Annotated in this window: 52 protein-coding genes and 1 other annotated feature (1 of these 53 only partly in view); of the genes, 9 read left to right on the forward strand and 43 right to left on the reverse strand. The window is 43.7% G+C overall.

The window, feature by feature from the left end; translation table 11 throughout:
* From atpA to ligA, 7 genes are all read right to left on the reverse strand, one after another.
* A protein-coding gene (gene atpA, locus C1G53_RS06090; RefSeq protein WP_161941382.1) for a F0F1 ATP synthase subunit alpha crosses the window boundary here: on the reverse strand, nt 1–914 show its 5' portion. 607 nt of this gene lie to the left of the window's left edge; only the first 914 of its 1,521 coding nucleotides appear in the window; its start codon is at nt 912–914; its stop codon lies off the left edge, out of view.
* Nucleotides 915–917: 3 nt separating this feature from the next.
* The gene (locus C1G53_RS06095; RefSeq protein ID WP_105118075.1) at nt 918–1,451 is read right to left on the reverse strand and encodes a F0F1 ATP synthase subunit delta; all 534 of its coding nucleotides are present in this window, start codon (nt 1,449–1,451) and stop codon (nt 918–920) included.
* Entirely contained in the window at nt 1,452–1,958 is a 507-nt protein-coding gene (atpF, locus tag C1G53_RS06100; RefSeq protein ID WP_105118076.1) for a F0F1 ATP synthase subunit B, read from the reverse strand. It abuts the gene before it with no gap.
* Between the two features lie 17 nt (nt 1,959–1,975).
* Nucleotides 1,976–2,692 (reverse strand): F0F1 ATP synthase subunit A, encoded by a 717-nt coding sequence (gene atpB, locus C1G53_RS06105; protein ID WP_105118077.1) that lies wholly within the window; start codon nt 2,690–2,692, stop codon nt 1,976–1,978.
* Nucleotides 2,693–2,728: 36 nt separating this feature from the next.
* Nucleotides 2,729–2,929: a F0F1 ATP synthase subunit C gene (locus C1G53_RS06110; RefSeq protein ID WP_105109681.1), complete on the reverse strand. Its 201-nt coding sequence runs from the start codon at nt 2,927–2,929 to the stop codon at nt 2,729–2,731.
* A 139-nt stretch (nt 2,930–3,068) separates the two neighbouring features.
* Entirely contained in the window at nt 3,069–4,109 is a 1,041-nt protein-coding gene (locus C1G53_RS06115) for a diacylglycerol kinase family lipid kinase (RefSeq protein WP_105118078.1), read from the reverse strand.
* Nucleotides 4,110–4,119: 10 nt separating this feature from the next.
* The gene (ligA, locus tag C1G53_RS06120) at nt 4,120–6,078 is read right to left on the reverse strand and encodes an NAD-dependent DNA ligase LigA (protein ID WP_105118079.1); all 1,959 of its coding nucleotides are present in this window, start codon (nt 6,076–6,078) and stop codon (nt 4,120–4,122) included.
* A gap of 126 nt (nt 6,079–6,204) precedes the next feature.
* Between ligA and C1G53_RS13160 the strand changes: the two genes are divergently transcribed.
* The 6 genes from C1G53_RS13160 (at nt 6,205) to C1G53_RS06145 (ending at nt 10,899) form a co-directional block, all read left to right on the forward strand.
* On the forward strand, nt 6,205–6,342 hold the full coding sequence (locus C1G53_RS13160; protein ID WP_172028607.1) for an SPJ_0845 family protein: 138 nt from the start codon (nt 6,205–6,207) through the stop codon (nt 6,340–6,342).
* A 2-nt stretch (nt 6,343–6,344) separates the two neighbouring features.
* The gene (locus tag C1G53_RS06125) at nt 6,345–7,250 is read left to right on the forward strand and encodes a permease (protein ID WP_105118080.1); all 906 of its coding nucleotides are present in this window, start codon (nt 6,345–6,347) and stop codon (nt 7,248–7,250) included.
* Complete coding sequence (locus tag C1G53_RS06130) at nt 7,247–8,062, forward strand: TIGR03943 family putative permease subunit (RefSeq protein WP_105118081.1); 816 nt, start codon at nt 7,247–7,249, stop codon at nt 8,060–8,062. Before C1G53_RS06125 ends, C1G53_RS06130 begins: the two co-directional genes overlap by 4 nt.
* Before the next feature lie 79 nt (nt 8,063–8,141).
* Nucleotides 8,142–9,629, forward strand: a complete 1,488-nt coding sequence (gene zwf / locus C1G53_RS06135) for a glucose-6-phosphate dehydrogenase (protein ID WP_105118082.1) — start codon at nt 8,142–8,144, stop codon at nt 9,627–9,629.
* Between the two features lie 42 nt (nt 9,630–9,671).
* Nucleotides 9,672–10,346, forward strand: coding sequence for a DNA alkylation repair protein (locus C1G53_RS06140; RefSeq protein WP_105118083.1), 675 nt, complete (start codon nt 9,672–9,674; stop codon nt 10,344–10,346).
* A 1-nt stretch (nt 10,347) separates the two neighbouring features.
* Nucleotides 10,348–10,899 carry a GNAT family N-acetyltransferase gene (locus C1G53_RS06145; RefSeq protein WP_105118084.1) on the forward strand — a complete coding sequence of 184 codons (552 nt, stop codon included), beginning with the start codon at nt 10,348–10,350 and terminating at the stop codon, nt 10,897–10,899.
* Nucleotides 10,900–11,086: 187 nt separating this feature from the next.
* On the opposite strand, the gene rplT is transcribed toward C1G53_RS06145, so the two are convergent.
* The 5 genes from rplT to C1G53_RS06170 form a co-directional block, all read right to left on the reverse strand.
* Nucleotides 11,087–11,446 (reverse strand): 50S ribosomal protein L20, encoded by a 360-nt coding sequence (gene rplT / locus C1G53_RS06150; protein ID WP_012028296.1) that lies wholly within the window; start codon nt 11,444–11,446, stop codon nt 11,087–11,089.
* Nucleotides 11,447–11,499: 53 nt separating this feature from the next.
* Complete coding sequence (rpmI, locus tag C1G53_RS06155; RefSeq protein ID WP_024375714.1) at nt 11,500–11,700, reverse strand: 50S ribosomal protein L35; 201 nt, start codon at nt 11,698–11,700, stop codon at nt 11,500–11,502.
* A 27-nt stretch (nt 11,701–11,727) separates the two neighbouring features.
* Nucleotides 11,728–12,234: a translation initiation factor IF-3 gene (gene infC / locus C1G53_RS06160; RefSeq protein ID WP_105118085.1), complete on the reverse strand. Its 507-nt coding sequence runs from the start codon at nt 12,232–12,234 to the stop codon at nt 11,728–11,730.
* A 40-nt stretch (nt 12,235–12,274) separates the two neighbouring features.
* Nucleotides 12,275–12,403 (reverse strand) — a sequence feature (ribosomal protein L20 leader region).
* Between the two features lie 26 nt (nt 12,404–12,429).
* Nucleotides 12,430–13,107, reverse strand: coding sequence for a (d)CMP kinase (gene cmk, locus C1G53_RS06165; protein WP_105118086.1), 678 nt, complete (start codon nt 13,105–13,107; stop codon nt 12,430–12,432).
* 8 nt (nt 13,108–13,115) lie between these two features.
* Nucleotides 13,116–13,619 carry an SAG1386/EF1546 family surface-associated protein gene (locus C1G53_RS06170; protein WP_105118087.1) on the reverse strand — a complete coding sequence of 168 codons (504 nt, stop codon included), beginning with the start codon at nt 13,617–13,619 and terminating at the stop codon, nt 13,116–13,118.
* Nucleotides 13,620–13,669: 50 nt separating this feature from the next.
* On the opposite strand from C1G53_RS06170, the gene C1G53_RS06175 reads away from it, so the two are divergent.
* Nucleotides 13,670–13,864 (forward strand): ferredoxin, encoded by a 195-nt coding sequence (locus C1G53_RS06175; RefSeq protein ID WP_105118088.1) that lies wholly within the window; start codon nt 13,670–13,672, stop codon nt 13,862–13,864.
* Here the strand turns inward: C1G53_RS06175 and C1G53_RS06180 are convergent.
* The 23 genes from C1G53_RS06180 to miaA all read right to left on the reverse strand — a co-directional run bounded on the left by C1G53_RS06180 (nt 13,853) and on the right by miaA (nt 37,398).
* Nucleotides 13,853–14,341, reverse strand: a complete 489-nt coding sequence (locus C1G53_RS06180; protein ID WP_105118089.1) for an EbsA family protein — start codon at nt 14,339–14,341, stop codon at nt 13,853–13,855. The genes C1G53_RS06175 and C1G53_RS06180 overlap by 12 nt on opposite strands.
* 199 nt (nt 14,342–14,540) lie before the next feature.
* On the reverse strand, nt 14,541–15,470 hold the full coding sequence (locus C1G53_RS06185) for a glycosyltransferase family 2 protein (protein WP_105118090.1): 930 nt from the start codon (nt 15,468–15,470) through the stop codon (nt 14,541–14,543).
* Nucleotides 15,467–16,615 carry a beta 1-4 rhamnosyltransferase Cps2T gene (cps2T, locus tag C1G53_RS06190; protein WP_105118091.1) on the reverse strand — a complete coding sequence of 383 codons (1,149 nt, stop codon included), beginning with the start codon at nt 16,613–16,615 and terminating at the stop codon, nt 15,467–15,469. Before cps2T ends, C1G53_RS06185 begins: the two co-directional genes overlap by 4 nt.
* 87 nt (nt 16,616–16,702) lie before the next feature.
* Nucleotides 16,703–17,554: a dTDP-4-dehydrorhamnose reductase gene (gene rfbD, locus C1G53_RS06195; protein ID WP_105118092.1), complete on the reverse strand. Its 852-nt coding sequence runs from the start codon at nt 17,552–17,554 to the stop codon at nt 16,703–16,705.
* A gap of 54 nt (nt 17,555–17,608) precedes the next feature.
* A complete protein-coding gene (rfbB, locus tag C1G53_RS06200; RefSeq protein ID WP_105118093.1) occupies nt 17,609–18,655 on the reverse strand; it encodes a dTDP-glucose 4,6-dehydratase in 1,047 nt (348 codons plus the stop codon).
* Between the two features lie 188 nt (nt 18,656–18,843).
* Entirely contained in the window at nt 18,844–19,329 is a 486-nt protein-coding gene (locus tag C1G53_RS06205; RefSeq protein WP_105118094.1) for a phosphoribosylanthranilate isomerase, read from the reverse strand.
* Complete coding sequence (locus C1G53_RS06210) at nt 19,329–19,922, reverse strand: dTDP-4-dehydrorhamnose 3,5-epimerase family protein (protein ID WP_105118095.1); 594 nt, start codon at nt 19,920–19,922, stop codon at nt 19,329–19,331. Before C1G53_RS06210 ends, C1G53_RS06205 begins: the two co-directional genes overlap by 1 nt.
* Nucleotides 19,922–20,791, reverse strand: coding sequence for a glucose-1-phosphate thymidylyltransferase RfbA (gene rfbA / locus C1G53_RS06215; protein WP_105118096.1), 870 nt, complete (start codon nt 20,789–20,791; stop codon nt 19,922–19,924). The genes C1G53_RS06210 and rfbA overlap by 1 nt, the downstream gene beginning before the upstream one ends.
* A gap of 103 nt (nt 20,792–20,894) precedes the next feature.
* Entirely contained in the window at nt 20,895–21,719 is an 825-nt protein-coding gene (locus C1G53_RS06220) for a ZIP family metal transporter (protein ID WP_105118097.1), read from the reverse strand.
* A 103-nt stretch (nt 21,720–21,822) separates the two neighbouring features.
* Nucleotides 21,823–22,617 carry a Nif3-like dinuclear metal center hexameric protein gene (locus tag C1G53_RS06225; RefSeq protein WP_105118098.1) on the reverse strand — a complete coding sequence of 265 codons (795 nt, stop codon included), beginning with the start codon at nt 22,615–22,617 and terminating at the stop codon, nt 21,823–21,825.
* A complete protein-coding gene (locus C1G53_RS06230; protein WP_105118099.1) occupies nt 22,607–23,290 on the reverse strand; it encodes a tRNA (adenine(22)-N(1))-methyltransferase in 684 nt (227 codons plus the stop codon). The genes C1G53_RS06225 and C1G53_RS06230 overlap by 11 nt, the downstream gene beginning before the upstream one ends.
* A gap of 1 nt (nt 23,291) precedes the next feature.
* Nucleotides 23,292–23,966: a DnaD domain-containing protein gene (locus C1G53_RS06235; protein ID WP_105113961.1), complete on the reverse strand. Its 675-nt coding sequence runs from the start codon at nt 23,964–23,966 to the stop codon at nt 23,292–23,294.
* Nucleotides 23,967–23,982: 16 nt separating this feature from the next.
* Entirely contained in the window at nt 23,983–24,924 is a 942-nt protein-coding gene (gene metA / locus C1G53_RS06240) for a homoserine O-acetyltransferase MetA (protein ID WP_105118100.1), read from the reverse strand.
* 101 nt (nt 24,925–25,025) lie between these two features.
* Entirely contained in the window at nt 25,026–25,538 is a 513-nt protein-coding gene (locus tag C1G53_RS06245; protein WP_044690593.1) for an adenine phosphoribosyltransferase, read from the reverse strand.
* Between the two features lie 26 nt (nt 25,539–25,564).
* Nucleotides 25,565–26,656, reverse strand: coding sequence for a DUF3114 domain-containing protein (locus C1G53_RS06250; RefSeq protein WP_238139111.1), 1,092 nt, complete (start codon nt 26,654–26,656; stop codon nt 25,565–25,567).
* 44 nt (nt 26,657–26,700) lie between these two features.
* Nucleotides 26,701–28,914, reverse strand: coding sequence for a single-stranded-DNA-specific exonuclease RecJ (gene recJ, locus C1G53_RS06255; RefSeq protein ID WP_105118102.1), 2,214 nt, complete (start codon nt 28,912–28,914; stop codon nt 26,701–26,703).
* Nucleotides 28,915–29,019: 105 nt separating this feature from the next.
* Nucleotides 29,020–30,567 carry a cardiolipin synthase gene (gene cls, locus C1G53_RS06260; protein ID WP_105118103.1) on the reverse strand — a complete coding sequence of 516 codons (1,548 nt, stop codon included), beginning with the start codon at nt 30,565–30,567 and terminating at the stop codon, nt 29,020–29,022.
* Between the two features lie 173 nt (nt 30,568–30,740).
* Nucleotides 30,741–32,822: a copper-translocating P-type ATPase gene (locus C1G53_RS06265; protein WP_105118104.1), complete on the reverse strand. Its 2,082-nt coding sequence runs from the start codon at nt 32,820–32,822 to the stop codon at nt 30,741–30,743.
* A 143-nt stretch (nt 32,823–32,965) separates the two neighbouring features.
* On the reverse strand, nt 32,966–33,721 hold the full coding sequence (locus tag C1G53_RS06270) for an SDR family NAD(P)-dependent oxidoreductase (protein WP_105118105.1): 756 nt from the start codon (nt 33,719–33,721) through the stop codon (nt 32,966–32,968).
* Nucleotides 33,718–34,647, reverse strand: a complete 930-nt coding sequence (rnz, locus tag C1G53_RS06275; protein ID WP_105118106.1) for a ribonuclease Z — start codon at nt 34,645–34,647, stop codon at nt 33,718–33,720. Before rnz ends, C1G53_RS06270 begins: the two co-directional genes overlap by 4 nt.
* 10 nt (nt 34,648–34,657) lie before the next feature.
* The gene (locus tag C1G53_RS06280) at nt 34,658–35,287 is read right to left on the reverse strand and encodes a cystathionine beta-lyase (RefSeq protein WP_105118107.1); all 630 of its coding nucleotides are present in this window, start codon (nt 35,285–35,287) and stop codon (nt 34,658–34,660) included.
* Nucleotides 35,271–36,521 (reverse strand): GTPase HflX, encoded by a 1,251-nt coding sequence (hflX, locus tag C1G53_RS06285; RefSeq protein ID WP_015646651.1) that lies wholly within the window; start codon nt 36,519–36,521, stop codon nt 35,271–35,273. The genes C1G53_RS06280 and hflX overlap by 17 nt, the downstream gene beginning before the upstream one ends.
* On the reverse strand, nt 36,514–37,398 hold the full coding sequence (miaA, locus tag C1G53_RS06290) for a tRNA (adenosine(37)-N6)-dimethylallyltransferase MiaA (protein WP_105118108.1): 885 nt from the start codon (nt 37,396–37,398) through the stop codon (nt 36,514–36,516). The genes hflX and miaA overlap by 8 nt, the downstream gene beginning before the upstream one ends.
* A gap of 68 nt (nt 37,399–37,466) precedes the next feature.
* On the opposite strand from miaA, the gene C1G53_RS06295 reads away from it, so the two are divergent.
* On the forward strand, nt 37,467–37,637 hold the full coding sequence (locus C1G53_RS06295; RefSeq protein WP_032502441.1) for a DUF3042 family protein: 171 nt from the start codon (nt 37,467–37,469) through the stop codon (nt 37,635–37,637).
* Nucleotides 37,638–37,735: 98 nt separating this feature from the next.
* On the opposite strand, the gene C1G53_RS06300 is transcribed toward C1G53_RS06295, so the two are convergent.
* The 7 genes from C1G53_RS06300 to folE all read right to left on the reverse strand — a co-directional run bounded on the left by C1G53_RS06300 (nt 37,736) and on the right by folE (nt 47,641).
* Nucleotides 37,736–38,902, reverse strand: a complete 1,167-nt coding sequence (locus C1G53_RS06300; protein ID WP_105118109.1) for an MFS transporter — start codon at nt 38,900–38,902, stop codon at nt 37,736–37,738.
* Between the two features lie 135 nt (nt 38,903–39,037).
* On the reverse strand, nt 39,038–43,936 hold the full coding sequence (locus tag C1G53_RS06305) for a pneumococcal-type histidine triad protein (protein ID WP_105118110.1): 4,899 nt from the start codon (nt 43,934–43,936) through the stop codon (nt 39,038–39,040).
* Nucleotides 43,937–44,079: 143 nt separating this feature from the next.
* Nucleotides 44,080–45,390: a GntP family permease gene (locus C1G53_RS06310; protein ID WP_105118111.1), complete on the reverse strand. Its 1,311-nt coding sequence runs from the start codon at nt 45,388–45,390 to the stop codon at nt 44,080–44,082.
* 20 nt (nt 45,391–45,410) lie between these two features.
* Entirely contained in the window at nt 45,411–45,905 is a 495-nt protein-coding gene (folK, locus tag C1G53_RS06315) for a 2-amino-4-hydroxy-6-hydroxymethyldihydropteridine diphosphokinase (protein ID WP_105118112.1), read from the reverse strand.
* Nucleotides 45,902–46,264 (reverse strand): dihydroneopterin aldolase, encoded by a 363-nt coding sequence (gene folB / locus C1G53_RS06320; protein WP_105118113.1) that lies wholly within the window; start codon nt 46,262–46,264, stop codon nt 45,902–45,904. Before folB ends, folK begins: the two co-directional genes overlap by 4 nt.
* Nucleotides 46,257–47,069: a dihydropteroate synthase gene (gene folP, locus C1G53_RS06325; RefSeq protein ID WP_105118114.1), complete on the reverse strand. Its 813-nt coding sequence runs from the start codon at nt 47,067–47,069 to the stop codon at nt 46,257–46,259. Before folP ends, folB begins: the two co-directional genes overlap by 8 nt.
* A gap of 8 nt (nt 47,070–47,077) precedes the next feature.
* Nucleotides 47,078–47,641: a GTP cyclohydrolase I FolE gene (gene folE / locus C1G53_RS06330; protein ID WP_002938082.1), complete on the reverse strand. Its 564-nt coding sequence runs from the start codon at nt 47,639–47,641 to the stop codon at nt 47,078–47,080.
* A 167-nt stretch (nt 47,642–47,808) separates the two neighbouring features.
* On the opposite strand from folE, the gene C1G53_RS06335 reads away from it, so the two are divergent.
* On the forward strand, nt 47,809–48,291 hold the full coding sequence (locus tag C1G53_RS06335) for an NUDIX hydrolase (protein WP_074391859.1): 483 nt from the start codon (nt 47,809–47,811) through the stop codon (nt 48,289–48,291).
* A 47-nt stretch (nt 48,292–48,338) separates the two neighbouring features.
* Here the strand turns inward: C1G53_RS06335 and C1G53_RS06340 are convergent, their stop codons facing one another.
* Complete coding sequence (locus C1G53_RS06340) at nt 48,339–48,500, reverse strand: hypothetical protein (protein WP_238139112.1); 162 nt, start codon at nt 48,498–48,500, stop codon at nt 48,339–48,341.
* Nucleotides 48,501–48,586 lie beyond the last annotated feature (86 nt).

Raw genomic sequence — 48,586 nt, forward strand, 5'->3', positions numbered from 1 at the left:
CGCTCCAGCAAACGGCTATGCAAGTAGAAAACATCCCCTGGATAGGCTTCACGACCTGGAGGACGACGAAGCAAGAGGGACAATTCACGGTAAGCTACCGCCTGTTTTGACAAATCATCATAAACAATCAAGACGTGCTTGCCTTCATACATGAACTCTTCTGCCATGGCAACACCCGCATACGGAGCCAAGAATAGCAATGGTGACGGCTGTGATGCAGATGCAGTTACAACGATAGTGTAATCCAAGGCACCAAACTGACGAAGGGTTTCCACCTGGGTACGAACCGTTGATTCTTTCTGACCAATGGCAACATAGATACAAATCATATCTTTGCCTTTTTGGTTAAGAATGGCATCGATAGCGACAGATGTCTTACCTGTCTGACGGTCCCCGATAATCAATTCACGCTGACCTCGACCAATTGGAACCAAAGCATCAATAGCCTTAAGACCAGTTTGCAACGGCTCATTTACTGATTTTCGTTGCATAACACCTGGCGCTGGGTACTCGATCGGACGGGTTTTAGTCGTACGAATGTCACCAAGACCATCCACTGGTTGCCCAAGTGGATTGATGACACGACCAATCAAGGCTGAGCCAACTGGCACTTCCATGATTTTACCAGTCCGACGAACAACAGAACCCTCACGGATATCTGTAAATTCACCCAGAATGATGATACCAACATCGTTGGTTTCTAAGTTTTGGGCCATACCAATGGTGCCATTTTCAAATACCAAAAGCTCTCCACTCATGGCATTGTCAAGACCTTGCGCACGGGCGATACCGTCACCAATGTAGGTTACGACACCAGTTTCTGTATAGTCAAAGTCAGGCTGAAAGCCTTCAATTTGTTGTTTTAGTAAAGCGCTAATTTCTTGTGCATTTATCAAAAGAACACCACTTTCTATTTTCTAAAGTTTTTTTCTAATATCCTTCAATTGTGTTCGAACACTTGCATCGATTACCTTGTGGTTAACACTCACAATGAAACCACCGAGTAGACTTTGGTCTAATTCTTCGATGATAGTACGTACACGTAAGGAGAATCGTTCTTCCACTAACTGACGTAGTCGGTCTTTTTGCACCTCAGTCAAAGGATAAACAGAAACCACATGGGCTTCAAATTCATTTTTAAATTTACTAATCTGTAAACGGACACGCTCTAGTGTTTCCAGTAGCAAGTCTGCATGCCCATCACGAATAATATCCTCAATCAAATCATTGATTTGCCAGAAACTTGATTGGCGAACGGTTCGTACGAATGCAGCTTTTTCCTCTCTTGATACCGTAGCAGACAACAAAAGACGATTAAGTTTGCTATCATGGATAATCGTAATCAATTCAGAAAGCTGGTCATACATTTCCCAAATTTCTGCATGATCACTGACTTTTTCAACAAATGATAGAGCGTATTTTTGCACAAGGGCATTTTCTCTAGCGTTCATCTACTTTTCTCCCAGCTTATCCAAATAACGATCAATCAAATTGCTGTGGGCTGCCTGGTCTAGGTCTTCTAAAATGATTTTACCTGCCAAATCAACTGCCAACTCAGCCACTTGAATACGCAGGTTTTCCTGAGCTTCACGTTTTTCAGCTTCGATTTCCATCTGCGCTTTTTGTTTCAAGCCTTGGATTTCAACTTCTGCCTGTTCAAGAAGACGTTTTTTCTCTAGTTTCGCTCGCTCAATAGCGTCTTGAATGATTTTTTGTCCTTCAACACGACCTTGAACCAATTCCTGTTCCCGTTGTTGAACCAGGTTTGAAGCTGCAGTTAATTTTTCTTCTGCCGCATCAATATCATTGGCAATCTTATTGGCACGTTCTTCAAAAATACCTGTAATTCGGTCCCAAGCGAATACACGAATAAGGATAATCAATATCGCAAAAGAAGCCGTTACGAGAATAAAGTTTCCAAGAACAGTGCTAGATTGCATTGCTAAAATTGTTGCCATATTTTTCTTTCCCTTTCTTACTCACCATGACCGTGGATTTTTTTGTTCAAGTACATGGATACCAGCATGACAAATACATAGCCTTGCAAACATGAAATGAAGACAGAGAAGCCTGTCCAGACAATGTTTAGTGCAAATGCAACTGGATAAGCTACTGCACTTTGTTGTGATAGCTGTAAAAGAAGTGAAACCAAAACCTCACCTGCGTAAATATTACCGTACAAGCGCAAGGCAAGTGAAGCAAGGTTGGTAATTTCTTCTAAAATGTTCATCGGAGTCATTGCCAAAGGGGTCACAAAATCTTTCAGATATTGCTTAACCCCTCTACGGCGCATACCCTCGACATGACAAAAAACAGTTGCAATGGCTGCTAGTCCAAAATCGTAGGCCATGTTGGCTGTCGGAGATGTCCACAAATTATGACCTTCTGCTGTTTCCAACTTGGTCATCAAACCCAAGTTATTTGCTACCAAAAGAAAGGTGAAGACCGTGAAGAAGAACAAGGCGTACCTTTTAGCATCTTCATCTCCAAGATTTCCCTTAGTGAAATTGATGGTCAATTCGTACACGTACTCCAAAACATTCTGTTTTCCTTTTGGCTTCAGTTCCATTCGGCGACTAGCCCAAAAAACAAGTAAGAAAATAACGGAAATGGTTATGATAGAAACCAATACCATGGTCAGGTCAAAGGTTACGGGACCAAGGGTAAGGGTTGGACTTAAATGTTCTTCCAATGGAGGTTCCCCCCTTTTCTATTTCTCTATTTTCTACTATTTCAAGACAAACATCATAGCCAAGGTTACGAAGAACGTTCCCTCGATAAAGGCAACACCCAAGAATACACCAGCCATTAACTTGCTTTGCATTTCTGGTTGACGTGCAGTCGAACTAAGGTAAGAAGCTACCAACAGTCCTTCACCAATACTTACACCAAGACAGGCCAAACCTAAAGCCAATGCGCCTAAATTCATAACGAATTCTCCTTTTAAAATTTAATACCATGTAAGGATACTCCTAAAACATCTATTTGTCAAGAAAATACCGCCTTTGGAAGCGTTTAATTCGCTATTGAAATAGAAAAAGAAAAGACCTGTTGTCTTTTCTTCCTATTTATATAGCAGAATGTATATGACTACTTTCTTCAATGAAACGTTTGGCCATATTTTCTCGATCGACCTGCTCCGTATCCAAAGTGATAGCCTCATCAGAAACCAGGTCCGTATCCGCAAAAAATTCAATATGATTTTGAAGATTGTACAATTCAACTGGCGCATCTCCACCAAACTCTCCATCAAGATTGAGAAGAAGGCGGCTGTCGGAACTAAGGTTTTCGATAGATAAAGACCTTGTCTTGATATACTCAATCAAATCACTCTCAATATGCTTCCCACCATCTAAAACTTGACCAATTAACTGAAGGATTTCAAACAAGTTTCCAGTCTTGACCATTATCAAGGTGAAATTACCATCATCCAATTTAGCATCTGGAACAATTTGCTCAAAACCACCAATAGAATTAGTTAAGGCGACAAATATCATGGAAATGGACCCTTCAAATACTCCCCCATCGTGCGTCACTCGTACAGGTGTAAATTGGACTTGTGGCAAAAGCTCCGCCCCCTTGACCACATAAGCCAAATAGCCAAACATGGTTTTGAGCTGACTTGGCACACTGTAGGTCAATTCTGTCAGAGTTCCTGCGGCAGCGATGTTAATGAAGTAATGTTCTTGATAAAATCCATTTTTTTCATTCTTTGCCAAGCCAATATCCATCAAAATCGTCTGGTTTTTCCCAATCAGCTTGGCTGCTTCAATCGGGTTGCCACGAGGGACCTTGAGAGCACGCGCATAGTCATTGGTCGTTCCTGTTGGAATAATAGCCATCTTTGGTCTATTTTCAAGGGGAGCAATTCCATTGACCACTTCATTGATGGTGCCATCTCCTCCTGCTGCGATGACCAGGTCAAAGCCCGCCTCCGCTGCTCTTTTCGCCTCATTTTTTGCTGAATCTTTTGCAGCGGTTGTCTGAAAAGCAGAGGTTTCATAGCCGAAACCTTCTAAAATTTCTAGTACGTCTGCCACATTCTTCTTCATGATTTCCTGACCTGAGGTAGGGTTGTAAATCAATCTTGCTCGTTTGCGTTCTTCCATATCCTATTCCCTAAAGGCTTTCTAACCAAGCCTCATCTTTTATTTCAATTCCTAACTCTTGGGCCTTGGCCAACTTGCTTCCTGCGTCAGCACCTGCGACGACTAGGTTGGTCTTCTTGGAAACGGACCCTGCTACCTTGGCACCCAAGGCTTCTAGCTTGGCTTTGGCCTCGCCCCGCTTCATCCGTTCCAACTTACCAGTTAACACGACCGTAAGTCCAGACAGGGCAGCATTTTCATCCGCTACCTGTCCCAGATAGGCTAAGTTTACGGCATTTTCCTTAAGTTCAGCTAAAAGTTGCTGGGCTCCTTGGCTGGCAAAAAAGCTGATCAGGGACTTGGCTATAACCTGACCCAAGCCTTCTAGAGAAGCAATTTCCTCCTGACTGGCTTGAGCTAGGGAGTCTAAATCACCAAAGTTTTCTAGCAAAATCTTGCTGGCCTTGCTGCCGACATGGCGAATACCCAAACCGAACAAGAGCCGTTCTGCTGAATTTCCTTTTGATGTCTGAATGGCCTGATAGAGCTTGTCAGCTGATTTTTCTTTGAAGCCTTCCAAGGTCAATAGGTCATCAACAGTTAATTTATAAATATCAGCAACATCGTGTACCAAGCCGGCTCCAAAGAGTTTTTCTACAATAGAAGATCCCAGACCTGCGATATTCATAGCATCACGGCTAGCAAAATGCTCCAACTTGCTCATCAACTGGCTTGGGCAAATGGGATTGATACAACGAAGGGCCACTTCATCTTCGTAATGCTGCAAGTCGCTCTGACAAGACGGACAGTGACTTGGAACAGGCATGACTTCCTGCTCAGACCGATACTTATCTACTACTTTCAAAACAGCGGGGATAATGTCCCCAGCCTTGTAAACAATGACCGTATCACCAATACGAATGTCTTTTTCTGCGATGTAGTCCACATTGTGCAGAGTAGCACGGCTAACAGTCGTGCCAGCTAACTGAACAGGGCTGAGATTGGCTGTGGGAGTGACGACACCTGTTCGACCAACGGTCCAGTCAACTGATAGGATTTGCGCTTCTTTCTCCTCAGCTGGAAACTTGTAGGCCACCGCCCAACGAGGGGCCTTAACAGTAAATCCTAATTCTTCTTGGATGGCTAGGTCATTGACCTTAATCACGATACCGTCGATTTCATAGGGCAAATCTTCTCGACGCTCTGCCATTTTTTCAATAAAAGCCCAAACATCGTCCATGCTGTCGGCCAACTGATAGTCGTGGTTGGTCACAAAGCCTAGACTATCCAGCTTTTCCAGTACTTGTGACTGGCTGGTCGCTTCAGACGGACTAGCCTCTTGGTAGAGGAAGGTAGCAAGACCACGCTGGGCCACAACTCCCGTATCCAGCTGGCGGAGGGTTCCTGCTGCTGCGTTTCGTGGATTGGCAAACTCTGCCTCACCTGCCTCCTGACGTTGTTGGTTGACGCGGTCAAAAGAGGCTTTGGGCATATAGCACTCGCCACGGACAGTAATATCAACTGCTTGAGGTAAAGTCAGGGGAATATCCGCCACACGCTTGAGGTTTTCGGTTATATTCTCACCGACACTGCCATCGCCACGGGTTGCTCCAACGACCAGGGTACCCGCTTCATAGGTAAGGGAAATGGACAGGCCGTCAATCTTGAGTTCGCAGATGTAGGTCGCCTGGGGAAATTCCTTGCGAACACGTTGGTCAAAGGCATCTAATTCTTCACGCGAAAAGGCATCCTGCAAGCTAAAAAGAGGATAGACATGGCTATATTTTTCAAAGCCGTCTAAAATTTTGCCACCAACGCGATGGGTTGGACTGTTGGGCAAAACCAATTCTGGATGGGCTGTTTCCAGTTCCACCAATTCTCGATAGAGTTTGTCGTATTCGGCATCAGACACGCTTGGTTTGTCTGAACGATAGTATTCGTCGGCATATTTGTTAAGTAAGTCTACTAATTCTGATATTCTTTTTTCCATAAGACAATTATACCACGACTTAAGATGGCAACTGAAGATTTTAGTTTTGAATTAGGTTAGGAAATTTTAAATACATTTGAGCAAAAAAAGGGTATAATAGATATATAATATTTTCGGAGGTGCCCTATGGCTGTAACATTTAAAAGACAAGATGATTTGGAAAAAATGCTAGAAGAATTTGCATCCTTTGACAAACTCGAAGAAGTTGAGTTTCCAGACCCAACAAGCACTGAAAAAAACAAGCAGAAAGTTGACGATAAGTAAGGATGTTTGGATTTGAGCAACTGCCCTCTTCTGTTTTACAGGCGGGGGCTATTTTCCTGTCAATTATCATTGAAGCCCTGCCCTTTGTTCTGATAGGTGCAGTTATTTCTGGTTTCATTGAGGTCTTTATCACACCTGAAAAGGTGGTCAGATTTCTACCTAAGAATACCTTTCTAGCCATCCTCTTCGGAACCTTTTTAGGATTTATTTTTCCTTCCTGCGAATGTGGGATAGTCCCTATTGTGAATAGGCTCTTAGAAAAAAAGGTGCCTAGCTATACTGCTATTCCATTTCTAGTGACTGCTCCCCTTATCAATCCCATTGTCCTTTTTGCAACCTACACTGCATTTGGAAATTCTTGGCTCCTTGCCACCTATCGTGTTCTAGGATCTATCTTGGTCGCACTCGTCCTTGGTCTGTTCCTTGGCTTTTTGGACAAAGAACCGATTAAAAACCAACAGACTGCCTGCCAACCGACCCATGATTTTTCAGATAAAACCAACTGGCAAAAAGTCGTACTAGCTTTTATTCATGCCATTGATGAATTTTTCGATACAGGTCGATACTTGGTCTTTGGTTGCCTCTTTGCTAGTTTAGTACAGGTCTATGTTCCAACAGCTATCTTGACTTCGATTGCTCACAGCCCTCTATCAGCTATCTTGCTCATGATGGGACTTGCCTTCCTGCTCTCCCTTTGTTCTGAAGCAGATCCCTTCATCGGTGCATCCTTTCTATCCAGCTTTGGTCTAGCTCCCGTCATGGCCTTCCTTGTCATTGGACCAATGGTAGATGTCAAAAATCTACTCATGATGAAGCGTTACTTCACAGGTAAATTTATTCTGAGCTTCGTTACTATTACTTTCCTGGTTATCCTTGGCTACTGCATCATTCTAGGAGGGCTTGTATGATTCGATTTTTAATTCTCGCAGCTTATTTTGAAATGACCATGTACCTCTATGTATCAGGCAAACTAGACCAGTATATCAATCTGCACTACACCTATCTAGCCTATCTGTCTATGATACTTTCCTTTATCCTAGCCATGGTTCAACTCTATGTCTGGGTAAAAAACATTGAAACACATAGTCATTTGACAAAAAAATCAGCCAAATTTGCTAGTATATTTCTCCTAATCCTCCCACTTACAGTTGCCTGGCTCTTTCCAACAGTTAGTTTAGATGCTACTTCTGTGGCGGCTAAAGGCTATCATTTCCCCCTAGCTGCTGAAAATGACACAGCTACTCAGGCTCAGGAGGGGACCAGCGTCCAATACCTCAAGCCTGATACATCCATCTATTTTACAAAGTCAATTTACCAATCTGAGATGCGCGCAATAGCAGACCACTATTTAGCTCAAGATGAAATAGAGGTGACAAGTGATAATTACATGGAGGTCATGGAGTCCATCTATGACTATCCAAATGAATTTGCCGGTAAAACAATTGAAATGGTCGGATTCGTTTATAATGATCCAGACAAGACTGACCAACAATTTCTCTTCCGTTTTGGTATTATTCATTGTATCGCCGATTCTGGTGTCTATGGCCTACTCTCTACAGGAGCTTCACAGACTTTTCCTAACAACAGCTGGGTCAAGGCCAGCGGAAAAATTAAGATTGCTTACCATCATTCCTTAAAACAAAGCCTGCCAACACTGGAATTAGAGCAAATAGAAGAAATCCAGCAACCTGAAAATCCCTACGTTTATAGAGTATTTTAGAAAAATGAAGTCATAAAGTGAATTTTCTGACAATTTATGCTATAATGAGATTTATACTCAATAGAATAGGAAAGAATTTATGTCATCACATGTATTGTTTACCATTTTTGGTGCTAGTGGCGACTTAGCCAAACGCAAGCTATATCCATCACTTTTCCGTCTGTACAAGGCGGGACATATCAAAGAAAACTTTGCTGTTATTGGAACAGCTCGCAGACCCTGGACCAAGGAATTTTTTGAGCAAACTGTCATTGAATCACTAGGAGATTTGCCCGACACACCACGTCAGGCTCATGAATTTGCAAGTCATTTCTACTACCAAAGCCATGATGTCAACGATACGGAGCATTATGTAGCCCTTCGAAAATTACAAGATGACTTGTGTGAAAAGTACGATACTCAACACAACAAGGTCTTCTTCTTATCCATGGCACCTGAATTCTTCGGAACCATTGCCAAACACCTCAAATCTGAGAGCATCGTTGACGGACAAGGTTTTGAGCGTTTGATTATCGAAAAACCTTTCGGAACAAGCCTTGAAACTGCAAGCAAACTCAATGATGAATTAGCAGCTGCCTTCAATGAAGACCAAATCTACCGTATCGACCATTATCTTGGTAAGGAAATGGTTCAAAACATCTTCGCAGTCCGCTTTGCCAACATTATCTTTGAACATATCTGGAACCGCGATTACATTGACAATATCCAAATCACTTTCGCTGAGGCGATTGGTGTTGAGGATCGTGGAGGCTACTACGACCATTCTGGCGCCTTAAAAGACATGGTGCAAAACCATGCCCTCCAAGTTCTTTCCCTTCTAGCAATGGATAAGCCAGCCAGCTTCAAGGAGGAAGATGTCCGCGCTGAAAAGATTAAGGTCTTCCAACACCTTCGTCAGCCTTCTGATGAGGATCTCAAACGCAACTTCATCCGTGGCCAATACACAGCAGGTTCCATCGACGGAAAAGACTATGTTAGCTACTTGGATGAACCAAATATTGCCGAAGGTTCTCAGACGGAAACCTTTGCAGGAGGTGTCTTCTTCGTTGATACCGACCGCTTCCGCGATGTTCCCTTCTTCTTCCGTACAGGTAAACGTCTGACAGAAAAAGGCACGCGCGTGACCATCACCTTCAAGCATGCGGAAGATATTTTTGGTCAGCCGTCCGAAGCCAATGTTTTGACCATCTTCATCCAACCAACTGAAGGCTTTATGTTGTCCATAAATGGAAAAGAAGTTGGTTCCCACTTCGCTCTTACTCCTGCCAAACTCAACTTCCGCCACAATGCAACTGCACTTGGTAACTCACCAGAAGCCTACGAAAAACTCTTTTTCGATGTGCTAAATGGCGACTCTACCAACTTTAGCCATTGGGAAGAAGTTAAGGCAAGCTGGAGCTTGATTGACCGCATCGTTGATTTGTGGGCAAGCAACCAAGTCCCACTCCAGACCTATCCAGCTGGAACCATGGGACCACAAGCAGCCTTTGATTTGCTAGAAAGCTACGGTTGCAAGTGGGTATGGACTCCGGATGTCTGGTACCGTGAACGTGGCTTATTGAAATAAAATATAAAAACTGGAGCAATCCAGTTTTTTTCGGAGATAATTATGACTGAATTAAACACCATTCTCGCCCAACTTCAAGCAGCCAGCCATGCTGGTACCCTCAAGCGATATGAAAAAATTGGCGAAACCAAGCCCTACTACGGCGTTCCTATGGGAGCAATTTCAGGTATTGCCAAGTCCTATAAAAATCGACTGGACTTGTTTGTTCCACTCTGGCAAATGGGGGTCCTAGAGGCACAATATTTAGCCATTCAAATTGCCAAAAACAAGCCTGACCAGCTTCCCCAAGCTGACCTAGAAAACTGCCTCAATGAACAAATTTCGGTCAATGTGCTTGATAAGCTGGCTTCTATCATTCTCAGCAAACGAAAAGACAGCAAGGATTGGGAAGAAGACTTGCTTGCCAAAGACGAGGCCATCTTTAACAGACTAGGCTGGTTTCTCCGCGCCAAATACTTTGCTGGCAAATCCGCTTCAAATCAAGAAATTGAAGAAACTCTAGACCAAATTCGCCAGCATTTGCAAACCGCTGACCCGCTTATCCAATGGACCATGAACCAATGCCTGGTTGAGATTGCAGTTGCCTATCCTGACTACCTTGAACAAGGCCTTGCAATCGGTCAGGAATTGGCAGTCTTTGCGGATATGAAAGTGCCAAAAGGCTGTACTTCTGCCTACGCACCCGACTGGATTGAGACATTATTGAGGAGGAAATGAGATGCAACATAAAGGAACTCAGATTTTAGAAACAGAACGACTGATTTTACGCTCTTTTCAAGCAAGCGATGTTGAGCCCGTTTTCCAAAACTGGACTTCAGATGAAAAGGTTACTACCTATCTGACCTGGCCAACTCATCAGACACTCCAAGATACTGAAGACTATGTCCAGTTCTGTCTTCAATCCTATTCACAAGAAAAAGCGTACAGGTGGGCTATTGAACTCAAAGAAAGTCAGCAACCCATTGGAGATATTTCCGTCGTCAGTCTAGATGAACGGGTACAGGCTGCTGAATTGGGCTGGGTGTTAGGCAGTAAATGGTGGGGACAAAATTATATGCCAGAAGCCCTTGAAGCAGTCACTCACTTTCTGCTGGAAGAAGTTGGTTGTTTACGGATTACGGCTGTTCACGATAGTGAAAATCGTCCTTCTGGTCGTGTCATGGAAAAAGTCGGCATGACCTACGAAGGAACTCTCCGACAAGCCGCTCGAAACAATCGTGGCATTGTGGATATTGCAGTTTACTCCCTACTGCATACAGATAGCAAATAAGCTGAGCTCAAGTCCTTTGTTCCTTTTCAATATTCGTGTTACCATCTCAGGGCAATTGTTGAATTATTAATGGAATCTTTTTCCTTCCTATAAAGTTTTTCCAACTTTCCCATATCATTTTCCCTCTATAAAGCAAAAAAGAGAGAACCTATCGTTCTCTCTTTTTTTAAAGCAATCTATAGAAGACTTACTTAGCAAGTTTTGCTTTTGCTGCGTCAGCAAGAGCTGTGAATGCTGCTGCATCGTTCACTGCCAAGTCAGCAAGCATTTTACGGTTTACTTCGATTTCAGCCAATTTCAAACCGTGCATCAATTGTGAGTATGACAAACCGTTCATGCGAGCAGCCGCGTTGATACGAGTGATCCACAATTTACGGAAATCACGTTTTTTCTGACGGCGATCACGGTATGCATAGTAGTAAGAGTTCATTACTTGTTCTTTCGCTGTGCGGAACAAGAGATGTTTAGCTCCGTAGTAACCTTTAGCTAATTTTAAAATACGTTTACGGCGTTTACGAGAAACAACGCCACCTTTAACACGTGCCATTTAATTTTCCTCCAAATAATTCAAAAAAGTAATTGTGCAATACTGATGCGAGATTAGCGCATTTGTGTAAGCATTGACTTGATACGCTTAAAGTCACCAGCATGTACCATACCTGCTTTACGAAGGTGACGACGTTGTTTTTTAGTTTTACCGTGGAAACGGTGTGAAGTATAAGCGCGGAAGCGTTTCAATCCACCAGAACCTGTACGTTTAAAACGTTTAGCTGATGCGCGGTGAGTTTTTTGTTTTGGCATTTTAATTCTCCTTTTAGCGTAAAAAGCTTATTTTTTATCTGAAGCTGGGGCCAATTGCATAAACATTTGACGTCCGTCCATCTTAGCACGTTGTTCGATAATAGCAATATCTTGGGTTGCTTCGGCGAACTCAGCTAATACTTTCGCTCCAACTTCTTTGTGGGTAATCATACGACCCTTGAAACGGATCGAAACCTTAACCTTATTTCCTTTTTCAAGGAATTTACGGGCATGACGAAGTTTTGTGTCAAAGTCCCCTTTATCAATAACTGGGCTTAGACGCACTTCTTTTACAGTGACAACACTTTGTTTCTTGCGTTGTTCTTTCTGCTTTTTCTGATATTCAAATTTGAACTTACCGTAGTCCATAATTTTAGCTACTGGTGGTTTAGCTTGCGGTTGAATCAAGACTAAATCCACGTTTGCGCTATCAGCAATGGCCTGAGCCTCATTGAGCGGTTTGATTCCCAACTGTTCACCCTCAAGACCGATAAGACGAACTTCACGCACTCGAATTTCATCATTGATGAACAAATCTTGCTTTGCTATGGCTTTTCACCTCATTTTATATTTTTCGAGAAAAACGAAACGGACTTGCTAAACAAGTCCGCACTACACCATTATTCTTTCCGAAGAAATCTTAATCCGTAGAGCCAGACAACGTTAGTCGCAAGGCGAGAAGCTCTCACTTCTGCTTTTCTCAATACGACTATTCTAACACGTCCAAAACTACTTGTCAAGAATTTCTTTCGCTTTTTCTGAAATAAATTTCACTACACCTTCGATGGATACACCTGTTGTATCAAATGTGATGGCATCGTCAGCAGCTTTCAAAGGTGAAACCTCCCGAGTACTGTCTTTCAGGTCACGAGCTGCAATCTCCTCTTTCAAGATTTCCAAGTCTGTTTCGATGCCACGTTCCGTATTTTCCTTAAAACGACGAAGGGCACGCTCCTCTACTGAGGCAATCAGGAAAATCTTAAGTTCAGCTTGAGGCAAGACGACTGTACCAATGTCACGGCCGTCCATAACTATGCCGCCCGCTTGGGCAATCTCCTGTTGCAAGCGAACCAACTCTTCTCGTACCAAGGGAAGTGCCGCCACTGCCGACACATTATTGGTGACTTGATTATCCCGAATGGGTAAGGTAACATCTTGCTCACCAACAAATACCTGTTGTTGCCCTTGCGCATCCCTACCAAAACAAATAGGATGTTGAGCAAGTAAAGTCACAATACCATCTTGGTCAGTGACATCAATACCATTTTGCAAGGCTAAATAGGTCGCAGAACGGTACATGGCCCCTGTGTCTAAGTAAGTATAGCCAAAATCTTTAGCGATAATCTTGGCAACGGTTGACTTGCCACTCGATGCAGGACCGTCAATAGCAATTTGAATGGATTTCATAATACCTCTTATCTAATGCGGACAATATCACCTGGGTGAGCCAACCAAGAACCTGTCGCCATTTTTTCAGGATTTAAACGCTCTAACTCAGCAATGGAAATACCACCACGTGCCGCCAATGCTCCAACTCCCTCCCCAGCTTGAACTGTTAGGGTAGAACCATCTGCAGCTTCTGTCAAGCTTGAGCTAGTTTCCGTAGTTTCAGCTGTATCTATAACTTCCGTTTCCTCTGTTTCTGTGACTTCTGTTTCAGTCGTCGTTTCCGTAGGGACAGTTGAACTTTCTGCTACAACAGCAGCATTGCTTGGATTGTAAAACTCTTTCGTCGAATCCGTCTTACTGCCACCAACAGATAGATAGAAGGCAATTGCCCCTATAATGATGACAATGATAAAGAAAATAATAGCCAGTACGGTAAATACTTTCGTACTTGCCAATCCTTTACTCAAGCGGTCTTTACGACTTGCTGTAGCTGTTTGATACACTTCTTCATTCCATGGCTCTTGTGACATTCTCGGGACAACTCCTTGTTTTTTTCTAAAAATATGATTAAAATAATAGTATGAAAATAAAACTTATTCCTGAACGGTGCATTGCCTGTGGGCTATGCCAAACCTATTCACCTGTGTTTGATTATGATGACGACGGTATTGTGATTTTTTCAGATAGAAAGAACCTAGAAAGAGATAGCGACCTAACTCCCGACATACTCGAAGCCATCAAATCCTGCCCTACCAAAGCCATTTCAATTGATTGATTTGGCTTTTTTGGCATAATAAATTTCAAAATAATCCTGCTTAATCAAGTGGTCAGATAAGATGACTTCTCCAGAAAATGCAGGGTGTAGAGCTAAGTGATTTACAAAAAATTTTTTAGGCCATTTTCGCATATAATATCTCTTACCATCAGGTAATTCGTTAGAATATATACGAATAGCAACATAAGAAACTTCCACTTTTTTTATATGAGCTATCTCAATATCCTGAATGGCAAATACATTAGCTGAAACAATTCGTAAATGATTCTCACGTAATTCAAAATATCTATGTAGTCCTAGTACTACTAACACTAAAAAGAGAACTACTAGTAAAAGAAACAAGCCCGATACACGCAGTTTTTCTAATAATAGCGTCATACTAACAAAGAGTGGGATGAAGGTAAGTGACCAATAAATAACGCCCCAGGATAGTTCTGGCTGCCAGTGGTAACGGATTTTACCAAAAATTTTGATCATATCGGACCTCCATCTATTATTCTAGCACAAAACAAGAGATTTTCCTATGAAAATCTCTTGTTTTTGAAATTTTTTATTACATTTACATGACAATATTTGCTTTGGCGTAAAAAAATGTAATCTGTTTGAAATATTTTGATATTACTACTTCAACCATTACGATAAACAAAAAATAAGTTTTTTATAAATATTTTGTATATCATTCCTTATAAGCAAATTTTGTCACAATTAGTGTTGTAAACACGAAGGTGTGAAAAGCCTTGTTTTTTCGCAAGCCATATTTCTTCAAAGTCTGATACCGTTCCAACATTGGTTTATCCATGATGGCCACAAAGGCTTGGACTAACTCTCTATCAGACGGTGATAAGGGTTTATCAAGCAAAAAGCTGGCTTGTTTTTGACTATTTTTTATCAAATCCCAATAAACCTTGAATAAAATATGGGGACGAATCCATTTTTTAAAACGTTTTGAAAGTGTTCTAGCTCCCAAAACATTATCCGCATGCTGGCGATAGAGTTCTCCAGGCTTGTCAATAAAAACCAGTTTACCCAAAGCCGAGGCCAATAAGGCTAAGTACCAGTCATGCATCAAAATGTCTTCTGTTCCAGACCACAGTTCTGCTAGGGCATGGTTGATCATGGCAACACCACCAGTCACCGTATTCTCGGTCAATTCTTGCACCAACTCAGTATTAGCGTGGTGGGACTGGGAACGGATCATACTCTCGGTCATGACTTGCAAGTCTTGGTTAACGACGGTCAAATCCATATAGACCATGAGAGGCTGGTCAGTCGGATATAATCGGGCTTCCTGCAAACTGACTTCCAGCTTGTCAGGCAACCAGACATCATCTTGATCACTAAAAAAATAATAATCTGCCTTCTCATACTGAACTAGGCGATGAAAACTTTTTATTACTCCAAGATTTTTTTGTTCTTCAACATCTATCAAACGAATACGACTGTCCTGTCTTGCAAAATCTTGAAGTACAGCCCTGGTCTTGTCACTAGACCCGTCATCTCGGACCAACAATGTCCAATCTGTGTAGGTCTGGTCCTGGATAGAGCGAATTTGCTCAGCCAAGAACTGTTGACCATTGTAGGTTGACATCAGTATATTTACTTTCATTGTAAAAATAATTCCTCGTATTCTTGGACTATCTTTTCCCAAGTATAAGCAGTGCTCATGTGCTCTTTAGCAATCTGTCCAAGTTCTTCTGCTTCTACTTGTCTGTCAATCCTGTCAATCAGTTGAGATAGATTACCCTGCTCCTTAGACCAATAATGAGCGCCATTCAAGGCCACTTTTTGGTTAAAATCAACCCCTAAAACTAAATTCTCATTGGTTTGGGCAAGTGCTTCGAGTAGGCTGGGATTGGTTCCGCCCACTTCATGTCCATGAATATAGGCACGGCATTGGTTTCGCAAATACTTGAGTAAATTACTATCATAGACAGTTCCGACAAATTTAATCCGTTTATCCCGTGAAAATTCTGTTTCCTCTTCAAGCTTTTGGAAATAAGCAGAACCCTCATGATTGGCAACGATGACCAAATCACGCTCGGTCGAACTAGCCATGAATTCCTTGATAGCTGTCAGATAATTATTTTCAGGAACAAAACGACCGATAATCAAATAATAGCCCTTTTCAGTCAAGTTCCATTGTCCAAAAAAGTCAAGAACAGATTGGCTATCCGCTTGATAGTCTGTCGGACTTAAATCCGTTCCGTAAGCAATAAAACGTGTTTTTGTTCCTGGATAGGAAGTCTGAATGTAGTCTTCAATACCTTCATTATCGGCAATCAGCAAATCTGCATGTTTGGCCATGAGCTTTTCAGCATACTTGAGATAGGATTGGACTGGTTTGGACCACTTGCTACGTTTCCATTCTAGACCGTCAGGATTGACAAATAAAATTCCGCCAACAGAGTGAATCTTCTTAGCAAAGGGACCAATAAAGCCACCTATGGTATTTCCCAAAATATAGAAAATAGGAGCTTCCATATTTTGAGCTTTCACCAGTTCTAGTGCATAGGAAATGGCCATCATGTCATAGGCGATGACACGAGCAGGCCCTAGTTTGGGAGGATTGATCGTGAAGCAATCGGCTCCCTTATATTCTGAATGCTGATGGTGACTGCTGTCAGATAGACAGGCCACATGGTAGCGGATATTGGGGCTTACTTGGTTGGAAACCAGTTGCTCGACAAAGGTTTCAAAACCTCCGTACTGGGCAGGTAAACCACGACTACCGATGATAAAAATGTGTTTCATAAGACCTAACTCTAGAAAATGTAATCAGGCTATTATACCATAATTTGAGTTGGATTTCATGGAAAAAGCGAGTCGTGCTCGCTTCCCTTATTTCTTAGCTTGCTTATAAAATGCTTCCAAGGCTTCTTGCCAGGTTGGGATAACAAAGCCTGTCGCCTTTGCCTTGTCCAAGTTCATGGTTGAGTTGAATGGACGTTTTGCCTTGGCTGGGAATTGGCTAGAATCTACTGGCAATACCTTAGTGTTGGTATCCTTTAGGATTTCTGTCGCAAAGTCAAACCAAGTCGTATCCTCTGTCGCATCGTTTGACAAATGGTAGTAACCAAATGCTTGCTTGGTATCCACCAAGTGTACCATGAATTCCGCAAGGGTGCGTGTCCAGGTTGGACGACCGTGTTGGTCATTTACAACTGTCAAGGTATCGCGAGTTTGAGCAAGATTTTGCATGGTGAAAACAAAGTTTTTGCCGTAGTTACCAAAGACCCAAGCTGTACGAACAGTGTAGAACTTGTCTGCAAACTTCTCAACTGCTTCCTCACCCAAGCGCTTGGTACGACCGTATTCAGATTGCGGATCTGGTTGGTCATCTACTTGCCACTCTTGACCAACTGGCAACTCACCGTTGAAGACATAGTCTGTAGAGATATAAACAAGTGTTGCACCGTATTTAGCAGCTGCCTTGGCGACATTTTCAGAGCCTGTTACGTTAATCTTGTAGTTGAGTTCCTTGCCCTCGTCTTCTGCCATATCAACCGCTGTATAGGCTGCACAGTGGTAGACAACGCTTGGCTTGATTTCTGCAAAGAAGGCTTCTACTTTCTCTGCATCTGTGATGTCCATTTCTGCTACGTCAGCAGCAACATACTCGACACCACGTTCATCCAAGAGGTAACGCAACTCAGTTCCCAACTGACCATTTGCACCTGTAATTAAAATCATATTTACTCCTCGTTTCAAGAAAGGCTTGGGCCAAAGCCCCAGCCTTCAATTGTCTTATTTAATAACTTCTTGTGTTTTTGCGTAATTGGCTTCAACAGCTTCTTTTTCAGCCTTCCACCAGTCTTGGTTATCTGTATACCACTGGATAGTTTCTTCCAAACCTTGAGAGAAATCTGTAAATTGTGGTGTCCATCCAAGTTCATCACGAAGTTTGCTTGCGTCAATAGCATAGCGCAAATCGTGTCCTGCACGGTCAGTTACATGATCGTAAGCGTCTTTTGGTTGACCCATTTTTTCAAGAATCAATTCAAGCACTTCTTTGTTGTTCTTCTCTCCGTCAGCACCGATCAGGTAGGTTTCACCCATACGGCCTTTTGTCAAGATTGCCCAAACGCCAGTTGAGTGGTCGTTGGTATGGATCCAGTCACGAACATTCTTGCCTTCACCGTAAAGTTTTGGCTTAATACCTGCCAAGATATTGGTGATTTGGCGTGGGATAAATTTCTCGATGTGTTGGTAAGGACCGTAGTTGTTTGAACAGTTTGAAATCGTTGCTTTGACACCAAATGAACGTACCCATGCTTTGACAATCAAGTCGGATGCAGCCTTGGTTGATGAGTAAGGTGATGATGGGTTGTAGTTGGTTTCCGCAGTAAATTTCTCGCCTGGACCTTCGCCATGACCTGGCAAATCTTCACGCAAAGGAAGGTCACCGTACACTTCATCTGTTGATACATGGTGGAAACGGATGTCGTATTTACGAGCCGCTTCAAGAAGAGTATAAGTACCGATAAAGTTGGTATGGATAAATGGGCTTGGATCGTTGAGAGAGTTGTCGTTGTGGCTTTCTGCCGCATAGTGAACAATGGCATCTGCCTTAGCAGCCAATTTGTCAACCAATTCAGCATCTGCGATATCACCAACAACAAGCTCAACACGGTCACCAAGAATAGCTTCCAAGTTAGCCTTGTTTCCTGCATAAGTGAGTTTATCCAAAACAGTTACGTGAACGTCTGGATGATTGTTAAAAACATAGTGTACAAAGTTTGAACCGATGAAACCAGCTCCACCAGTTACGATAATATTTTTAAATTGAGACATTTTTTTCTCCGAAAAGTTTTTTCTTTTTTGTGTATCATCTTAGGTAGTGGGGTCGTAAGCAACCACCAAGGTATTTCATTACCAAACCATGAGCTTAAGGTCCCATGGTTTCCCCCGCTCCTTAGCAAAGCAAAGGGGCTTCTCACTACGGCGATGACATACAGAACTGCTCGCTTCGCTCGCTTTTTTTACCTCAAGATTTCCCTCAAGTAAGTAATCTTAGCAAAGTCTTTTTGATTATTGTTTTCTGCACGGTAGGAATCTTTAGAGGAGGCTTGGTAGATTTTCAGGTATTGTTCAAGTGTCGGTAGGTAGTAGCGAGCACCTGCTGTTTCTAGTTCTTCCAAATCTTCTAGCTCTACACCAGCAAATTCAGGCAGTGAATGTAGACCTCCGAATTCAACAGATAAGCCATCTTTATGAAATTCATGTTCATGACGGTCAACAAGGACATAACCTAGTTGGTTCATCATAGAAATCAAGGCGTCCGCCTGATAAATCCGTTGGTCGTCTGGGGCTTCCCAGCCACGTGGATCACTTGGAACATGAATATCTAAATCTCCTGCCTGCCAGTCCCTCCCTGTTCGCCTTTCCAAGCCAACTGAGCCCATTAACAAGGGAGTAATCCCTAACTTGTTTAACTGCTCTGCTATTTCCAAAAAGGCTTGAAACATTAGAGGTCCTCTTTTCTCAAAGGCTTGACGTCTTTGAGGAGTGGGTGATTTTTATCTGCTTCTGAAACTTCTGCTTCTTCTAGATTTTCCCACTGGATATCGAGGCTAGGGTCAGCGTAGTTGACGAAAGCATACTTAGGCTTGAGTTCCAAAGCCCAGTAGTCGTTGACCAAGTAACTGTAAGCCACGAAGTCTGACAAAACTTGAAAACCATTGGCTACGCCACGAGGAACGAAGATACCTTTTGAGGCATCGATAACAGTTTGGTAGGTATTACCGAAGGTCTCTCCTTCACGAAGATCGACCCAAGTTCCCAAAACCTTACCGCCGTCTGCTACTGAAATGTATTTATCCCAAGGCTCTGCGTGAAGACCACGGAGAACATTTTTGCGGGAGAAGGAAACATTATTTTGCAATTTTCCTTCTGCGAAGAAGCTTTCAGGGAAGCCGAGCGGCAACATTTTTTCCTTTTGGAAGTTCTCCTTAAACCAGCCACGGTTATCTCCGTGAACTGGAATGTCGAATTCTAACATTCCTGGAATAGCATCAACTGGTCGAGCGGCTAGTGTTTTACCGAAAAAATTTTCTGTCATTAGGCTTCTCCAATCAAACGGAGCAAGTATTGTCCGTATTCATTTTTCTTAAGTGGCTGCGCCAATTCATGCACTTGTTCTTTAGTGATATAGCCCATGCGGTAGGCAATTTCTTCCAAGTTCGCTACTTGAACATTCTGCAAGCGTTGAACTGTTTCGATGTACTGGGCCGCTTCTAGTAGGCTTTCATGCGTACCTGTATCCAACCAGGCAAAACCACGGCCCATGAGTTCCACAGACAAGTCACCACGATCTAGGTAGGCCTTGTTGACATCTGTAATTTCCAATTCACCACGAGGGGACGGTTTGATATTTTTAGCAATTTCTACTACATCATTGTCATAGAAGTAAAGGCCAGTAACCGCAAAGTTTGATTTTGGCACTTCTGGTTTTTCTTCGATAGAGATCGCATTCATGTCTGCATCAAACTCCACAACACCAAAGCGTTCTGGGTCTTTGACTTGATAACCAAATACTGTCGCACCTTTTTCTTTGCTTGCGGCACGTTGCAACATCTTGGTCAAACCATTTCCGTGGTAGATGTTGTCGCCCAAAATCAAGGCTACATTGTCATTACCGATAAAGTCTTCACCGATGATAAAGGCCTGTGCCAAGCCATCTGGACTTGGTTGTTCCGCGTAAGAAAGAGAGATCCCCAATTCCGAACCATCGCCCAACATATCCTTAAAACGAGGCAAATCTTGAGGTGTTGAAATAATCAAGATTTCTTTAATCCCCGCCAACATAAGTACAGATAAAGGATAATAAATCATTGGTTTATCGTAAATGGGCATCAACTGCTTGGAAGCTGCACGAGTTAGTGGATAAAGGCGAGTACCAGACCCACCTGCCAGAATAATACCTTTCATATAAGAGTACCTTCCCTCATTTAATATCAGTTCATTATACCATATTTTCAGAAATATTGTCATAAGAAAAAAGCCTGAACATCAGACCTCCCTCTCTTATTTATTAACCGAGTGCCACATCCAAGACCATCATAATGATAAAGCCTGCCATGAGCCCAAGTGTTGCAATATCTGTATTGCCGTTTGTTTGTGATTCAGGTATCAACTCTTCCACTACAACGAAAATCATAGCCCCCGCAGCAAATGAAAGGGCATAGGGCAAAATAGGTGTCATATAGGTCACGGCTACCGCACCAAGCAGAGCTGCAATCGGCTCAACAATGGCGGACATGGAGCCCCAATAAAAGGCTTTCCAACGTGAGGCACCATCCGTCCGAATAGGAATGGCCAAGGCTGCACCTTCTGGAATGTTTTGCAAACCAATACCGACAGCAAGTCCTAAAGCACCTACAAAGGCAGCTGGACTGTAATTAGAAGCCAAGGCGCCAAAGGTCACACCAACTGCCAAGCCTTCTGGAATATTATGGATGGTGATGGCTAAAAATAGCAAAGCTGTCTTAGACAGATTTTTTCTGTTCTTCTCATCTCCACCTTCTGCCTGCTCTTTGTCACGCCCCAAGTGCAAATGAGGAACCCAAGCATCGACCAAGCGCAAGAAAATACCGCCAACAGCAAAGCCAACTGCCGCAGGAATCCAGGCTAGACTGCCATAGGAGGCCTCCGCATATTCAATAGAGGGAGCCAGTAAGGACCAGAATGAAGCCGCGATCATGACACCTGCTGCAAAACCAAGCATGGTATCCAGCAAGCGCCGACTAACCGTCTTAAAGAAAAATACTATGGCTGAACCAAGAATGGTACAAAACCATGTAAATAAACCACCAAGCAAAGCCTGTAACACCACAGACTGTTCTGTAAACCAAGCCATTCAAAAACTCCTTCTCTTTACTCATGCATGTTATATGTATTAGGATACCTTAACTGGTCTATAAAATCAAGAAACGAATAAAAAAGCCACGCTTCCGTGACTTTTATAGGTGTCTAAATGGATTAGTCGAAACGGTCGAAGGAAGAATGTCCACATCCCAACCTTCTTCTGCCTTCCAAGTTTCCAGTAAATCTGCAATTTTCTTGATAAACAAGGCTTCGATATGGTGACCAGGATCAATAGCCAGCAAGCCTTGTGTCAACATATCCTGACCCGTATGGTAGTAAATATCGCCTGTGATGTAAACATCTGCCCCCTTGGCAAGGGCCTCATGGTAGTAAGAGCCGCCACTACCACCACAGATGGCCACACAGCTGACATACTGCTGAGCTTGATGACCATAAGTCACCAGACGGACAGCATCTAGACCAAAAACGTCCTTAACTTTCAAGGCCAATTCCTCCAAGGTCTGCTCTGCTATTGTCCCCACACGACCGAGCCCCTGCCCCTCGGTAGTTTCAATCAGATAGCTAGTATCCTGAATACCCAGAAGGTCGCAGAACCAGTCGTTAAGGCCTCCGTCTACCACATCTATATCTGTATGGCTAACATAGACCGCAATATCGTACTTAATCAAATCCAGATAGATCTTGGTCTGAAGATCATCCGCCACCAAATCCTTGATCGGACGGAAAATCGGAGCATGCTTGACGATAATCAAGTCCACCTGCTTATCAATAGCCTCCGCCACCGTCGTTTCACGGATATCCAGAGCCACCATGACCCGACGAATGTCCTTCTTAAGCGTGCCGATTTGCAGCCCTTTCACATCGCCCTCCATAGCCAGAGACGGTGGACAAAAAGCCTGATAACGATCGATTACTTTACTAGCTAACATGAAGCACCTCCTGAATTTGTTGGATTTTTTTAGAAATAGCAGAGCGGTCAGCTTGGCGTTCAAGAGGCACTTGCTCCAAAGCGTAGGTCAGCTTGTCCAGTTCCTTGAGCCACTTCTTCTGGAAAGTTGTAGACGGGTCTTCCAGCAAATACGGACCAAACCGCAACTGGTCAGCAGTTAAGTCTGACCTGCCTTTCTCCGCCACCAAGATTTCATAAATCTTGTCATTTTCTTCCAAGATTTCCTCTGCAATAATCTGAAAATCATGGGCAACTAACCAACGACGGACATCGTCTTCACGATTGTTGGGCTGTAAAATCAGACGTTCTACAGACACCAGTTTGTCTTTACCTGCTTCCAAGATTTCGGCTATCAAGCGACCACCCATTCCTGCAATGGTCACAGTGCTTACTTGGTCAGTCAGCTCAACTGCTGCCAGACCATTTGCCAGGCGGACAGAAATCTTTTCTGACTGACCAGCCTGCTCCACATTTTGTAGAGCTGACTGGTAAGGTCCTTGGACCACCTCACCTGCGACTGCAAAATCAATCCTACCCTGTTCCACCAAAAAAAGAGGGAGATAAGCATGGTCACTCCCTACATCTGCTAATCGAGCCCCTTGGGGCACGTAATCTGCGACTGCTGCCAGTCTTTTTGATAATTTTGTTTCCATTCTAATCTTTCCACATCCACATAGCATCCAGAAAATCACTCGAAACCGTCACATTTTTAGGTTGCTGGGCTTCTCTTTCTGCATGTTTGGCTTCTACCTGAGCGACTGTTGTAATTCCCTCCCGTCGCCAGTTACGCAAAATCGCCTGGATGTATTTCCAGTTGGTTTTATTGTTAAAAACTGCTTCTCTTAGGGCAGCGCGCACCAAATCAACAGAGGTCTTGTCATCTTCGATTGTCTTCTGCAAGTCCTCGATTTCATAAGGCGACAATAGACGACCTAATTCACGCTCAAACTCACCGACAATGGTTTTCAAGTCATTTTCGACTGGTAGGAATTCTTCTTCCACTTTAGGAGCTAGCAATTCATCTAACTTTTCAAGTGCTGGCAACGCATCAAAAATCATTTCAATTTCACCAGCAATGCTGATGGTCTTAAAGTCCAATAGGCCAGCTTCTTGCAAATTTTCAATGGCTTGGTTGACCTGGGCAACCGTTTTGCCCGTCGCCTGAGCAATCTCACTAGGAGCTAAGTTCTCCAGCGAGGACGTATTCTGATAAAAGAAAAATTGCCAGACTAAAAAATCATCTGCTGATGGAAAAAGCTCCTGATAATGAAATAGGATGGCTGCTGGAAGGACCAAATGCCCCTGACGAAATTGCTGTGAATAGTTCATATTTCCTCTTTAAACATTAAAGACTTGCTGAAAGGGCTGATTGCTCGAAGGTTTTCCAATCATAAGGGGTTTCCTGATAGACAGCATAGTTGACCCAGTTGGTAAAGAATTGTGCTGCTGGAAGGTTCCATGATAAAGATGGTCTACTTGTTGGGTCATCTTGCTTGAAATAATTTTCTGGAATATGGGGATTTTTGCCTGCCAAGCAATCCCGCTGGTATTCTTTGGCCAATGTATCTCTGTCATATTCCAGATGCCCAAAACTATAGACTTCTCTCAAGTCTTTGCTAGCTAAAATTGACAACCCCACATCCTTGCCCTGTGACAAAATCAACAAGTCATCTAGATGGGCAATATCCTCTTCCTTGACCTCTGTGTAGCGTGAGTGTGGTGACCGAAATTCGTCATCAAATCCACGCATGAGAGAACAAGTAGGGGAGGTTACCTCTTGACAATAAACACCTGATAATTTTCTTGCCATGGAGTGTTTTGGCACGCCATAGCGAGCATATAAACCAGCCTGCGCCCCCCAACAAATATGTAGGGTTGAATAAACATGGGCCTTAGACCATTCGAAGACTTGAACTAGCTCCTGCCAATAATCTACTTCTTCAAATGCTAAATTCTCCACTGGTGCCCCTGTGACAATCAAACCATCAAAAAACTCATCCTTGACCTGTTCAAATGTCTTATAAAATTGCTCCAAGTGATCCGAATGAGTATTTTTTGACTCATGACTTGCCATGTATAGAAATTCCACTTCCAATTGCAAGGGTGTGTTTGCTAAAAGACGGAGCAGCTGAGTCTCCGTCACAATTTTCTGTGGCATGAGATTGAGAATTAAAATCTTGATAGGACGAATGTCCTGGTGACTGGCACGGACGCTGTCCATGACAAAAATATTCTCTTCTCTCAAAATATCTACTGCTGGTAATGATTTTTCAATTTTAATCGGCATAAGCAACCTCCTGAGTTTCTTATATATATTATAAGACAGGTTGTTATACAATTCAATTAGAATAAAATAAGTACCAGTTATAAGTTTTGGCTATAACAATCTTAATAATGCATCAAGACTTTATAGTCGTAATCACCGATTGCTTCGCGACCCTTGAGATCATCCAACTCGATCAAGAAGGCACAGCCTGCTACAACACCACCAAGTTTTTCAATCATTTCGATGGTCGCTTTGACAGTACCACCAGTTGCCAACAAGTCATCAACAATAAGAACACGTTGACCTGGCTTAATCGCATCCGCATGCATGGTCAAGGTATCCACACCATACTCTTTTTCATAGTCAGCTGAGATAACTTCGCGTGGTAATTTTCCTGGCTTACGAACTGGAGCAAAACCAATACCCAATTCAAAAGCAACTGGGCATCCAACGATGAAACCACGCGCCTCTGGACCAACAATCATATCGATTTGCTTGTCAGTCGCGTACTGAACAATTTCACGTACGGCATAGCTATAAGCGTTGCCATCCGCCATCAAAGGACTAATGTCACGGAATTCGATACCTTCTTTTGGATAATCAGGAATGGTTGCGATGTAATCTTTTAAGTTCATTTTCATCTCTCTTTAAATTTTTAGTTTTACTCTTTATTATACCATGAAATTAGTTTTTGGTACATTTCAAATCTTATATCTTTGGCAAAACGCCTATCCAAGCTAGCTACAAGTACAGCTCTGCTATGTCCCTTATGGGAAAAATAGCCTTGAGAATTGAAATAGGATTGTTCCCAAGCTGTCTGATTAAGCTTGCTTTCATGCTTAGAAATGCGAGTAGGTGATAGGTAGGTCCCAGCTTTAGACCTGATCATTTTCTTACGAAAAGGAGGGTCATGCGGACCGACTGGAGCCATGTCTAACTGGTAATGGCGCTGATTATTGGCTCTGGCATAATTAAAGGATGCGCCGTTGATAACACCGTTTTTAGAATGTCTTTCTTCTAAAATCAAAGCAAATTGTCCATCTTGTGCCAGGATGAATTCGCTATGAAATCCAATCAAGACTTTTAGATTGGTAGGTAGGATTTGCTTCTCATCCCTAGAAAATATTTGCTTATTATGCAGGCGGGCAGATTCCCTCAAACGATAGGACCAACGTGGCAGGCTAACTAGGTAGGCTACCAAGGCCTGCCAATCTGTTTTTCCTTGTCCATAGTGCTGACGCACCCAAGTCGCCTGCTGGTAGGAAATCAGATAGCGCAATTGATGGACTTGTTTGCCAAGTTCACTATTCTCCGCCAGCTCCTGACCAGGAAAGGCCTTGTCAATTAAGTCAGCAAACAAGCGCCAGTAAGGATGGTGGGGAGGGCAGTTACCGTCTATTTTCCCTAATAAGTCAGGCAGGTGGCTATGGTGTAGTTCTTTTGGAGCTTCCAAGTTCTCCATAATCTGCTCTAGCAAACTCAGTGCTTTTTCTTTGGTCATAGACCAACTTTCAGCCTTTAACAACTTGTAAAAACTGGTCGAGGCAAAAATCGAAAGCTCATCCATGAAGTTTTGGACAAATACTAGAATTTCATCTTGTGGCATTTTCAGTAAATCTTTAAGAAATGCCTTGTAAATCGCCTTTTCTGACCACCCTCTGCTCCTCAATACTGTCAAGGCTTGCCGGACTGATTCAACATCTTCCAAGGCTTTCAAGGCTTTTTTCCGGCCACTGATGTATCTAATTAACATAAAGATACCCAATAAAAGCAGAAGACCAAGAAATACAGGTATCATCAAGCTTGTCCACACAGCCAGTCATAGATTTCCTGAACAGTGCCAAGCGCCATCAATTCTTGCTGGATAACTGTTTCTTTCAAGGCTTGGTAAATCTGACTTTCTGAGATTTCCCGTTTCTGTGCCTCCTTGTTGACCCGCATGACACCGTCCGTAATGGTCACAAATTCCAATTCTTGGAAAATTTGAATCATTTTCACTAACAGGGTGTCCTTGATTTTCAAGTAAGCAGCCAAATCTTTCAATTTATAGCGCACATCAAACTCGTCAAACTGATAAATAGTCTTGTACAATTTGGCAAATTGGTCCCGACTGCCATAACCATCCAGATAGTAAGGCTTGGCAATTTCGTTTTTAAAGTAAATTGCCTCAAATTCATTTTCTTGGAAATAGCTGCGCAGACTGCTGATGTCTTCAGGCAAACTTGCTAGAACAATGGCTTTTTCATCCGTCACTGGATTGGCCACATCCAAAACAGGAACGCCTGCTGGCAGCTGATGTTGTTTACCGCGAATGTTATAGAGCTGGACACCATTGACCCTAGCATCTATCAGCATAAGCTGGAGGCTAGTATTGCCATTCCACTTGTTAACAGAAAGAGTAACAGCTAACTCTAGGTCTTTGGCCTGTGAAAATTCTAGGGCTAGATTGCCCTTGCCAAAGGCCACTACATCAAATCCAGCTGCCCCTTTGGTAATACGGAGCTTGAGGTGGGCATTATTCTGCCCCATGGTCCGTGCAGATTCCACTTGGAAATCCTTGATATAGAAAATCGGCTTTTTATTGTCCATTCCATAAGGTGCCAGTTTTTCAAAGGACTTGAGTGTGTCCAGGGTTAGTTCTTCCAAGTCTAATTCTTCGTCTAAAATCAGGGAAGATTTGCTAGACAAGTCTAGATTATTCTCAGTGATGTAAGCTGCCAAGGTATCAGCCAGCTGATCCAGTTTTTCCACTTCCAAGGTCATACCAGCCGCACCAGCATGGCCACCAAAGGCGATAAAGAGGTCTTGGTGATCTTTGAGGGCCTGGAAAATGTCCACAGCCTCAACCGAGCGGGCAGAGCCCTTGGCCTTACCATCTTCAATAGACAAGACAATAACAGGCTGGTGCAGTTCTTCTAACAGACGACCGGCCACTATCCCTAGAACACCGGGGTTCCAGCCCTCTTTAGCTAGAACCTGCACAGGTCTATCAGAACGAAGCATGGACTTGGCCTCATCATAGATTGCTTGAACGACATCCTTGCGCTCGACGTTCTTACTATCAATCATGAGGGCAATCTCATGGGCTTCTTCGTCATCAAAACCAGTCAATAATTCGATGGCAGGATTGGGATCATCTAAACGACCCAGGGCATTCAATCTCGGAGCTAGTTGGAAACCAACTGTTTCTTCGTCAAGACTAGCAACATCAATTCCTGCAATTTTCATCAATTCTTGCAAACCAGCTCGCTCAGTCTGTTTAAGAAGAGAAAGACCGTACTTGACCATAACACGATTTTCGCCTGTTAGGCTAACCATATCAGCGATAGTACCAATGGCAACCAAGTCTAGCAAGTCTGCATGAACCGTTTCAAGAAGAGCACAGGCCAGTTTAAAAGCCACACCACAACCAGCTAGGTGTTTGAAGGGATAGTTACCCTCTGGATGTTCTGGGTGAACAATGGCATAGGCGTTGGGAAGAGTTTCCTGCATGGAATGGTGGTCAGTCACGACAACATCGACACCCATTTCCTGAGCATAGGCAATGGCTTCATGACCCGCTACTCCATTATCCACCGTCACAATCAGAGAAATGCCCTGTTGCTCGATAAAATACTTGTAAACCGATTGATTTGGTCCATAGCCATCCGTGAAACGGTTTGGAAGATAGACCTGGACTTCAGCCCCCATTTCCTCCAAGGTTTCCTTGAGGATTGACGCCGAGGTCATCCCGTCCGCATCATAATCCCCATAAATCAAGATTTGTTCATAATCTTCAATGGCCCGACGGATCCGCTCCACTGCCTTGTCCATGTCATGAAGTAGATAGGGATCATGGAGGTCTTCTAGGCTTGGTTGTAAAAAGGCTTGTAACTCTTCAGCCGTTTGAACGCCTCGTTCGTAGAGTAACTTTGCTGCTACGGGATCCAATCCTTCTTTTTTTGCGATTTTGATAAATTGTTCATCAGAAAAACCGGTCAATAATTGCCAGTCATAGTTGGGTTTTATCACGTTTTTCACTCCTTTAAGCTGTCCTACCATTATACCATTTAAAATAAAAAATAGACTGGTAGAAAGTCAACTCTAATCTAGATTTTCTACCTGTCTAAATTGTATTTATAATAATGGTGAAATAATATTCATCAAGGCACCAGCTAACCGCTTATACCAAGGATAGGTATTTTCAAAACCTACTAGGGTAATCCGTTCGGACTGGGCAAAGGAGTCTTCGAAATCCTGTAAAATATCTGCCAAAACTTGCTTGTGGTTGTAAACATACAAGCCACACTCGAAGTTGAGATAGAAAGAACGAAAATCCATATTGACCGTCCCAACAGTTGCCTTCTTATCATCTACCAAAACGACTTTTGAATGGACAAAGCCCGGTGTGTATTCATAAATCTCAATGCCAGCCTCTAAATAAGTTCTAAAATCCATCCGAGCGGCCAAATAAGCTGACTGCTTGTCATAGATATGCGGTAAGAGTAATTTAACCCGTACACCACGTTTAGCAGCATAGGTCAGGTTGTCTATCATCTCATCATCCAAGACTAGATATGGAGTCATGATGTAGATATAATCCGTTGCGGACTGGATCATATCCAAATAAACACGCTTGGCAACCTCGTCATTATCGAAGGGATTTTCACCGTAGGCCAGAAAATAGCCTTGACCTGTCACTTCTTCCACTTCCGCCTCACGCGCCGCTTTCAAGTATTTCAAATCATCCGTTGGCTTTTTCTCATTGTGGTTCCACATCTGCAAAAACATGAGAGTAAAGTTGGAAACGGCCTCGCCCTTGACCATGATGGCTGCATCTTTCCAGTGACCAAAACGTTCTATCTTGTTAATATATTCATCTGCAATGTTGACGCCGCCTGTAAATGCCACCTTACCATCAATGACCGCAATTTTACGGTGGTCACGGTTGTTCTGAACGGTAGATAACGCTGGGATAATCTGTGAGAAAACCCGTGTCTTGATACCATAGGAGCGCAAGGTTTTGTAGTAGGTGTATGGTAGAGTACTGAGCGAATTCATTCCGTCATACATAAATCGGACTTCTACACCTTGAGCCGCCTTTTCCTTGAGAATGTCCAAGATAGACTCCCACATAAAGCCTTCATCAACAATGAAGTACTCCATAAAGATGTACTGCTCTGCTTTTTTCAACTCCTCAAGAAGAGCTTCAAACTTGGCCTCACCTGACGAAAAATAAACCGCATCTGTATTGGTATGAAGAGGATAGCCAACATACTCGCTCATGTAGTGGGCCAGTTTCAGCTGCTCCCTGTCCGCTTTGGCCAGACCATTCATCACCTTGTCAGAGGTCTTTCCATACTGGCGCAATAAATTTGCCTGATGTTGAAACGTTTTACGGTAGCGGCGGGTTTCAATGTTGGATTGGAGAATATAGTAAAATAGTGCTCCAAAAATCGGGATACCAATAACAAAGACAATCCAGGTCAACTTGAAGCTGGCATTCATGGGCCGGTTAATGATGGAAATGGCTACGATTATAGAAAAAAGTTGTAATACCGTCAAGATAGCTGGGACATAGACTGCTAGTGAGCCAACCACCCAAAATATCGCAAAGACTGTCAATAATAAAAGGGCAAGAACTATAAAAACCCGACTATAAATAATTTTCCACAATTTTTTCATACTACACTCTCACGATGTTTTTTCCCATTATACCAGATTATAGTCAAATATCATACTAATTATCGCAGTAGATTTCTCGCAGTTCTTACTTGAAAACAGCACCCCTATCTCCTACATCATAAAACACCGACATAGACCGGTGTTTTACTTATATATATTATCTGTCAAAATTTCTACGGTTTACCGTAACGTAAGCCCATAGCATTGATAGCGACAATAACCGTCGATAGACTCATGAGCACAGCCGCCAATAAAGGATCCACCATAATGCCCATGCTTGGATAGAGGATTCCAGCAGCTAAGGGAATGGCAATGATGTTGTAACCTGCCCCAAACCAGAGATTTTGCTTCATTTTGCGGATGGTTGTCTTGGCAATGCTCAACATATCCAAGACCGCTGATGGATTGGATTGAACCAAGACTACATCTGCAGAGTGAATGGCAACAGAAGTTCCTGCGCCAATGGCAAAGCCTAAATCTGCCGTCGCTAGAGCAGGCGAATCATTGACCCCATCGCCGATGAAAAGAACTGCCCCACGCGCCTGATAGTCCTTGACCAGTTTTGCCTTATCCTCTGGTTTAAGTTCAGCTCGGTAATCCTCTATGCCCAACTGACTGGCCACTTTTTGTGCGGTAGCTGGATTGTCACCCGTTAACATCACAGGACTAATACCCTGCGCTTTCAAGCCTGCTACAAAATCTTTAGCATCTTCTTTTATCTGGTCTCCCAAGGCTACAAATCCCAAGACCACATGATCAGTCACCAAAAAACTCACGGTTAGACCCAAATCAAGATAGGGAGCAATCACGTCCTGATCCACTGACAAACCTATTTCCTGCAGACCTTTGTAAGACATGATTTCATAAACCCTTCCATCCAAGACTCCTCGAATTCCACTACCAGGGATATTCTCAACCTGCTCTACTTGATAGGAATGTTGACCTGCCGCCTCCACTATGGAAAGGGCAATTGGGTGGGTTGAATGAACTTCTAGGGCTGCCATTTTGGCCAGCACATCCGCTCCCTCAACCAAATCTTGACTGTGACGAACTTGAAATTTTCCGTCGGTCAATGTTCCGGTCTTATCCATCAAGGCAAACCGAATCTGGTTAACCTGTTCAAGAGCTGTTCGGTTCTGAACCAAAAGACCATTTTTTGAAGAAATCGTGGTCAAACGCGCCACAACAAGAGGGATGGCTAAACCAAGGGCATGCGGACAGGCAATGACAAAAACAGAAACTGCCATCATCAAGGCAAAGGCAAGATTAGCCGTCATGGTCCAATAAATAAAGGCCAAAATCCCCACAATTAAAGCTGCATAGAAGAGCCAAGAGGCTACGCGGTCAGCCATATTTTCAAGCTTGGATTTCTGGTTTTGCGCTTGACGGACCATTTCGGTCACCTCCGCCAAAAAGCTGTCCTTACCAAGAGTGGTCACTTCCATTTCAAAGGGCGTGTTTTGATTGAGCGAACCACCGAATACCCTATCTCCTGCCTCTTTTTTGACAGCTCGAGATTCCCCAGTAATCATGGATTCATCAATATGAGCAACACTCAAAATCTTACCGTCAGCCGGAATTTTTTCATTTTCCTTGACTAGGAGGAAATCCCCAATCTGCAAGTCCTCTACCGCAACATCTGTCCCATCCTTAAGATGGGCTTTTTTCGGAATGAGAGAGGCCAAGTCTTTCAGGGCATCGCCTGCTCCCATAACCGCCTTCATCTCAATGATATGCCCAATCAGCATAATGACAATCAGCGTAGACAACTCAAACCAAAAGTTCATGCTTTCTTGTCCCAATAACGCTAAAATGGTCGCATAAACGGAGTAAAGATAGGAAACAATAATCCCCATGGAAATCAGGGTCATCATTGCCGGTTTTTTAGCTCGCAACTCCCCTCTAGCTCCGTTAAAGAAAGGTGTTCCTGAGTAGAAGAAGATAATAGAACCTAGTATCAGCTGGACAAGTTCAACACCCGGAAAACGTAAGAGAGTGAAACCTGCAATTGGAGAAATGGCCAGTAGGGGAATCATGACTGCCACTGCCACCTTGAGCTTTGTATTCATATCCCCCATGTGCATCATGTGCCCACCATGATCCATCATGTCATGGTCATGCCCTTGGTGATGCTGATGAGCATCATGAGAATCATGAGTATGATGAGAATGATGAGAATGATGGCTGGTCTGACCAACTTCCTCAGAATGCATCATATGTTGGTGTTCCTGCTTATTTTCTTTTGAATGGTTCATAAGATAACTCCTATTTCTGACTACATTTGTAATCGATTTACAATTATAGTTTACACTTGTAGTCAAAAAATGTCAACCGATTAGATCAAAAAAACCTAGAATGGCATTAATCCATCTAGGTCATATTATGTGTTCACTTTTCTTTATTTCAAATTAAAGACCGTACTGGCCAGATAATCAGCCAGTCTCGGAAAAAGAGTATATAGCTTATGAGCAGCTGCTAGTGACCAAGGAAGGTTGATATCCCGCTTCTTCTTGTCCATAGCCGCCACAATCTTCTTGGCAACATAGTCTGGTTGCAGCAAGAAAGCCTTGACACTTTCTTGATAAGTACCGTCTGGATCTGCTTGGTCGAAAAAGCCAGTCGCAATAGGACCTGGATTAACCGTAGTAACTGTCACACCATACTGGGCTAATTCCAAGCGAATGGTATTTGAAAAACCCATAGCTGCAAACTTGGTCGCCGAATAAACAGATGACTTGCTTGAAGCAATCAAGCCTGACATGGAAATGATATTGATAATCTGCCCGCTCCGTCTGGCCTTCATTCGTTTACCTACTAAACGGCACATGGTCATCAGAGCAAAAGTATTGATGTCAAACATAGCCTGCACCTGCTGGCTGGAAAAATTCTCAAAATCATCATAAATGGCATAGCCAGCATTATTGACTAACATATCAATCTGGCCAAACTGACTATCCAGTTCATCGAAAAATGCCGTCAGAGCTATTTCATCTCGGATATCCACATCAAAGACAGCCTTTTTGTCATGGTAGGCGTAGAGTTGCTCGATTTTCGCCACATCACGACCTAGTAAAATCAAAAAATCATCTTTCAGCAAAGGTACCATTTCCTGTACCAAACCACCAGAGGCACCTGTGATTAGAATGGTTCTCATAGCTCAATTTCCTCTAAATCCTTGACAATATGAACCTGCTCGAAAATAGTACTTGCATCTTTCCGTAATTGACTAATATCCTTGGATAAAAATCGTGGACTGATATGATTGAGTAAGAGCTGCTTGGCTCCAGCATCCTTGGCAACCTGAGCGGCCTCCATATTGGTCGAATGCCCGTGCTTCCGAGCAATCTTCTCATCGCCTTTTCCGTAAGTCGCCTCATGCACCAGCACATCAGCATTGACAGCCAGACGGACACTAGCATGACACTTGCGCGTATCACCAAGAATGGTCACTACCTTACCAGGCCGAGGAGGCGAAATATAGTCACTAGCAATAATCTCTCTGCCATCCTCAAGAATCACATTTTGGCCATTTTTAATCTGTCCAAACAAGGGACCAAAAGGGACACCTGCTGCCAACAAGGCGTCCGCATCCAGACTACCTTCTAAATCTTTTTGAATAACACGGTAGCCGACACATGGAACAGTATGGTCCAACTTCTCAGCGAATACCGTGAATTTGTCCGTTTCTAGGACCTGACCGACTGTATCAACATCAAACTCATGAAAATGAATGCGATATGGTAGGCGTGTCCCCGATACTTTCAGACTGGACAAAACAAAGGAACGAATGCCCACTGGTCCATAAATATCAATATCCGTCTGCTCCTCGCTAGACTGGAAAGAACGGCTAGACAAAAAACCTGGCAAGCCAAAAATATGGTCACCATGCAGGTGAGTAATAAAGATTTTTGCCACCTTACGTGGACGAATAGAGGTTTCCAAAATCTGATTTTGGGTCCCTTCACCACAGTCAAATAGCCAAACCTGATTGATTTCATCCAAGAGTTTCAAGGCCAAACTGGACACATTACGAGCCTTGGAGGGCTGACCAGCCCCCGTACCTAAAAATTGAATTTGCATTGTTTACTTTCTAATGTTTTATATATAAAATTGCAGAGCGACCCGACCAGACATAGTAATACCGACCAGCATAGCCGTCCGCCACTTCCAGCACTTCTTCCTGATTAAAGCCTGAAATCTTGACCAAGCCTTCTCCAATCGCCACTTGGGTCAAAAGGTAGTCTGTTTCAACTTCCTCTAACTCGGCGTCCTCAAAGGGATTGACTTTCATAAAAACCTTGCCCTCCTCCACAAAGACGACATAGTGGGGAAAGACTTGGGCGATTTCAAAGAGCAGACTGTCCGTCACTTCCTCTACACCTTCCGAAAAAACCTGAGCCAGACCGTCAGCCGACACATAGGCAAAGCCGAAAGACTTGCCTGACAAATTAAGACGGACAAAGGGCTTGTCCTCAGCAAAGCTAGGTTCTTTTGGAAAAAAGCTCAGCTGCTGTGAAAGAGTCAGATAATAGTCCGTCGCCTCTTCTGCCCCTTGTTTCTGGTAGATTTCCGCAAAATAGGCATTGATAACCGAAGGCGGTGGCGTGATAAAATCTATCTTCTGCTGGTCGGTCAAATTTGCCAATTTCTTAGCCAGATAGACCTTGTCCAAACTAGTAAAGCCACCGTATTTGATTGCCAAATCAAGATAATCCGTCATAAAATTCTTCCAACTTCCATTTATTGCTGGAAGCGATATAGCCTGATACCACTTCCACATCCTCTTCATAAGTCCGATTTTCAATCAGAGCCAGAGTAGCTAAATCATGCAATTTATAAGATTCAGCAAGTGGCACCCTGACCTCAAATCGTTCAAACATGGTCTTAATCTTGGCCAAGACCATCATCTGAATATGACCTTTGGCATTTTCATCCTTAGCGGACAGCATGACATGTGGGAACTGACTTGGGGTAAAGCTGTCATCGGTCTTGTCCAACTTGTTGTAAAGGGCCAGGCGAGGAATGTCCAGCATATCCAGGTCTTTTAGAATGTCCAAGACCACCTGTTCCTGCTCACTGTGATTGGGGTCAGAGGCGTCGATGACATGGAGCAAGAGGTCCACATTCATGGACTCCTCCAAGGTGGATTTGAAGGCAGAAATCAACTCGGTCGGCAGATCCTGAATGAAACCAACCGTATCGGTCAAGGTCACGTTGAACTTGTCCGCCAAGTTAATCTGCTTGGTCGTGGCATCAAGTGTGGCAAAGAGTTCGTCCGCCTCGTACTGTCGCTTATCCGTCATGGCATTCATGATAGTGGACTTGCCAGCGTTGGTGTAGCCAATCAAGCCAATCTTGAAGACACCTGATTGAAGGCGGCGTTCACGGACAGTCGCTCGGTTTTTCTCCACCGTTTTGAGTTGGCGTTCAATGTCGTGAATCTGGTTGCGGATGCTGCGACGGTTGAGCTCCAACTGGCTTTCACCTGGTCCACGAGAGCCGATACCACCGGCCTGACGGCTGAGCATGATACCTTGTCCAACCAAGCGTGGCAACATGTACTTGAGCTGGGCCAGGTGGACCTGTAATTTTCCTTCGTGACTTCGAGCTCGCATGGCAAAAATATCCAAAATCAGCTGCATACGGTCAATGACCTTGACTCCTAAAATCTCCTCCAAATTGACATTCTGACGGGGTGTCAGTCGGTTATTGACAATGACGGTATCAATCTCATCAGCTTCGACCATCTGGGCAATTTCTTCTAGTTTCCCTGAGCCGACAAAGGTCTTGCTGTCGTATTTTTCACGTTTTTGAGTGTAGACTCCCTTGACCAGAGCGCCTGCTGTTTTAGCCAGACTTGCCAACTCCTCCATGGACATGTCAAAGTTGTCTGTTTGCTGTAATTCCACTCCGACCAGGAGGGCGCGTTCTTGTTCTTTCTGGGTTTCAATCATCTAAAAATTCCTCCACGGCGGTGAAAATCTGCGTCTTGTAATCTGGCTGGCCTACTGAATAAAAGGGAACCTGCATCCGATTTCTGAACCAAGTCAATTGGCGTTTGGCAAAGCGGCGGCTATTTTGCTTGACCTTATCAACTGCTTCTTCTAGCGAAAGCTCACCTGCAAAATAAGGGAAAAACTCCTTGTAGCCAATTCCCATAGCAGCTTGGGCTTGAGGGTGTTCTTGGTAGAGCCAGCTGACTTCATCTAGTAAGCCCGCCGCCATCATCTTATCCACGCGCTGATTGATGCGGTCGTAAAGGACCTGTCTGTCATCCGTCAGGCAGATGTAAAGTGGCTCATATCCTGACTCTGTATTTTCTAAGTTTTTGCCAAATTTTTTCAACTCTAACCCACGAATGATTCTCCGTCGGCTGTTTCCCTCGATTGCCAACCCTGCCTGCTCTGCCATTGTTTCCAAAACCTCGTCAGACAAGCAGTCGAGTTCCGCCCGATAAGCAAGAACCTGCTCCTGGTCAACCAGCCCGCCCAGGTGGTAGCCTTCCAGTAGACTTTGGATATAAAGGCCTGTCCCACCCACGATAAGGGGCAGCTTGCCACGACTGGTAATGCCTGCAATCAAAGCTTTAGCTTCTGCTACAAATTCATAAGCCGAATAGCCCTCGGTCACATCTCGGACATCAATCAAGTGATGAACCGCCGCAGCCTGCTCTTCAGGACTAGCTTTTGCCGTGCCGATATCTAGGTTGCGATAGACTTGCTGGCTATCACCGCTTATAATTTCTCCATTGTAGCGCTGGGCCAATTCAATTCCTAATGCAGTTTTTCCTACCGCTGTCGGTCCAATGACCACAATTACTTTAGTTTTCATCTTTTTCCTTGAAAATATTTTGTTTTTTCGCTAAAATCTATTATAACACAAGTAAAGGAGAATTCACTATGGCTAAAGGTTTTGGCAAAGGTTTCTTGACAGGTGTTCTTTCTACAGTTGCTCTTGCAGCAGGTGCTATCTTCACCGTTCACAAAACAATTATTGAACCAGAAGAAAAGAAAGAAGCCTTCATCGAGGAAAATCGTAAAAAAGCAGCACGTAAACGTGTGGCACACTAAAAAGCTGGTAACTATCCAGCTTTTTTGTTTACCAAAAAATCCCTTAGAAGCTCTGCTATTTCCAAAAGGCAACTAACAAGCTTTCTAAGAGATTTCACTTATAATATAATATCTTCTTTTTCAATCAGTACGATAGTCCACATCATTGCTAGGGTCACAAGGGCTAGCGCCATGATAAGAGGGAGCCAGCTATTAAATAGTGGATAACTGTATCCCAATAAACCTGGACCAAAGGCAGCAATCAAGTAGCCACCCGTTTGGACCATACCTGATAATTGAGCAGTCGCCTGGCTGTTGCTGGTTTTCAGGGTAAAGCCCAACATCATATAAGGGAAAAGAGCTGCATTTGAGAAACTCAAAATAATGTGCAGAGCTGTCCAGAGTATAAAATGCTTAGGTAGAACAGCCAGCAAAGCAAGACCTAGAAGGGTAGCTGAGGAGGTGCCCAACATGATATTGCGACGCATTTCCTTGGTCTGACGAGAAAGAATAGCTGGGATTATCATGGACATAGGGATGGCAGTCATATTAAAGAAACCTGCCATCAAGCCTGCCTCAGCCTTACTGAAGCCAACTGACTGGGAAATGGTCGGTAACCAGGTAATCTCTGTATAGTAGAGAACAGATTGTAGACCACCAAAGAGTAGGAAGACAAGGGCAGCTTTATTCTTCCAAATAGACTGGGTCTGCTGGCCCTGTTTTTGGTTTTCAAAACGATGATTATTACGAATATTGGGTAACCAGAGCAGAAAGGCTAACAAGACTACAGCTGTTATCAATAGGATAAATGTTTGCCAAGAGCTTGCGGATACGATAGGAACTGCGACCATAGCAGCCACCGTCGCAGCTACTCCCATCAAGGTAATATAGATGGTGGTATAAAAACCAATTTTCTTAGGAAAATTAGCCGTGACCAGACTGGGCAAGAGAACATTGATAAAGGCAATAGTAGCTCCAACAAGCATAGTACCTATGTATAAAGCAGGTAGATTCAGTACCCGCATCCCTGATCCAACAACCATGACCAAGAGGACCATGGCCATGAGTTTCTCCATACCAAATCTAGCAGCTAGGCGAGGAGCTAAGGAAGAACAGAGGGCAAACATAATCAAGGGAATAGAGGTCAAGATACCTAGAGAACTGACCTCTACTCCCAGACCAGTAGCTACATCTGTCAAGATAGCAGGAAGGGCTGTAAAGGGGGCGCGCATGACCACACCCAGCATGACAATACCTGCCACTATAAACGGTGACTGTTTTTTCATTATTTTCTCCTAAATAAAAACGTTCGGATTTCAGCAATTCTGATTATATCACACTTGACAAATGATAGAAAGTTATTTTTATTTTTTCAAGAAAAACCATGGTCAGACCATGGTTTTAACATTTTTTATTAGGTATTATTCATCAAAAGAGTTGAAATCGAAGCTCCCTAGCGGTTTCCAGGTCAAGCCGATGTCTTCACTTTCCTCTTCGGAAGTTGAACCTGTAAATTCACCGAAAATATCGGACAGCCATTCTAGGTCTTCATCGGATAATTCCACTTCTTCCTCCTCTGCAGTTTCACTAGGCAAAACTTGTTCTTCTGCTGCTGGACTGCTTGGCTCCGAAGCTGGAGCTGATGAGGCATTTGTTTCTTCTGTTGGCGAAGGGATTTCTTGAACTTCTGTAGGCTTGCTTCCATCGCTTGAAGCACTTTCTTCTTCTGATACTAGGACATCACTATTGGTTGGTACGACCGCTTCTGCCTCCACAAGCTCCGTAGGACTGATTGCCTGTTCAGAGCTTGAGCCAGTTTCTGACGAAGAGTTTTCTTCAACTGCTTGTGATAAACTGGATGGGCTGACTTCTTTGCTGCCACTTTCATGGTCATGGATTGGACTAAATGAACTTTCCGGTCTATCCTGATTGGTTGGACTGGCTGCCCCTACACCTTCTTCAATTGCTGGAACAGGCCTTGTCTGCCCTGCTTTTACCAGAACTTCCTCAGGTAAACTTAGTGGATCGACAAAGAAATCTCTGGTTCCTTCGACAAACATATTCATTTCTAGACGATTCATCTGCATAATGCCATAGTCATCTGACATTTCAAGCTGCTGATTGATTTGCCCTTTTACATCATTGGCAACGGCAATACTGCTGGCAATTAAGTCTTCTGCCAAAGAAATTGGACTAGTTGCCAATTCCCTTCGCACAACCAACCCATAGATTTGATTGATGAGGCGAGCCGCTTCCTGACGAGTAGGTGCTTGAAGATAAGGGCTGTCAATATGAGTAAGCAAGTAATCCATATATTCCATCAATCGAATTTCTGCTCGGTCTTGGAAGTGCTGAATTTCCTTCAAACTATGGGAAATACTTGCTAACTCACGCTCATCCCCCTTCAAACTTGCCTGGTTAATCCGCTCAACCCAGGCGGTTTGTGAGGTCTGGGTGCCAGTTAGATTTGTTTGTCTAAGCAAAGTCAGTAGCTCTTGATAAGTCTGATTATCCGTCACCTGACTAGGAGAGGTTACCGGAGTTTCATTCTCTGTTTTCTCCACAATTTCAGGGAAGGTCATCTGTCTAGTAAACATCTCACGGATATCTCCCACAAATGCCTCCATGAATGCCCTGTTTTCCTGTAATTTTTCAGAAGCAGGACTGGTTTGGATAGGGTAGGTTTGATTGGCTGCCTTGGCCAGATGGAGTGCAACTTTCAAGTCAACCAGTTCCTTGGACAAGTCCAGTGGCTTGATGGAACCATTGCCACCCAAGGTCGCTTGGAACAAGCGATCCAGTGTGCTCGCCAATCTTTCTTGCAAATCAGCTGGTAGATAAGGCTGATCCAACTGACTGAGCAAGTAATCCATATACTCCATGGCTGTAATATCTGGACGATCTTGGAAATGTTTCAATTCTTGTAAGAGGTGTTCCAGGTTAAGCAAGGCCTGTCTGTCCTTATCCTGACTGGCTTGGTTGAGTTGACTAGTCAGGTCTTCCTTATTGACAGGTAGGTTGCTAGTATCAAGCAAGCGAATCTGTTCAAGTACAGATTGATAGAGAGGATCTACTTGTTCCTCTGTATTGCTAGTAGTTTCTTTTAAGATATGAACCTTTTCAAATTGCTCCAACATAGCTAGATAGCCCTTGGTCGAATTGGTCACCAGGTCATCTAAATTGCTGGCAAAATCTTCCAAAGCCCGCTCGATACGACGGTATTCCTTGCTGCTTGTCCCATATTTTTCAGCTGCTACTTGACGCAAATGAGCAAGCTGACTATCTACAGTCGCTCGGTCAAATTCCCCCTCCTGATAGCTACCTGCAATAGCTGGCAATTTATTGGCAAGATATGGCTCAATGCCCTCCACAGCCTGAATATGCAAGACATGGTCATGGCTTCCATGTGGCAGGATAAATTTCTTGTCACGAATGATGAGTTTTGACGGTGCGATACCTGTCCGCTTGGCTACCGCCAAAAGCTCCGCTTCAAAGTCCGTTTCCGGATCACCAGTCACTTCAGGGATAATCAACATGGACCGTAAAATCACATAAGGATGGACATGGGTGGGGTCATAGGCATGGCTTGGGTCGTTGAAACTAAAGGTGGTATCAGAAACCCGGATAGCTTCTTTTGGCACACCATAGACCTTGGAAATGTAATCAATTTTTCGTGCCAAGTCTTCTTCACTTTCAAAAGGTTTGGTCAGGTCAATATTCTTCAAGAGCACAAGATGGTCATGGTCGCCATGAGGATACATGAAGGCCTGACCTTGTGGCGTATCTAAAAGGGTGATGGAATTGACTGGCAAACCGAGAGCTTGAGCTAGATAGTTTCGCTTGTCCGCAACCTCGTCCACCACTGCCACCTCTGCAGGAGTGACAGGTGCTGAATGAGGCGCTTCAGTCACCTCTGACAAGGATGGGCTGGTTGTGGTTGTTGCCTCTGGCTCACTTGTTTCTTGGCTACTAGTAGTTGGCGTTGAGGTGCTGGAGCTTGTTGGCTGTTCTGAGCTAGACGAAGTCGTTGCGCTAGCTGATGACGAGCTTGGAGAATACTCCTCTTCTTCACTTTCAAAAGGTTTGGTCAGGTCAATATTCTTCAAGAGCACCAGATGGTCATGGTCGCCATGGGGATACATGAAGGCCTGACCTTGTGGCGTATCCAAAAGGGTGATGGAATTGACTGGCAAACCGAGGGCTTGGGCCAGGTAGTTCCGTTTGGCTGTGACCTCATCCGCCACAACCTCCGCTGTCGGAGCAACAGGTGCTGAATGAGGCGCTTCAGCCACCTCTGACAAGGATGGGCTGGTTGGGGTTGTTGCTGCTGGCTCACTTGTTTCTTGGCTACTAGTAGTTGACGTTAAGGTGATGGAGCTTGTTGGCTGTTCTGAGCTAGACGAAGTCGTTGCGCTAGCTGATGACGAGCTTGGAGAATGCTCCTCTTCTTCACTTTCAAAAGGTTTGGTCAGGTCAATATTCTTCAAGAGCACCAGATGGTCATGGTCGCCATGGGGATACATAAAGGCCTGACCTTGGGGCGTATCCAAAAGGGTGATGGAATTGACTGGCAAACCGAGGGCTTGAGCTAGATAGTTTCGCTTGTCCTCAACCTCGTCCACCACAGTCGCCTCTGTAGGAGTGACAGGTGCTGAATGAGGCGCTTCAGTCACCTCTGACAAGGATGGGCTGGTTGGGGTTGTTGCCTCTGGCTCACTTGTTGCTTGGCTACTAGTAGTTGAACTGGAGGGGCTGGAGCTTGTTGGCTGTTCTGAGCTAGACGAAGTCGTTTCGCTAGCTGATGGCGAGCTTGGAGAATGCTCCTCTTCTTCACTTTCAAAAGGTTTGGTCAGGTCAATATTCTTCAAGAGCACCAGATGGTCATGGTCACCATGGGGATACATGAAGGCCTGACCTTGTGGCGTATCTAAAAGGGTGATGGAATTGACTGGCAAACCGAGGGCTTGGGCCAGGTAGTTCCGTTTAGCTGTGACCTCATCCGCCACAGTCGCCTCTGCAGGAGTAACAGGTGCTGGACTTGGCGCTGGTGACTGGCTGGAGGCTACTACTTCCGTTTTTTCCACTGGTTTTGTAACCACATTGGTGAGGACTGCTGGAAGTGGTTGAATTGGAGTAGCTTGACTAGATTGATCTTCTAGCAAATAAGCCCACTTAGAAGTTGCCACTTGCTCTCTACGCAAAACGTGGATATGCCCCTGGTGTTGAATGAGCAAACCAACCGCATTCTGACCGATAAGCCCACTTCCATCAAAGAGAAAGCCATCGCTGGTCGGATAGTCAATCCCAGCAATCCCTTGACGAGAAACCACAGACGCTGCTTGATTAGCACCTGCAGTAACTACTGGAACTGGTAGGTTAGCTATTGGGGAAACAGGTAAAGTCACCAAGTGATTTTGCATAACCGGTGCCGCCGCTTTCGAACTAGCAAACTGGCTAGCACCTGTATGAACAGGATTGCCCACACTTCCACCGACAGTTTGTTTCAAAATATAATGGTAATGATCTCCATGGCGAACTGTATAGCCATTAGCATCCTCAGCTACAATATCAGCAGGGTTGAATTGATAATGGTCCTGACCAGCCTGACTGGATGACTGACCTGATGCACTATTTTCCTGTTTCTTGGTCACATCAGCTCCAGCTGGGATAAGGTACTCCCACTTACTACCTTTCAAGTCACCATAAAAGATAAAGTGACTGTGACCATTATGCTCAACGATAATGCCCGTATCCGTCTTGCTTGAAATTTGCTTGGCATCGCTCAATAAAAAACCGTCGCTGGTTGGTCTATCAATCCCGGCCACACCTACTAGATTGGTCGATGACTGTTTTTGCTCTTCATGAGCATGGTCATGGTTGTGATCGTGTCCATGGTGGTCATGTTCAGGATTATTTGCCGTTAATTTCCGGGCTTCCTCTAAAGTAACAAGACCATCTCCAGTCTTCTTAGGATAATAATAGACCTTGCCCTTCACTTGAATGATATAACCTGTCCGTACCTTGTACAAGACATCTTTTTCATTGAATTGGTAGTTCTTATCCTCTAACAAGGTTTCCTTCAAAAACTTGGCATCGTAGGGAACAGAACCTTTTTCCAGGTGCTGATGGTCGCCGTGGATAAGGACATAACCATCCTCTGTCAACTCCGCAACGACATATACTATTTCCTCTTTCTGAACCTGTTCCTGCTTTACTTTTTCACTAGCAACTTGTTGAGCTTGTTTCTGCTGGCAAGCCAACAAGGTCAAACTACACAAGAGGGTAATGCCTGTCAAGGCAAGATTTCGTTTCTTCTTCACAATACTCTCCTTCTATAGATAATAAGTATTTTACCAGTAAAGTATATAATTTTTAATACAAATAGTCAACTGGTTAATTGTAAGCTGGTTAAGTTTATACCAAAAGAATAGAACCTTCCAAAGAAAGTTCTTTCTCAATTCTTCTAGTAAAGTAGGCCTACCAAAGCTAAAACAACCATGAGTGCCAAAATATGTCCGACAGTCACCAGTACAAATGAATACTTCAAACCACGCTTCATACTTAGCTTGGACAGATTGTGGAAGGTAATCATGACACCCGATTGCGGTACAACTGTCAGGATAGCCGAAGCCACTACGACCACACGGTGAAGGATTTCCGGGTCAATCCCCATTTCCAAATAGGCAGGCAAGAAATTACTTGAGGCAATACCAACCGCACCTGATGAGGAACCAATAATACCACTGAGCAAGGCTGTTGACACAGACAAGCTAATCAAAGGCGAACCCGGGATTTGTTGGATCCATTCTTGGATAACAGCGAAACCAGCTGACAAAGTCAATACTGTACCAAAAGCCACCGTACTAGATGTGGCAAAGGCAGGAACAATAGAAGCTGTCGCACCTGTATTCAGAAGTTCCTTTTGATTAGGCAGGTAAGGATAAAATAAGATGGCTGATAAAACAATAGATACCAACAAGCCAATGACCAAAACATTCGGAGTTTTATTCAAAAGGAAGATTGTGGCAATCAGACTAAGCAAGGGCAAGACTGAGAAGAAGATGTTTGGTCTTTTTGTATCTAAGTCCACAACCACATCGTCAACATGCTCCGTGTAGGTTTCCCCATTTGCCAAACTTTTCTTGAGACAATATGCCATGTAGAAGAGGCCAAAGAGCAAGAGAACCAAACTAGCAGCTAAACTAATAAGCGGAGCCGCAGTCAAACTGGTCCCCAAGACCTTGGTCGGAATAACGTTCTGAATGGACGGTGTCCCGGGTAAGGTGGTCATGGTATAGGTACTAGCCCCCATAAAGACAGGGATGGGAAAGAGGGCCCAGTTGATATTCAACTCCTTGAAAAGAGGACGTGACAGAGGTAAAAGGGTAAAGATCACAACGAAGATACTCACACCACCATAGGTTAAGATACTTGTGATAAGGGCAATAGCCAGCAAAACCTTGTAAGGACTATCTTTTCCCATAACCTTCAAAATACTATTGGCAATGGTCAGGGTTGCTCCACTGGCTTCCATGTAGCGAGCCAAAATAGAGCCAAACATGAAAATCACAAAGTTATTGATTAAAAAGCCAGCCAGACCAGCCATATAGGACTGTTCCTTTCCCAACATAGCTTCGATAATGTTCATCTGGTTGGTCACCAGAATAATCAAACTAGCCACAGGGGCTGCCACAATAACGTGCAAATTCTTTGATGTCAAATAAATAATGGCTACAACAGCCAACAAAACTCCTAAAATCGCTAAAATTTCCATAGTTCTCCTTGTTTTCCTTTTTAATCAAGGGAGATTTTTTTAATATCTGATGTATCTCCTAAATAACTTACTAACTCTTCTACCCTTTGACCAAGACCAGGATGTCGATAATCTGCTGCAATATCAGTCAGCGGTAAAAGCACAAATGCCCGCTCATGGGCATAGGGATGGGGAACCTGCAAGTTCTCTTCCTCAATCACTTGATCATCCCAAAAAATAATGTCCAAATCAATGGTGCGTTGGCCCCATTTTTCAATCCGTACGCGGTCAAGGTCCTGCTCAATCTCTTGGCAGAAAGTTAAAAATTCCTGGGCAGACAAATCTGTTTCAACCTGGCAGGCAAGGTTGAGGAAATCAGCCTGATCCGTCTTGCCCCAAGCTGGTGTTTCATAAATGTTGGAAACTAAGCCAAGCTGGCAACCTGGATGACTGGCTAATTTGTCTAGGGCTGCCTGTAAATAGGCTTGCCGGTCGCCCATGTTCCCACCGATACTGAGATAGGCTAGATGCTTCATGGTCGTTCACGCTCCAATTCAATTCCGACAGAATCATAGTGTCCAGCGATGGGCGGATTTTCCTTGTAAATGGCCAAGCGAACCTTCTCCACCTTTGGAAATTGGTCAAAAATCTCTTGACAGATGACACCGGCTACCTTTTCGATCAGGCGATAGGGCTTACCTTCCACAACTGCTTTAATGGTTTCAAAGACCATACCATAGTGAACTGTGTCTTCTAAATTGTCAGTTTGGGAAGCTGCTGCCAGGTCAACAAACAAATCACAGTCAACTGTGAAAATTTGACCAAGAACCTGTTCTTCTTTGAAGGCCCCATGGTAGCCATAAAAACGGCATTTATTAAGAGAAATCTTATCCATGTTTTCCTCCCTTGGTCAACTGATCCCAAACCCTAACGATGTCACGGTTGGCAGCGACATTGTGAACACGGACCATTTTACAGCCTTTTTGGACTGCCCAGGCAGACAAGGCTGCCGTTGCTTGATCGCGGTCTGTCGGTAAACTATTGCCTCCAAGCAGATAATTCACCACGCGCTTACGAGATATTCCAAATAGAACAGGATAACCAAGGGCAGTAATTTGATCCAAACCTTGTAAGAGATCTAGGTTATGTTGGACATTCTTTGAAAAGCCAAATCCTGGATCCAACCAAATCTGGTTCGCGGAAACACCAGCATCAAGTGCTGCTTGGGCACGCTCTGTTAGAAAGTTTCTGACCTCTCCAACAACATCCACATAGCTTTCGTCTTTCTGGTTGTGCATGAGAATGATTGGTACCTTGTACTCCGCAGCCAGGGCTAACATATCTCCATCATAAAGTCCTGCCCAGACATCATTTAATATATCTGCGCCTGCTTCCAAGGCTGCACGTGCAGTTCCTGTCTTATAGGTATCGACGCTGACTAGACAGTCATAGTTTTCTTTGATAGCACGGATAATCGGAACCACGCGAGCAATCTCGTCTTCTTCCGACACAAAGCTTGCACCTAGACGAGTGGACTCACCACCAACATCAATGACGGTAGCACCGTCTGCCAATAATTTTTCCACCTGAACCAAGGCAGCTTCTACCTCATTGTAGTTGCCTCCATCAGAAAAAGAATCTGGGGTCACATTGAGAATTCCCATAATAGTCACTTGATTTGTTAAGTCTTGAATGGACATAGGACCTCCTACTTATTGTGGATCATGGACAAGAGTTCACGGCGCAAGATGGCATCTTCCTTGTATTTGCCAAGGGCAACAGTCGTCACGGTCTTGCTACCTGGCTTGCGAATACCACGCATACTCATACACATGTGCTCTGCTTCTACCATGACAAAAACACCCTCTGGTTCAAGTGCATCTTGAAGGGCATGGGCAACCTGATGGGTCAAGCGTTCCTGCAACTGGGGACGGCGACTTGCAACCTCAACTGCTCGTGCCAGCTTACTCAGACCTGTCACACGACCCTTGCTAGGAATATAGGCTACATGGGCAATGCCATAAAAAGGCACTAAATGGTGTTCGCACATAGAGTGGAAGGGAATGTCCTTGACCAAGACCACTTCCTCATGTCCCTCTGAAAAAACAGCTGTAAATTGGTCTTTTGGGTCCTCTTCTAAGCCGTTAAACATTTCTAAATACATTTTAGCGACCCGCTTAGGCGTATCTAAGAGCCCTTCACGATTCGGGTCTTCACCTAGTAATTCCAATAATTGATAAATGGTTTGTTCGATTTGTTCTTGTTTTGACATAATACACCTTAAATAGTTTGATGTTCTTATTATACCATAAATTCCCTTTTCAGAAAAGGGCTTTCAGTATTCTCATACAAAAACTGTCCCCTGTCAGATTAACGGCTGACATACTCATACAAGGAGCTTTATGGTATAATGAAGAAAAATATTTTCAAGGAGCTACCATGACTAAAAAACCTGTTCAACTCGCTACCATTTGCTACATTGATAATGGCAAGGAATTTCTCCTCCTTCATCGAAATAAAAAGGAAAACGATGTCCATCAAGGTAAATGGATTGGAGTGGGTGGCAAATTGGAACCTGGTGAAACACCGCAAGCCTGTGCTATTCGAGAAGTCTTTGAAGAAACGGGTCTGACCGTCACCAAGCACGCCCTAAAAGGTGTTATCACCTTCCCAGACTTTACTCCAAACACAGACTGGTACACCTATGTCTTCAAAATTACTGGCTTTGAAGGAAGTCTTATTGACTGCAACGAAGGCGATTTGGAGTGGGTTCCTTATGACCAAGTTCTGTCCAAGCCCACCTGGGAAGGTGACCGTCATTTTCAGGAATGGCTCTTGGAAAACCGCCCCTTTTTCTCAGCCTGCTTCCGCTACGATGGGGACAAATTGCTGGATTACAGTGTTGATTTTTATGAAGAATAGTTTCTATGAAATGGAAATAGCCTTGGAAATCCAGGGCTTCTTTGATTTTATAAATATTTTTTCTTAGGCATTTGCTTGTTCAGAATAACATCTAGGGGTCCAGCAGTTAAGATGGTATCAACCAGTTTTTTGTCCGTCACTGATTTTTCCAGAAGAACTTGGTATTCTAAAACAAGGGCTTCTTTTCTACCATTTGTCAAGTCTATCAAGGTATTTGATGAAAAATATGTTGAGTTCAATAGTCAAAATAAGAAAATTGTTTTCTTTTGGACTAAGGTTTCGTGTAAAAAAGAGT

The organism is Streptococcus suis (assembly GCF_002960445.1).
In the GTDB taxonomy this organism is placed as follows: domain Bacteria; phylum Bacillota; class Bacilli; order Lactobacillales; family Streptococcaceae; genus Streptococcus; species Streptococcus hyiners.

Bases quoted from the DNA above. Each gene is read 5' to 3' on its own strand.
- C1G53_RS06095 (WP_105118075.1), bottom strand. From the start codon at position 1,451: ATGAACGCTAGAGAAAATGCCCTTGTGCAAAAATACGCTCTATCATTT.
- atpF (WP_105118076.1), bottom strand. From the start codon at position 1,958: ATGGCAACAATTTTAGCAATGCAATCTAGCACTGTTCTTGGAAACTTT.
- C1G53_RS06110 (WP_105109681.1), bottom strand. From the start codon at position 2,929: ATGAATTTAGGCGCATTGGCTTTAGGTTTGGCCTGTCTTGGTGTAAGT.
- C1G53_RS06115 (WP_105118078.1), bottom strand. From the start codon at position 4,109: ATGGAAGAACGCAAACGAGCAAGATTGATTTACAACCCTACCTCAGGT.
- ligA (WP_105118079.1), bottom strand. From the start codon at position 6,078: ATGGAAAAAAGAATATCAGAATTAGTAGACTTACTTAACAAATATGCC.
- C1G53_RS13160 (WP_172028607.1), top strand. From the start codon at position 6,205: ATGGCTGTAACATTTAAAAGACAAGATGATTTGGAAAAAATGCTAGAA.
- C1G53_RS06125 (WP_105118080.1), top strand. From the start codon at position 6,345: ATGTTTGGATTTGAGCAACTGCCCTCTTCTGTTTTACAGGCGGGGGCT.
- C1G53_RS06130 (WP_105118081.1), top strand. From the start codon at position 7,247: ATGATTCGATTTTTAATTCTCGCAGCTTATTTTGAAATGACCATGTAC.
- zwf (WP_105118082.1), top strand. From the start codon at position 8,142: ATGTCATCACATGTATTGTTTACCATTTTTGGTGCTAGTGGCGACTTA.
- C1G53_RS06140 (WP_105118083.1), top strand. From the start codon at position 9,672: ATGACTGAATTAAACACCATTCTCGCCCAACTTCAAGCAGCCAGCCAT.
- C1G53_RS06145 (WP_105118084.1), top strand. From the start codon at position 10,348: ATGCAACATAAAGGAACTCAGATTTTAGAAACAGAACGACTGATTTTA.
- rplT (WP_012028296.1), bottom strand. From the start codon at position 11,446: ATGGCACGTGTTAAAGGTGGCGTTGTTTCTCGTAAACGCCGTAAACGT.
- rpmI (WP_024375714.1), bottom strand. From the start codon at position 11,700: ATGCCAAAACAAAAAACTCACCGCGCATCAGCTAAACGTTTTAAACGT.
- cmk (WP_105118086.1), bottom strand. From the start codon at position 13,107: ATGAAATCCATTCAAATTGCTATTGACGGTCCTGCATCGAGTGGCAAG.
- C1G53_RS06170 (WP_105118087.1), bottom strand. From the start codon at position 13,619: ATGTCACAAGAGCCATGGAATGAAGAAGTGTATCAAACAGCTACAGCA.
- C1G53_RS06175 (WP_105118088.1), top strand. From the start codon at position 13,670: ATGAAAATAAAACTTATTCCTGAACGGTGCATTGCCTGTGGGCTATGC.
- C1G53_RS06180 (WP_105118089.1), bottom strand. From the start codon at position 14,341: ATGATCAAAATTTTTGGTAAAATCCGTTACCACTGGCAGCCAGAACTA.
- C1G53_RS06185 (WP_105118090.1), bottom strand. From the start codon at position 15,470: ATGAAAGTAAATATACTGATGTCAACCTACAATGGTCAACAGTTCTTG.
- cps2T (WP_105118091.1), bottom strand. From the start codon at position 16,615: ATGAAACACATTTTTATCATCGGTAGTCGTGGTTTACCTGCCCAGTAC.
- rfbD (WP_105118092.1), bottom strand. From the start codon at position 17,554: ATGATTTTAATTACAGGTGCAAATGGTCAGTTGGGAACTGAGTTGCGT.
- rfbB (WP_105118093.1), bottom strand. From the start codon at position 18,655: ATGTCTCAATTTAAAAATATTATCGTAACTGGTGGAGCTGGTTTCATC.
- C1G53_RS06205 (WP_105118094.1), bottom strand. From the start codon at position 19,329: ATGTTTCAAGCCTTTTTGGAAATAGCAGAGCAGTTAAACAAGTTAGGG.
- C1G53_RS06210 (WP_105118095.1), bottom strand. From the start codon at position 19,922: ATGACAGAAAATTTTTTCGGTAAAACACTAGCCGCTCGACCAGTTGAT.
- rfbA (WP_105118096.1), bottom strand. From the start codon at position 20,791: ATGAAAGGTATTATTCTGGCAGGTGGGTCTGGTACTCGCCTTTATCCA.
- C1G53_RS06220 (WP_105118097.1), bottom strand. From the start codon at position 21,719: ATGGCTTGGTTTACAGAACAGTCTGTGGTGTTACAGGCTTTGCTTGGT.
- C1G53_RS06225 (WP_105118098.1), bottom strand. From the start codon at position 22,617: ATGTTAGCTAGTAAAGTAATCGATCGTTATCAGGCTTTTTGTCCACCG.
- C1G53_RS06230 (WP_105118099.1), bottom strand. From the start codon at position 23,290: ATGGAAACAAAATTATCAAAAAGACTGGCAGCAGTCGCAGATTACGTG.
- C1G53_RS06235 (WP_105113961.1), bottom strand. From the start codon at position 23,966: ATGAACTATTCACAGCAATTTCGTCAGGGGCATTTGGTCCTTCCAGCA.
- metA (WP_105118100.1), bottom strand. From the start codon at position 24,924: ATGCCGATTAAAATTGAAAAATCATTACCAGCAGTAGATATTTTGAGA.
- C1G53_RS06245 (WP_044690593.1), bottom strand. From the start codon at position 25,538: ATGAACTTAAAAGATTACATCGCAACCATTCCTGATTATCCAAAAGAA.
- C1G53_RS06250 (WP_238139111.1), bottom strand. From the start codon at position 26,656: ATGTTAATTAGATACATCAGTGGCCGGAAAAAAGCCTTGAAAGCCTTG.
- cls (WP_105118103.1), bottom strand. From the start codon at position 30,567: ATGAAAAAATTGTGGAAAATTATTTATAGTCGGGTTTTTATAGTTCTT.
- C1G53_RS06265 (WP_105118104.1), bottom strand. From the start codon at position 32,822: ATGAACCATTCAAAAGAAAATAAGCAGGAACACCAACATATGATGCAT.
- C1G53_RS06270 (WP_105118105.1), bottom strand. From the start codon at position 33,721: ATGAGAACCATTCTAATCACAGGTGCCTCTGGTGGTTTGGTACAGGAA.
- rnz (WP_105118106.1), bottom strand. From the start codon at position 34,647: ATGCAAATTCAATTTTTAGGTACGGGGGCTGGTCAGCCCTCCAAGGCT.
- C1G53_RS06280 (WP_105118107.1), bottom strand. From the start codon at position 35,287: ATGACGGATTATCTTGATTTGGCAATCAAATACGGTGGCTTTACTAGT.
- hflX (WP_015646651.1), bottom strand. From the start codon at position 36,521: ATGATTGAAACCCAGAAAGAACAAGAACGCGCCCTCCTGGTCGGAGTG.
- miaA (WP_105118108.1), bottom strand. From the start codon at position 37,398: ATGAAAACTAAAGTAATTGTGGTCATTGGACCGACAGCGGTAGGAAAA.
- C1G53_RS06295 (WP_032502441.1), top strand. From the start codon at position 37,467: ATGGCTAAAGGTTTTGGCAAAGGTTTCTTGACAGGTGTTCTTTCTACA.
- C1G53_RS06300 (WP_105118109.1), bottom strand. From the start codon at position 38,902: ATGAAAAAACAGTCACCGTTTATAGTGGCAGGTATTGTCATGCTGGGT.
- C1G53_RS06310 (WP_105118111.1), bottom strand. From the start codon at position 45,390: ATGGAAATTTTAGCGATTTTAGGAGTTTTGTTGGCTGTTGTAGCCATT.
- folK (WP_105118112.1), bottom strand. From the start codon at position 45,905: ATGAAGCATCTAGCCTATCTCAGTATCGGTGGGAACATGGGCGACCGG.
- folB (WP_105118113.1), bottom strand. From the start codon at position 46,264: ATGGATAAGATTTCTCTTAATAAATGCCGTTTTTATGGCTACCATGGG.
- folP (WP_105118114.1), bottom strand. From the start codon at position 47,069: ATGTCCATTCAAGACTTAACAAATCAAGTGACTATTATGGGAATTCTC.
- folE (WP_002938082.1), bottom strand. From the start codon at position 47,641: ATGTCAAAACAAGAACAAATCGAACAAACCATTTATCAATTATTGGAA.
- C1G53_RS06335 (WP_074391859.1), top strand. From the start codon at position 47,809: ATGACTAAAAAACCTGTTCAACTCGCTACCATTTGCTACATTGATAAT.